Raw genomic sequence first — 56,722 nt, forward strand, 5'->3', positions numbered from 1 at the left:
TCAGCTCAACCCATGCCCGATAAAGACCTCGCTTACGGCACGCCAGCGGGAGCTTGCCGAGCTGTTGCGGCGAATGAGACGCCGAAAGCGGACTCGCCGGACGTCCGCTATGGGTCGGAAGCGGACTTTCGGCTGAATTTGGGAAGCGGACATCCTGAGGCCATGAGCGGTATGAGAATGCCACCAGCGCGCTCAAGGGAGGTGCCCGTGAAGCCCAAACGCATCAATGTCCTGGAAATTTCGGAAGGCCTGCCGCCGGGTGCCGCGACGCTACTCGATCTTCGCTATGGCGCGGAGAGCGACTGGAACTTGATCGCCCACTTCAGCAATGGAGACGAGGCAATCTCTGTCTCAGTGGAACGCCCGACTGCATTCAGGGTGACTGACGAAGGCAATCTGCGTTGGTATTGGTCGATGCTCGGTGCGCAAGGCGGTCCATGGGGGTTTGTCTACGAACTGGAGGGTAGCGCGTGGCTGGCGGAGTATGAAAGCTCGGCCGCCGGACCCGATCCGGAAGTGAAGCACTATCTCGTCGCGGGTTCAGACGAATGTCTCGAAGTTCTCTCATGGGCAAAACCGATCGTGCAGCGAAACCCCTGATCTCCATTTTTTCGAGCAGTCCGAACGTCCGCTTTGGGTCGGGAGCCGACTTTCGTCGAAGGTGGACAGTCAGCGCGGAAGCAGCAACCCTTTAGGTATGACAGAGGGCAGACAACGCCGGGCCGCAGTCCTTGGGGGCATTGGCCTGTTCATGATGGCCGGTGCCATCTGGTTCAGGGTCGCGCCATCCGACTCAAACGCGTCCGCGCCCCTCTGGGCAGACGTGCTCCCGGTGATGATATTCTTGATCGGGCTGGTTCTGTTCCTCCAGTCCGGCTTCATCGAACTGCTTAAGATCGTCAAAGAAGGGCGGAAGAGCGCGACGGAGATGCAAGAGGCTCAACTCAGACGGCTGAACCGTCTTGGAGTTGGGCTCCTGGCCTTGATCGTGCTGGCAGGCGTCTTTGTCTTCTCTGCCCGTATGGCGGACGGGCGACTTGGCTGGGGAAGCACCGGACTTGCTTGGGCGGTTTACCTCACCGGGTTCGTGCTTTTGGCTACTGCTTCGCTGCTCGGCACATGGGCTCGATTTCGGGAAATCGAAATCCTATCCGACCGGAATTAACGTCTGCAGTGTCCGCTATGGGGCGGGAACCGACTGTCGCCTGAGGGGGGGGGTTAGCTGTAGTTCCCGGTCAGCACCCCAACGCCAAAGGCGGCAGCGAGGACTGCGAGCACAATCCCTCCCCACTTCAAGCCCGTTCGGTAGCCGCCATTGGCATACCCTGCGCCGAAGGCACCAACCCCGAACCAGCCCACAAATCCAAGAAAAGCGGGATCAAGGCTGAACCGCCTTCCCCACGTGTCGAATAGGAAGCCCCACCAAAAGAAGAGGGCAGCGGCAGCAAGTAGAATGCCGTAGCCGACAATCTGTCTCTTCCCTGCGTGCATTGCCCTCATCCAATCCAGCCAACCCACTCGACGTTATGACGCCCGTCGCAATGTCCGCAATGGGTCGGGAGCTGCCAAAGGCATCGGACCAAAAAGCGGACTTTCCCAGGCTCAGACGGCATGCCTGAATGTCGTGTTTCCGGCGCTCAGTGAATGACCGGTTCTGGCGCTGACCGGAAGTTCGCGTGAATCAAGGGCAGAAGCAGATTTCAGCGGACTTACCGTTTGCTGCCCAAGGAGTTGGGTCTTGGTGAAGGCCCCACATCGGGGAGTGGCTCCCGGACGTTATCTCTCGAATCGGTCGGAGCTGGAGTTGAACTTCATGGCCCCGCTCTCGCCTACGCTCTGGGGACCAAGTCGAGCGGTGCGGCTTCGTCGATGGTCTCCAAGGATCCTCAATCATGTCTCAGATCGCTCCAGGAAAGACGACGCGCCTTGCTTTTGCCAGCCGGACCTCAGCGAGCGGCGCGCTGATCTCCAAGGCCTGACGAACTCGCGCGACCTCGTCGGCCAGACCTCGGGACGAAAGGTCATCCCAGCCCGCACGAGACTCCAGACCGCGCGCGACAATCCGGATCAGAATGACGATCTCGTAGTGCACGGCCATTTCGCGGGCGAAGCGAGCGAGCGTTCGGCCGTCTTCCGTGGCGTTAAGTCCCGACAAGGCGTCGATCGTTCCCCTGAAGCGGCCGAGGGCACCCCGGGCTGCCGCCAGCGTGGCCTCTGCAGGCAGGACCGCCAAGGCCGCGAGAAGATCGTTGGTCTCGACGGTTTCCTTAGCGTTCCGCACCGCGATACCGGTCGCTCGCAGGCGGGTAGCGAGATCAGCTTCCGCCATAGCGTCGACCGCCTGTTTGAGGGTGATCATCCCCTTTTCGGACGTCTCCGCGACGTCAAGCAGGGTGCGCCCTTGCCGTATGAGGTCGCGCGGCAGTCCGCCCGAGAACATGTGGCAGACCTGAAGGAATGGGTCCGGGAGCCGGAGAATCCTGCGAGCGAGGAGAGCGCGCGACTGCTCCAAGGACAGGAAGTCGAGTTGAATGATGTCGTCGAGGGCACTGTCGAACGCGTCCCGGAACCCGAGACCGCGGCGCTCGAACGCCGCCAAGGCGTGTTCGGAGACGCTGACCAGATAGAAGCAGCGGTTGATTCCGAAGATGGACTTGACGCCGTTCAGGAAGGCTTCGGCCTGCTGCGCGGTCTTGAGCTTGTCGAGTTCATCGATGCCGATGATGACCACGTTTTGGTAGTGGTCGGCGACGCCTTCCACGAAGGACCGAAAGCGTACAACAAGGTCTGGCAGGCTCTCCGTCCGCTCCGCTACCGTGACGCCGCCGGTTCGCGACGTCTCCAGCCCGACCCCGAGCTTCAATCCGCCGCCCCAGCCAGAGGTGTAGGTGCGCTGAAAGGCGATGTGCCGGAGCTCGACCTTGGCGCGGGCGGCGAGGGGAGCGCCGGCGAACTCGGGCGGCGTCGGGAATCGGTCGCGGCCGAGCAGAAGGCGCTGAAATGGTGAGCGCGACCCCAAGAGCATCATCATCGCAAACAGGCTGAGGGCAATGCCGCCCGTGAACAGCGGCGAACTTGCCAGAAGTTGTTCCACCGTCGGCACGGTTCGCGGGGCCACGGGCAGGCCCCCTCCGGTCGGACCTCCGGTGGCGGCGACGGTCTGCGCCGGTGGTGTCTGCTGGCTTGTGGGCCGGATCTCCGGCGCCGCCGTCGCCAGTTCCGCAACTTGGGCGGTCGCCGTCGGGCGAGCGGGGACATTTGCCGTCGAGGCGACGACGGCCGTGGAGACCGCGGCGGCCCCGGCAAGCAGAAGCAGTTTTCCGTACAGCGAAAAATCGCGGGCCAGCATGCGACGTCTCCGACGATCGGCATCCGCGGCGTCCTCGTCGAACTCGATATGGAAGCGATTGCGCCCACCTTCGGTCTCGATGACGCGCCGACATAGAGCCGCGAAGACGTGCAAAAGGAACTCCCGACTCTCGTATTCGACGGGAGCTGAGGTCGCGACCGAGATCGCGGGCTTGCCGTTGATAGTCGGATTGGCGCTGCAGAAGGATGACAGGAGCGTGGTCTTCCCGGCCCCTCTTGGGCCGCTGACACCGATACTGGCGCCCGGGAGCGTCGAGAACTGTCGCAGGAGCGTTTTCCACTCTGACGTCGAAACCTCGTTCTCGGTGGTACCGACCTCCGTCAGACCTGATCCTACGGTCAGGATCTGTCGTCCGCGCTTCGTGGGGTCCCTCCTGACCCGCAGCTGGCCGCTATAGATCGGCCCCTGGAGGGTGTTCAGGATCTCGGTGACGTGATCCCTGACTAGGTGCACAAGCTGATCATGGCGGACTGCGTCGGCACGCTGAACGGCCTGATCGAGCTGCGGCAACCCGAACCGTTCGCGAACCTTCCATCGATGTCTCCGGGCAAGGACGGCGAAGAAGAATGCCTCGTAGATCAGGAGTGCGATGGTGCCATACGACAGGACCCACAGGCCGCCCGTGAGCCAGTTTGAGCTGAACGGGGCGATCCAAGTTTCGAAGAAGGCTTGGGCCGGACGCCAGCCCGGCCAGCGGCTAACCACCGCCATGGCGACTCCAATGGACCCCGCGAGAAGGGCGAGTCCCAAACGGAACTTGTGCCCGGTATGAGCAATGATCTCATCAGCGGCAAAATTGGCGGTCCTCGCTTCCGCCTGCGCCTCTCGCCAGTCGGCCGTGGCTTTCGAGAGCTCCAGCTCGATCTCTGGTCGCCTTTGACGGAGGTCGCGCTCGACCATTGGTCGGTTTGTTGCGGCGCCGTGGGTCGTCAGAAGGACTTTCAGTTCCGTTGTATCGAGCGCGCCAACGATTTCGTCTTCGATGGTCATCCTGTCCCCCTCCCAGGTTCTGTTCGCTCTATGCGCGATATCTGCCTCGTCGTCACGAGAGGCGAAAGGTGCGGACAGATGCTGGGATGAAGGCGTTCAAGCCCTCTGTGCGCTAACGCACGCAGCTATGCGCAACCCTCGCGATCTCAAAGCGCGGTAGCCAAGCGGATGGCCGGCCCCAATGTCTTCGACGGGTCGAAGCAAACCGTCTTCCAATCGGCTGCGCCAACGTCCACTTTGCGCAGGTGCGCTAATGTCGGCTCATGGCGCTCAGCGGCCGACCTGACGGGAGGAGAATGGACTGAGTCTTAAGCCTGTCCTTGGGCCGAGAGAGGCTCCACGCCGCGTCCGTCAGCCAGAATCCATTTTTCCTCGCCCCTGTGAAGAGCCGAGCGCAAGTTGCTTCTCCTGTACTCGCTGCTTTCAACCCGCGTCTCTTCGACGATGTTCAGACGTGCTCGAGTTCGGTCGGCATCAGTCGGCAGAGCAAGATGCATTGCGGTCCCGAAGGAGCAAGGGAAGCCGTTCGCCCTGCCGGTGGGAATGACGTCTCTTCCGTCGCTACCGAAATGAGAATCACACCACGTTTGGCGCAAGGCGCGCAATACGCCACGGAATGACCTTCCTGCCGGCGCGTCAAAGGGGAGTGCATGGCGAAGGGTATTAGCGGGTCGACGATCAAGTCTTGGTTCCAGTACCGCTGCGAACGGAAGACCCGATACGAGATCATGGACCCGGAGGACCTGGCGGCGGTGCCGGTCGTCAAGGACGGCCGGGAGGAATCGTGGGCCGTGCTCGGCGTCGAGTTCGAAGATCGGGTCGTCGCGCAGCTCGCCCGGACGACCGGCGTGCTCAGGCCACGGGTCGCGAAGGAAGGCCTGCTGGAGCGGCTTGCTGTAGCTTTCCTTCGGGGCGAGGGGTCAGCCGAGTACGCGGCCCAGGTCAATCTTCGGCCCCGCAACGCTGACGCCATCCTTGGAGCTGGGAGCGACCTCAAGTTGCGTCACAGCTTCGCCGACTTGATTCACCGCGATCTCAGCGAACCGGTTCCTGTCTTCAAGGTTATCGACATCAAGGCGACGCGGGCGGCGCGGCCGTTCCACAAGACACAGGTCGCCTACTACGTTCGTCTTCTTCAGAGCGTGCTGCAGGAGATCGGAGCACCAGGGATCGTCGCATCCATGGGAGAGATCTGGCACATCGCCGAGGGGAGCGACGCTTCGGGACACGCCTATGGGGTGGATGAATTCCTGCTGACGCCCTATCTGCGGCAGGTCGACGACTTCTGCCGAAACACCCTGCCGCAGATCGCCTCCCGCACGGTGTCGAGGGAGGTGGATGACACTTTCTTCCACGTCTACTTCAAGTGCGAACAGTGCGCCTATCTACCGCATTGCGGCGCAGCGGTCGCGGCCGATCGGCCCGCGCACCGGCGCGATCTTTCAGCGGTCGCCGGGCTGTCGCACGAATCTAAGCGCACGCTCCATGGCGTCGGTATCCACTCGGTCGCGCAGTTGGCGGACGCATCCCCCGGGATCGGCAAGATGGACGGGGCAGGCTGGTCGCTGTCGCGCCGGGCGGACGCCCTGATCCTGCGGGCCAAGGCCCTGCGGGAGGGTCACCCGGGTGCCGGCGTGGATCCCCATACCTTCCTGATGCCGGGCAAGGTGGACGTCGCGCTCTACCTAGTCGCCGACCATGACCCGGTGGACGACGGTCTGACGACGCTCGGCTATCTGTATGTGGAAAACGGGGTCGCGCGCGAGACGATCGAGGTTCTGCCGACCGCGGACCGGGCGGCCGAGGCGGATGCGCTAGTCCGTATTTTCAGCAAGGTCATAGAGGATCTGGGCCTGGTCGACAGCCGCAACGAAGCCGCGGAAGCGCGGGGGGAGCCGGGCCTGCAGGCCCACATCTTCCTGTACGAGCCCAGCGAAGCGATCGGACTTCAGAACGCCGTCGGCCGGCACCTCAGGGATGAACGCATCCGCGGCGGCCTGCTCAACATGGTGCGGCTGTTCCCCCCGGAGGAGATCGTGCCTGAGCCGGAGTTCCGCGGCATGCAGCATCTGCCGGCCACCGCAGTCCGCAGCGTGGTGGAGAAGCTGTTCGCCCTGCCTGTGACGGTGTCGTACGATCTTCGTCAGGTCAGCCAGACCCTAGCCGACAGCGGTGCCGTACTGACGCCCTATGCGCCCGTCGAGCCCTTCGTCCGGCCGTGCGCCCCGAACCAGAAACGATAGACCGGCGCCGGCATGCCCATCGTCACGATGATGTGCGCAGAGCGTCCAGTGAGCCGGCCGGTCATCGCCCGTCCGGTTCTGAAGGCGAAACCGGGTCGAAATATCTGCTCAAACAGTGCCTTGAGGCGCGCCGGTTCGGTTCCGAGCCAGAGGGGATGCACGATGACCAGGTGTTCAGCCCAAGCGACCAGGGCCTGGGCGGCGGCCAGATCAGGGCAGGCGTGCGGGGCCTCCCAGCCGTTGCGGTCCTGCAGGATAGGAAAATCCAGATCCGCGAGACGCAGCAACCGGACTTCGTGCCCGACCTGACGCGCGCCGTCAGCATAAGCGTCAGCCACGGCATGGCAGAAGCGCGCCGGATCCCCATCCGGGTGCCCATCGATGATACCGATCCGCATCTGCTCACAAGGCTCGAAGTTGGCCGACCCGGAAGGTATGCATGGCTCCATCCGGAGCCTGCAGCGAGACGTATTCGCCCAGCACGAAGCACTCTTCACCAAAGCGGAAGCCGATCTCATCGTCGGCGCTGCCGGGAAAATCCAGAATCCAGCGACCGTGACCGGAGCTCAATAGCCAACCGATCGCCACCGTCTCGCCACCCGCGAAGCGCCGGACCCGGCAAGAGCTTTTCATTGTCTGCGCAGCTCTTGGGTCCAGGCGGCCCGCAGCGTCCAGCGGAGCAACAATGTCATAGCCGCTTTGACGGTCGCCTCCCGGCTTGCCGGGTTCCCGGGCGAGTTCAAGGCGGATGTGGTGGAGGTCGCTGGTCATCGTGCTGTCGGCGGTCTCAGTGGGCGAGGAGCAGGCAGAGAGTGCTTTCGGCCAGGAGTGTGCGGGTCACACCGCCGAGCGCCCACTCGCGCAACCGTGCGTGCCCGTAGCCTCCAGACACGATCAGACCAGCGCTTCGGGCGAGAGCCTCCTCAAGGATCTGGCGACCGACCGTCGCCTCGCCTTGCTCCGTACTCACCGGCTCCGCGGCGATCCGGTGCCGCGCAAGGAACTTGATAACATCGGCCAGCTCACCGTCGACGGTCCCGGAGTCCTCTCTCGAGCGGACTGCGTAGAGCGTCACGCCCCTGGCCCGTTGCAGCAGTGGAATAGCCGCGGTGAGTGCGAGGCGGGATTCGCGGGAATCTTTCCAGGCGACCAGGGCCTGTTCCCCTACAGGATTGCGCTCGCGGGCCGGCGGAGTCACCAGCACCGGTCGTCCGCATTGCATGAGAATGTCCGAGACTTCCGGTGCGTGGTAGGGCGCGCGTGGGTTGCGCGACCCGATGATAACCAGGTCGGCCGCCCGCGCTTCCCGTGAACAGACTTCGCCGGGAAACCCGATCTGGCCTCGCCAGTCGGTCTCGACGTCGCGCGCGCGCGTGATGTCGGCGAACCGCTCGGCGGCGCGCTTCACCTCGGCCTCCGCCATGTCGCGATAGAGAGCCAGCAACTCGCCGACCATGGCCCCGCCGCCCAGCGGATCATACAGCGGCGGCGCGATGGAACCGGTGCAGAGGCCGGTCAGATGAGCGTTGAAGGCATTGGCGAGGTCACAGGCCAGTTCGAGGCGGCTGTCGCTCTCGGGGCCGTCATCGACGGCGACAAGAAGGCTGGCGTAGGTCATGGCGGTCTCCGTCTATGGGCAAAGAGAGCCGCGACCGGGCGCCGCGCGCCTTGATCAGGATCAACACTCCGCCTTTCGCCAACACCCAATGTGAGCAGCCTTGGAGACGCACGATGTTCATACACCGCCTCGCTGCCGCCCTCGCGCTGAGCTGCGCCGCTTGCGCAAGCCCGCAGCCGCTGTTCCGGTCGGTTCCGCCCAGACCTGACACAACGGAACAGGCAGCCGTGCGCGGCCGGCAGTTCGTGACCCGGGCCTGCGCAGGCTGCCATGCGGTGGGCTCTGTCGGCGAAAGTCCCATGGCGGACGCCCCATCGTTTCGGGCAATTGTTCACCGCTATCCTCTCGATCGGCTGGAGGAAGGCTTCGCCGAGGGCCTGGTCACCAGTCACCCCGCGATGCCGGCGTATGTCTTTCGAGCCAGCGAAATCGACGACCTGATCGCCTATCTGCAAACCGTGAAGTCCGGGCCGTGACCTGCGCGGACGTACCGGGCGAACCTTCCCAAGGACGCTTTGGGGCACTGGAGGACGCGGAGCGAACCATCCCTCGCCGCATCGAACTCGTGGTGTGCCAATCAGCGAATGCAGCAGATGTGGTTCATGGGCCTGTTCCCACACGGGGTTTGGCAGGGTCGCGCACCTCTCGATCCGTGTCGCCGAGCACGTCGGAGACGAGGGCATTGACCCAGATCAAGGCTTTCGATCCAGGAATCCCGAAGGTGGACCAATGCCACGTTCCGCCCCACGCATCGCAATCCTGGTGGCCCACCCGCGACGGAGGAGTTTCACCGTTGCCATGGCTCAGGCCTTCGCCGACGCGGCCCGCGCTGCGGGCTCAGACCTCGTTGAGCGTGACCTGTACCGACTTCGCTTCGATCCCTGCCTCCATGCCAATGAGATGCCGGGTCGCCAGGGCGCAACGGTCAGGGCCGACGTCGCCCGGGAACGCGAGGCGATCGGCGACGCAGACATCTTCGCCTTCTTCTATCCGCTGTGGTTCAATGCGACCCCGGCGATGATGAAAGGCTATATCGACCGCGTCTTCGGCATGGGTTTCGGCTACACCGCGCTCCAGAAGGGCGGCAACCAGCCCGGGCTTCGGGGCCGTCGGATGATCACCTTCACCTCTTCGGGTGCTCCCCAGGAATGGGTCGAGCGCAGCGGCGCTTGGGCAGCAATGCAGACGCATTTCGATGAGCATTTCGCTGCGGTGACCGGGCTGGAAATCATCGGCCATCACAACGTTGGCGGCGTCGGGGGCGGCATGCGCAAGGACGTGGTCGACCGACACCGTCAGGCGGTCGCGGACCGGGCGCGCCAGATCATCGCCGCCGGCCCCCGCGAATAGGGATCAGCGCGCCGTGTAGCCGCCGTCGATGACGAGTTCGGCGCCAGTTACGAATTTGGCCTCATCCGAGGCGAGATAGACAGCGCCCCAGGCGACGTCGTCCGGCTCTCCGATATGGCCGAGCGGATGCAGGGCCGCCGTCGCCTTGCGGCCCTCTTCCAGATCGCCCTGACTCGACAGATGCGTTTCCACCATCGGCGTCCAGATGAAGCCTGGATGGATCGAGTTCACCCGGATCCTGTCGGGCGCATAGATGAGGGCGTCGGTCTTGGTCATCAACCGCACCGCCCCCTTTGAGGCGTGGTAGGGCGGAACGTCCGGTCCGCCGACCAGTCCGTAGATCGACGACAGGTTGATGATCGATCCGCCGCCCGACCGCTTCAGGTGGGGGATGGCGTGCTTGGTGCAGAAGAACACGCCCTTGACGTTGATCGCCTGGACCCAGTCCCATTCCGCCTCGGTGATCTCGTGCGTCGGCTTGTTGACCCCCGCGACTCCGGCGTTGTTGACGAGGATATCGAGGCGGCCGAAATGCCCGACGACATCCAGCATCACTCTTTGGACTTCACGTTCGCTGGACACGTCGCAATGCCAGTAGGCGGCGGACAGACTCCGCTCCTGCAACACCGCCAACAGCTCCTGTCCCTCAGTGTCGAGGACGTCCAGAAGCGCAATGGCTGCGCCTTCTTCCGCCATACGAATTGCGGTCGCCCGGCCCAGGCCCAAGGCGGCTCCGGTGACCACGGCGACCTTGTCGGTGAGACGATTCATGATGTCAGTCCTCCGGTCGGATGATGCCATTCTCGATAGACGCCTTGACCGCTCGTGCATCGAAAGCGCGCGGGTCATCGGCCGGCCGGGCCCCCCGCCGCATAACCACCTCGGCGACCGCCTCGTAGGCGGTAACCCGCTGGACGTCGAAGACGGGCGCACGGCCGTGGCGATCCCAGGTCTGCCAGCCGACGTGTACCCCATAGGCATAGCGCCAGTGGGGCTCCCAGCCGGGGCCCCAGGCTCCGATGGGCTCGCGCACCACCAGGGTGACGTGTTCATCGGTGTCGCGTTCTACCGCCACGAACCAGTCATAACCGTTCTGCAAGGTCAGTTCGGCTGCGCGGTACAGCAAGTAGGTTTCGACTGTCTCGCGCGCGGTCAGACTGTTGCCGGCGAAAGCGACGCGCCAGCGCTCAGGCTCCACTCGGATCTCGCGGTATCCATCCGCGTGGTCGGGATCCGTCATTGACGCCGGATGGTAGGGCGTCGGGGTTGCGCAGGAGGTCAGTGCCAAGGTGGCGGCCAAAGCGGCGACGAGGGGGTGAGATGCGGTGGGTGACATGGTGTTAGCCTCCAAGCCCATCAGCGGCGTGTGGGTCGAGATCTTCGTTGACGCTGGTCAACTCGTCAGGCGGCGGCGAGTCTCTTCAGGCCGCCCCGATGCCGGATGCGGAAATGTCGTGAGCCGGAGAACTCGACCACCCCGTCAGCCTGCAGGCGACCGATCATCCTCGAGACGGTCTCGATGGTCAGGCCCAGATAGTCTGCCATGTCCTGCCGGCTCATTGGCAGGGTCACGAGTTCGTCCCGGAACCGATCGGCGATATCGAGAAGGAAGCGGGCCACCCGTTCGCAGGCGGTGGCGCGACCCAGCAGAAGCATGTGCACTTGCGCCCGGGCCAATTCGGTGGCTGTCGCGGCCCAGACCAGTTGCTGGACCCTCCCCGGCGCGAAGGCGGCTGATCCTGACCGCTTCACTACCAACACTTCGCAGGTCGTCAGGGCTTCTGCAGAAAACCGGTGCTCAGACCCGGGCTCCACGCCAAAAACGTCGCCTTCGTAATAGAAGTCTCCGATCTGTCGGCGCCCGTCCGGCAGGAGATGGCTCGTTCTGATTGAACCCTTCACCAGCTGGTAGATCAGGTCAGCGGATTCATCCTGGCCGTAGATCTCTTCGCCGGGTGCGAAGTTCATGCTGAGCGAGCCGTCCCAGATCTCGGCCGCGCCGGAAAGGACGGAATTGGAAGCACGGCTGAGCGGTTCAATCGACGTCATGTCAATTCCTCCCTGTCGAGCTGCAAGGATATGCTTGAGTGACCAGGCGCGACATTCGGGAGCTCTCCCTAAGGGGATTACCGGAAGTGTCGACGCCCATGCCTCAGATGCCCGCATGTGCGGGGCATCAAGGCGATGATCCGGTTGCAGTTCGATGTCAGGACCCGACCGCTGGCCGCCGGTCAGCGACGGACGGAGACGCGCGATGAAGATGTTCGGAAGCTGCTCATCCTTTTGGCGGAAGGAGGGCGATCCCGCGGCCTCGGCTTCAGTCAGCAGATCGAACCGCAGGGTGATCATTCCGACATCAGAAAGGGCAACTTGCTGATTGCAAGGCTCAGCCGGCTGCAGCCGCAGCCGTGCGCGAAGATGACGAGGTTCCTGGCGGGATCCGCCAACCCCAAATCCCCAGCCAGGTCGACTGGGGGAACGGCGACGGAATCTGTCATGGCCTATGGCCAACTTCGGGATTCGATGAAGTTTGAGTCGATCCTGCTTGGCCGCGTTGACCCATATCAAGGCGCTCGGCGACGGAACGGCGATGTTTTCCGGTCGCGGGATCGGGCCGGACAGGATCAGGATGGAGCGGGGCGATGACCTTCGCCGACCTTTCCCAGACCCGGGATCTGGCGTCCCTTGTGCGCCGCCGCTCGGAGTCGCTCCCCCCAATCGGCGACGAGGCCTTCGCCGCGGCCTTCGATGTCTTCGCGGACGCCAGGGTGGTGCTGCTTGGAGAGTGCACCCACGGCACAGCCGAATTCTATGAGGCCCGGGCGGCCATCGATCTCAGGCCGACAGGTTGATCCAGCGCAAGGCGGTTGCCGCCCGATCCGCCGAGCATGGCCCTCGGAGGCGATGATGAAACAGGTTCGTTCTGTGTCCCGGCCAGTGAGGCGCGCGTGAGCTGGCCCGTCATCCGCAAGTCGGCGCCGGAGCGCGCCGCGGCCAATCTCAAGGACTATGACGCGGAGACGGCCGCCTTCGTCTGGGCGACGGCGCGGGCCGAACTGTGCGGGTTGCCGGCGGGCGGGCTCAACATCGCTCATGAGGCGCTGGACCGGCACGTGGAGGCGGGGCAGGGCGACCGGACGGCGCTGCGCTGGATCGGCCGGGACGAGACGGTGCGCGAATTCAGCTACGCCGAGCTGACGGAACAGGCCAACCGTTTCGCCAGCCTGCTCCGGTCGCTGGATGTAAAGCCGGGCGACCGGGTCTACGCCGTGCTGGGCCGAATTCCGGAGCTCTATATCGCCGCCCTCGGGACGCTGAAGGCAGGAGCGGTGTTCACGCCGCTGTTCTCGGCCTTCGGACCGGAGCCGCTGCAGGCGCGAATGGAGATCGGCGAGGCCAGTGTGCTGGTCACGACGGAGGCCCTCTACCATCGCAAGGTCGAGGCCTGGCGCGACGCCGTCCCCAGCCTGCGCCACGTTCTCCTGGCTGCCTGCTCCGGCGCGACGCCCGATCGCTGCATCGGTCTGGAAGCCGCTCTGGCCTCGGCCGAGCCCGTCTTCGAAACCGTGGCGACCCGCCCCGAGGATATCGCGCTGCTGCATTTCACCAGCGGCACGACCGGACGGCCCAAGGGGGCGGTACATGTCCATGAGGCGGTTGTGGCCCACCATGTCACGGGCCGCACGGCGCTCGATCTGAGGCCCGGCGACATCTACTGGTGCACGGCCGATCCGGGCTGGGTGACCGGCACCTCCTACGGGATCATCTCGCCGCTGACCAATGGCGTCACCCTGGTGGTCGACGAGGCCGAGTTCGACGCGGAGCGCTGGCGGCGTATCTTGCGCGAGCAGAAAGTGACCGTCTGGTACACGGCCCCGACGGCGGTGCGGATGCTGATGAAGGCCTGGGACAGCGACCCGCGCTCCTATGAGCTGCCCGCGCTGCGCTTCATGGCCAGCGTCGGCGAACCGCTGAACCCCGAGGCGGTGCTCTGGGGCGTCGAGGCCTTCGGTCGGCCTTTCCACGACAACTGGTGGCAGACCGAGACCGGCGGGATCATGATCGCCAATTTCGCCGCCATGGACATCAAGCCCGGATCGATGGGCCGGCCGCTGCCGGGCGTGACGGCGGGGATCGTGGAGCGGGCCCCCGACGGGTCGGTCCGCGAGGCGCTGGAACCCATGGCCCTGGGCGAACTGGCCCTGCGGCCCGGCTGGCCGTCCATCATGCGCGGCTATCTGCATGAGGAGGAACGCTTCCGGAAATGTTTCGCCGGCGGCTGGTACCTGACCGGCGACCTCGCGATGCGCGACGCTGACGGCTACTACTGGTTCGTCGGCCGGGCCGACGACGTCATCAAGAGCGCCGGCCACCTGATCGGTCCGTTCGAGGTCGAGAGCGTCCTGATGGAGCATCCGGCCGTGGCGGAGGCGGCGGTGATCGGCCTGCCCGACCCGATCGCGGGTGAGACGGTCAAGGCCTTTGTCTCCCTGAGAGACGGCTTCGAGGCGGGCGAGCCCTTGCGCCGGGACATCCTCGGCCATGCGCGCAAGCGGCTGGGGCCGGCCGTGGCGCCCAGGGACATCGCCTTCCGCCAGAACCTGCCGAAGACCCGCAGCGGCAAGCTGATGCGCCGGCTGCTGAAGGCCCGCGAACTGGGCCTGCCCGAGGGCGACCTGTCGACCCTGGAGAGCGAGGAGCGATGACCGACTCCGTCCTCAAGCCCCGGCTGTCCCGGGATCATGTGCTGGACCTGCTGGGTCGAATGATCCGCATCCGGGCGTTCGAACAGGCCTGCGCCGAGGCCTATACGCAGGAAAAGATCCGCGGCTTCCTGCACCTCTACGACGGGGAGGAGGCGGTGGCCGTCGGCGTCATCCCGGTCCTTGAGCCCGGCGACCGCGTCGTCGCCACCTATCGCGAACACGGTCACGCCCTCGCCCGCGGGGTTTCGATGCCGGCCATCATGGCCGAGATGTTCGGGCGGCGCGACGGCTGCAGCAGGGGGCGCGGCGGCTCGATGCATCTGTTCGACCGGGCGGCCAATTTCTACGGCGGCAACGCCATCGTCGGCGGCGGCCTGCCGCTGGCGGTGGGGTTGGCACTGGCCGACCACATGCGCGGCGAGGACCGGGTCACCGCCTGTTTCTTCGGCGAGGGCGCGGCGGCGGAGGGCGAGTTCCACGAGAGCCTGAATCTGGCGGCGCTGTGGGGCCTGCCGGTGCTGTTCGTGTGCGAGAACAATCTCTACGCCATGGGAACGGCGCTGGGACGGTCGGAGTCCGAGACCGACATCCATCGCAAGGCCGAAAGCTACCGCATCGCCTCAGAGGCGGTCGACGGCATGGATGTGGTGGCGGTCGAGGCCGCCGCCCGGCGGGCCGTCGCCGCCATCCGCGAGACCGGCAAGCCCTTCTTCCTCGAGTGCCGCACCTACCGTTTCCGCGCCCATTCGATGTTCGACGCCCAGCTCTATCGGGACAAGGCGGAGGTGGAGGGCTGGAAGGCGAAGGATCCGATCCGGCGCTTCCAGGCTTGGGCCCTTTCGGCGGGTCTGGCCCATCCCGAGGACGTCGCCGCACTCGAGGCCGCCGCCGCGGCCGAGGTCCAGGCGGCGCTCGCCTTCGCCGAGGCTTCGCCCCTCGAGCCGGTCGCGGATCTGACCCGCCATGTGACCGCCGCCGAGCGGCCTCCCGCACCCGAACAGCACCCGCCGCACGCCGCCCCGGTCGACACGACCTATCGCGAGGCGGTGCGGCAGGCGATCCGCGAGGCGATGATCCGCGACGACCGGGTCTTTCTGATGGGCGAGGACGTCGGCGCCTATGGGGGCTGTTATGCGGTTTCCAAGGGGTTGATGGCGGAGTTCGGCCCGGCGCGGATCCGGGACACGCCCCTGTCCGAAGCGGGTTTCACGGGCGCCGGCCTGGGGGCCGCCATGGCCGGCATGCGGCCCATCGTCGAACTGATGACGGTCAATTTCAGCCTGTTGGCTCTGGACCAGATCCTCAACAGCGCGGCCACCCTGCGGCACATGTCCGGCGGCCAGTTCGGCTGCCCGCTGGTCATCCGCATGGCCACCGGCGCCGGGCGCCAGCTCGCGGCCCAGCACTCGCACAGCCTCGAGGGCTGGTACGCCCATATCCCGGGCCTGCGCATCCTGGCGCCGGCCACCGTCGAGGACGCCCGGGGCATGCTGTGGACCGCCCTGCAGGAACACGATCCGGTCCTGATCTTCGAGCACGTCATGCTGTACAACGCCGTCGCACCGCTGGCGGCGGACGCCGGACCGGTCGACATCGACCGGGCGGCGGTGCGACGCGCGGGGAAGGATCTGAGCCTGATCACCTACGGCGGGTCCCTGGCCAAGACCCTCGAAGCCGCCGAGGCGCTGGCGAAGGAAGGGGTGGAGGCCGAGGTGATCGATCTGCGCGTTCTTCGCCCGCTGGACGAGGCGACCATCCTCGCCTCGGTCGCCCGCACCCGCCGGGTGGTGATCGTCGACGAGGGCTGGCGCAGCGGTTCGCTGGCGGCGGAGATCGGCATGCGCATCGCCGAGAAGGTCTTCTTCGACCTCGACGCGCCACCGGTCCGCGTGTGCAGCGAGGAGGTCCCGATCCCCTATCCGCGCCATCTGGAGGAAGCCGCCCTGCCGCAGACGGACAAGATCATCGCCGCCGCCCGGGCCGTGCTGGGGAAGGGCTGAGCATGGCCGAATTCCTCATGCCTTCGCTGGGCGCCGACATGGACGCCGGCACGCTGGTCGAGTGGCTGGTCAAGCCTGGCGACGCGGTCAAGCGCGGCGATATCGTCGCCGTGGTCGAAACCCAGAAGGGGGCGATCGAGATCGAGATCTTCGACGCCGGCGTGGTCGAACAGCTGCTGGTCCAGCCGGGAGTCACCGTGCCGGTCGGGACCCCCCTCGCCCTGGTGCGTGGGGAGGGAGAGGCTGCGCCGGTCAAGCCAGCCGCCCCGGTGCCGGAACCGACGGTGCCCGCGGCGGAGCCCGCGCCGGTAACGGTCACGCCGGTGCCGTTTCCGACGCCCGCCGGGCCTGCCGGCGAACGCTTCAAGGCGTCCCCGGCGGCGCGCCGACGGGCCGGTGAACTGGGCGTGGATCTCGCGCTCGTGGCGGCCGGGCCCGACGGAATCATCGAGGTCGCTGACGTCGAGGCGGCCCGGTCGGAGACGACGCCGCAAGCGGTCAAGCCGCGCTTCGACTTCGCCGCAATGCGCGCGGCGATCGCCGCAGCCATGTCGAGGTCCAAGCGGGAGATTCCGCACTACTACCTGTCCGACACCGTCGACATGGCCGCGGCGGAAGGATGGGTGGCGCGCGTCAACGCGGATCGGCCGCCGGCCCAAAGGCTGCTGACGGGGGTGCTCTTCGTCAAGGCCGTGGCCCGGGCCGCCCGGGCCTATCCGGAGTTCAACGGCCTGTTCGTTGACGGCGCCTTCCAACCGGTGCCCGCCGTCCATGTCGGACTGGCCATCGCCCTGCGCGGCGGCGGCCTGGCGGCGCCGGCGATCCACGACGCGGCTGCCCTCGACCTCGATACGCTGATGGCGCGGACCCGCGATCTGGTCGCCCGTGTGCGAGAGGGGCGATTCCGCAGCTCCGAGATCGCGGACCCCACCATCACCGTCACCAGCATGGGGGACCGGGGCGTCGAGGCCCTGTTCGGAGTCATCTATCCGCCCCAGGTGGCGATCGTAGGCTTCGGCAAGGTGGTCCGGCGCCCCTGGATCGTGGACGGTGCGGTCACGCCGCGGCCAGTCGTGACCGTCACCCTGGCCGGGGATCACCGCGTCAGTGACGGCCACCGCGGCGGCCTCTTCCTCGCCGAAATCGGGCGGCTGCTGCAGACTCCGGAGGCCCTGTGACCGACGATGACATCCGCGCCGTGCTGCGCGACGAACTGGGCCGGATCGCACCGGAGATAGATTTCGACGGGCTCGATCCGTCCATGGACTTGCGGGAACAGGCCGATCTCGACTCGATGGATTTTCTCAACCTCTTGACGGCATTGCACCAGCGCCTCGGGGTGAACATTCCCGAGTCCGAGGCCGCGGAGCTGGCGACCATCGCCGCCGCCGTCGCCTATATATCGAGCAGACGAAGCGGACCTTAGTCGCGGGTTCCGGGTGGAATCGGCGGTCGCCGGATCCCTATTCCGGATTCGCCCGGACGCCGGGACAATCGATCTCGTAGCGGGATCCGTCGGGGCCGATCTGGTCCACAACGGCGGTGCCGAGCTGTCCGGCCATGCGCGAAACCAGCCACAGTCCGAAGCCGGGCTTCCACTCGCCGCCCTCAGAGCCGACTCCGTTGTCCGACACAATCAGAACGGCGCGGTCGGAGCCGGGCCGCAGACTCACCCTCACCACTCCGGGGCGTTGGGCAAGTCCGTGCTCGAGGGCGTTGCCGACCAGTTCCGCGGTGATCATGGCCAAGGGGGCGGCGATCCGGGAGCCGGCGGTGCAAGGATGAAGGTCGAGACGGATTTCGGCATCTCGATCCATCGCGTCCAATTCGGCCACATCACGACAAACGTCTCCCAGGAGGTCGTCCAGACGGACCTCTTCCCCTGAGCCTTCCTGCAGACGTTGATGAAGGCGCATGACCACGCGAATGCGTCGACTTGCCTCGCTCAGGATGCCGACTGCCTCGGGCGGTGCCGTCCGGCTCTCAAGGCTCAGGAGGCTCACAACCGATTGCAGGCTATTGCCGATCTGGTGATGGGCCGCCCGGACTGCATCCAATGGGTCGCTCTGGCCGCTGGGCATCGACGTCTCCGTGGTCGGTCAAGCTATGCGGCGACGGAGGCACCGGCCTTGAGCCAGATCAAAACCGGCGGCGGCGGAGGGCGCGCAGCACGCCGCGCCAACCTCCGGCCACCAGGCCGACCCCGACCGCAAGCACCAGGTGCGGAAACTCCGGTTCGCTGAAGCGGAAAAGGTTGGCGACCGGAGCCAGATACAGTCCACCGAGGAGGACGAGCGCCAGGCCGGCGGCGATGCTCCAGAACAGGCGCCGATGGGGGCTGAACAGGCCGACCCCGGCGGAGGCGGCGTTGGCCAGCGCCAGGGCCAGATTGGCGACCGCCAGTGCGGCATAGGCCGCGCCCCGGGCCGCGGCCTCTCCGGCCAGCGGTAGGAGGCCGAGATAGAGCCAGAGCACCGCGGCGAGGATCACCAGACCCTGGCCAAGGCCGACTGCGAGCTCGCCGATGCCGAACAGGCGCGCTCGCACCGGGCGCGGGGGGCGCCGCATGGCGTCCGCCTCGCTGGGCTCGGCCTCGAACACAAGCGCACAGACGGGGTCGATGACCAATTCCAGCAGGACGACGTGAACCGGGAACAGGAACGGTGGCGCGCCGAGCAGGATCGGCAGCAGGGCCAGCCCCGCGATCGGCACATGGATGGCGGTGATGTAGATCAGCGCCCGGCGCAGGTTGGTGAAGATCCGGCGCCCCAGCCGCACCGCCCCGAGGATTGAAGCGAAGCGGTCGTCGAGCAGGACGAGGTCGGCCGCCTCGCGCGCCACGTCGGAGCCCCGGCCGCCCATGGCGATGCCGATGTCGGCCGCCTCCAGCGCCGGCGCGTCATTGACCCCGTCGCCTGTCATGGCCGCCACGGCGCCGTTTGCCTGGAAGGCGCGGACCAGCGCCAGCTTCTGCACCGGCTGGACACGGGCGAAGACCCGAATGGTCCGCACCCGCTCGGCCAACGACGCCTCGTCAAGCGCTGCGATCTCGGCACCGGTCATCAGACCGCCGGACACGTCGATCCCCGCGTCGCCGGCGATCTTCAGCGCCGTGGCGGGATAGTCGCCGGTAATCATGGCCACCTCGATGCCGGCGGTCCGCGCGACCTGCAGCGCCGCCGGCACGTCGGCGGCCACCGGGTCCAGAAATCCGATCAGGCCCAGGAAGACGAAGTCCAGCGCCTCCGGAGCCGCCACGGGTTCGTCGTGCATCACCTCCGCCACCGCGAGGACCCGCAGGCCGTCGGAGGCGAGCCGCTCCAAGGCGGAGCGGGCGGCAGCGGTCTGCCCGGCGTCCATCCTGCAGAGGGCGAAGACCGCTTCGGGCGACCCCTTCGCCGCGGTGCGCCTCTTGCCGGTCCGCCGCCAGGTCTGAACCACCGCCAACCGGTGCGGTGCCAGCGGCCAGACCTGCTCCGGCCGATCGGACCCGCCGGGCGGTCCCAGGGCCGTCAGAGCCGCATCCATGGGATCGGTCGGCTGGGGACTGCTGGCCAGTATCGCCGCCTCAAGCACCGTGCGAAGGGACGGCCCGGCATCGTCGCCGGGGGCGCCTTCGTCTTCCGGGGACCAGAGCGACGCGACCTCCATGCGATTCTCGGTCAGGGTGCCGGTCTTGTCGACGCACAGGACGGTGGCGCCGCCGAGGGCCTCGATCGCGGCGGCCCGGCGCACGAGCACGCGATGCTGCGCCAGCCGCCAGGCCCCCAGCGAGAGGAAGACCGACAGGACGACCGGGAACTCCTCCGGGATAAGGGCGATGGCGATGGTGATGCCGGCGAGGGCGCCTTCGATCCAGAGATCCCGCAACAGGCCGTAGGCGAGGGCGACGACGACCGCGAAAGCGAGCGCCATGCCGCCGATCAGGACGACGATGCGGCCAGTCGAACGCTGCAGCGGCGTCGGGTTCCGGTCGATCGTTGACAGGGTGGCGCCGATGCGGCCCAGCGCCGTCCGGGCTCCGGTCGCGGTGACCCGGATCACGCCCTGCCCGGCGACGGTGAGCGTCCCGGCGAAGACCTGGTGCGACAGGGCCGATGACGCCTGCGCTCCTGCGCCGCTCCGCACGACCGGCGCGGATTCGCCGGTCAGGACCGACTCGTCGATTTGAAGGACCTCCGGTCCGACCAGAACGCCGTCGGCCGGCATTCGCTGGCCTTCCGCGACGAGGACCAGATCGCCCCGGACGATCTCGCGCGCCGGGACGGTCAGGGTCCGGCCTTCGCGCACGACCCGGACGACGGGATCCGCCAACCGGCGAAGCGCCCGCAACGCGGCCTCGCTGCGGGCTTCCTGCGCCACAACCAGGGCGATGGTGGCCAGTCCGGCCGCACCCAGAAGGAGGCCCTCGGCCAAATCACCGAGGCCCAGGTAGAGGGCGGTGGCGGCGGCGAGCAACAGGAACATCGGCTCGCGCAGGGCCCCGGCGACGATCTTCCACAAGGGCCGGGTGCGGTCGGCGGTCAGCAGGTTGGGGCCGTCCTCCTCGAGCCGGCGGGTGGCCTCGGCCGTGTCCAGACCTGTGAATGAAGGCTCCGGGGACATCGCCGCTCCGCTGCCGCGCGAACCCGCGCGCCGAGGTGGCCGACAGGCTAGGTCATCTGGCCGGACCGGGGATTGATCCGTGTCAACCGCCGGACCGCTTCCGCCCCCTTCAGGGCGACGGCGGACTGCCCGGCCCTGCCAATCGGCGGAAGGCCTCCAGCAGGATCGCCCGCTGCCCGGGAAGGATCCGCTCAAGAGCCTCCGCCTCGCCGAAATAACGGGCGGCATCGGCCTCCGGCGCAAGGATGCGGCGGCCGGATCGGGGCGGCCATTCCAGTTCGAATGGCGCGCTGCGGAAACCGGCGAGGTCGAGGTCGGCTTCGGCCAGCCAGCAATGGACGATCTTTCCGGCCCCGACCCGGACAGGCGTCAGCGCGGGGCCGGCCGCCGGCGGTTCCAGCCCGGTCTCCTCCCGGAATTCGCGCCCGGCCGCGGCCTCCAGTGTTTCGCCCGGCTCGGGCAGGCCCTTCGGCACGGACCATGCGGCCAGGTCGCGACTGCGCCACCAGGGACCGCCTGGATGCACCAGAAGGACCTCGGGACCTTGCGGCCTGCGGCGGTGAACGAGAATGCCCGCGCTCGAGACCGGCATGATCGGCTTCCTTTTCCGCCCCCAAGTCCGCAGCGCCGATAGTGAACCCGCCTTGATCCGGATCAAGGCGGGCGCCGACAGCGGCCATAGTCTGCGGGTGCTTCATGTGGTCCATCGGCCATGTGGAGCCGCCTTCCGGGCATGGTTCAGGCCAGACCCGGATGCGATCTGGCTCGGGCCGGATCTTCGCCGACGCGGAGGTCCGGCCGCGGTGCCGCAGGGAGGACGTCATGGACAAGGGCCCGCGCATCTTCGACAGCTCCCTGCAGGCGGCCAACCTGTGGCTTAAGGCGGTCGAGGAGCGGCTCCTGTGCGAGGATCGCCATGCCGCCTACGAGGCGCTTCGCGCCGTTCTCCATGTGTTGCGCGACCGGCTGCCGCTGGAGGCCGTGCTGGGCCTGTCCGCCCAGTGCCCCATGCTGATCCGGGGCTTGCTGCTGGAGGGCTGGCGGCCGCAGGACGGCCCCTCGGGCATCCGCGACCCCGACGCCTTCGGAGAGGCGGTCGCCGACCGTCTGCCCCCGTCGTTTCCGTTTTCCGGGCTCGAAGCCTCGGAGGCGGTTTTCGGCGTCCTCGTCGAGCGTCTCGACGCGGGAGAGGTGCGGAAGATCCTCGCCCACCTGCCGGAGCCGTTACGCGGCCTCTGGCCCGACCCGGGCCCGGTCGGCGTGGCCGCCGATCTTCCACCCCGGAACGCGTCGACGCGAGGCGATCGCCGGCGGCCCCGGAGGCGATCGGGCCTTCTGACCGGCGCGACCATCGCCCTGGCTGGCGGCGCGCTGACCTGGGCCCTGCTTGTCAGCGCCGTGCAGTCGGGGTCGGTCGACCCCGCACAGATTCTGCTCGACCCCGATCTGGGCCTCCAGAGGCTGGCGGTGGGATTGTTCTTGGCCAGCGTCGTCCTGCTGCTCGGCTGCGGACTGGCGGCGTTTCTGATCGCGCGCGGTCGCCAGGGCTGACAGGCGGTCCGTCGACCCCGGTTTGAGCGAGATCAATGCCTGGCGGGCGCGGCCCCTCATTGTGGATAGGCCACAAAGGACACAGGAGCCTTCCCATGAACACTCAACCAGCCCCCACCCCCGCCCCGGCCCCCGTTCGGGGCGTCGCTCCCTTCTTTGCGCCGCTGCAGCGCGAGTTTGACCGCGTGCTCGCGGACTTCAGCGGCTTCGACCTTTCGGACGTGTTCGGCGCCTCGCCGCGCATGGACATGAGGGAGGCCGACGGCACCGTCGAGCTGACCGTCGAACTGCCGGGAATGACCGAGGACGACATCCATATCGATCTCGAGGACGACGTCCTGACCGTCAGTGGCGAAAAGAAGTCCTCCGCCGAAACCCACGACAAGGGGGTCCGAATGGTCGAGCGCCGCTATGGCAGCTTCTCGCGCTCCGTGCGGCTGCCCGGCCCCGTCAAGGCCGACGGGATCAAGGCGTCTCTCAAGCAGGGGGTGCTGACGGTGACGGCGCCACTGGACGCCGGCGCCGCAACCCGGAAGATTCCGATCCCGATCAAGAGCGCTTGAAGGCCGGAACGACCTGACAGCATGAGGCTGCCCGGGCAGACTTGATCAGGGTCAAGGCGGCCCGATGCCGTCCGCCTATGCTGCGGTGCCGGCGATGGGTCGGCGCGCGCTCAAGGGCTCGAGCCATGACCATGCTCAAAGTCATCGGGGTTCTCGCGGAATCGGACCAGCTGGGAAGACGCCGTCCATCGCGCCGTGGCCGAAGCGTCGACCGCGGTGCGCCAAGGCCGATCAATCTACATCGAGAACATCCACGCGTCCGTTGAGAATGGCGGCCCGTGACCGCATCAGTGAGAAGATCACCTTCGCGCTCGAGAGCGAACGCTGAGTCAGCAAACGGTGCACCGATTTGCGTGCCGCCGGGGCTCAACCTGACCCGGTCATGAGAACCGCGGTGCCGGCGAACCTGCCGCTCCGCAAATCGTCCAGCGCGTCGTTGGCGCGGGCCAGCGGGTAAAGAGTCACACGCGGCCTCACGCCCGCCCGCTCGGCCATGGGGAAGTAGTCCAGGGCGTCCTGCCGGGTAAGGTTTGCTACGGACGCCAGGACCCGTTCGCCCCATAACCGCTCGTACGGCATGGCGGGGATGTCGCTCATGTGGATGCCGCCGCAGATCACCGCGCCCCCCTTGCGGACCGCCCCGAGCGCCTCCGGCACGAGCTCGCCTGCCGGAGCGAAGATGATGGCGGCGTCAAGGGCGACCGGAGGCGCTTGCCCCGACGGACCGGCCCAGGTGCAACCGAGATCCCGGGCGAGCGTGATCGCCGCGTCGTCCCCGGGACGCACGAAGGCGTAGACTTTCTGACCCTGCCAGAGCGCCAGCTGGGCAAGCAGATGGGCCGCCGCGCCGAAGCCGTACAGCCCGAGCGCCTCAACCGTTCGGCTGGTGCCGGCCATGCGCCACGCACGGAAGCCGATCAGGCCGGCGCAAAGCAGCGGCGCGCATTCCGCATCCGACAGCGTCGCCGGCAGGGAGAAGCAGTACCGCTCGTCCGCCACGATCATGTCGGCGTAGCCGCCATCCCGGGTCCAGCCGTGAAACTCGGCCCGGTCGCAGAGGTTCTCTCGACCCTCCCGACAAAAGCGGCATTCGCCGCAAGTCCAGGCGAGCCAGGCGGCACCGAGGCGCTCCCCGATCCGCCGTCCGACGACGCCGGGGCCGATGGCGTCGACGACGCCGACGATCTCATGGCCGGGGACGACGGCGGCTCGGCGGGGGGGCAAATCGCCGTCCACCACGTGCAGGTCCGTGCGGCAGACGCCGCATGCCGAGACCTTCAGGCGAACCTGACCCGGTCCGGGAACCGGATCCCGCCGCCGTTCGGCCACGAGCGGCGCGCCAGCCTCCCGAAGGACCATCGTCAGCATATTCAGCCTCCGCCGATGCCGAATGACCCTGCCGGCCTGCGTTGCAGCCCGCCTTGATCCGGATCAAGGCGGGCGACCTCCGACCGGGCCATGAATAACAGGTTGGAGGATGCCATGCCGCGCCGGCCCCCGAAAGTCATTCGCCCGGTCGATCCTCGCGCAGAGGCGGCACTGGACGCTGCGCTGACCGCGTCCTTCCCCGCCAGCCATCCGATCGCCGTCCTCGTGCGGGCCGCCAAATGGGCCCCGGTTCCCTCCCGCGGCCCCCGCGGGTCGGCCCGACGGTCGCTCTCAATCCCGATCCCGGAAGAAGGACATCCAGCCGTGACCTACAGCAGCATCATGACCTTGGTGGACGGAAGCCAGGCCGCCGTGCAGCGGGCCCGCGTCGCCGCGACCCTGGCGGCCCGGTTCGACGCGCGGCTCACCGGCACCTTTCCTCAACCACCGCTGCCTCTGTCAGCCTGGGACGAGCCGGTCTACTGGGGCATGCCTCCGGTCATTCCGCCGGCCGTGCCGCCCGAAATCCTCGCCGCGCACACGCGCCGGACGGAGGCCCAGGGCGAAGAGGCGCGGCTGGCCTTCGAGGCGACGGCCGCCGCAGCCGGGTGCCGCTCGGAGTGGCTGGTGCTTGCCTCCGACATGGGAGAGGGCGTGGTGGAGTTGACCCGGCGAACGGACCTGACGGTCCTGCCGCCCGGCCGCCTCCCCACGGTCGGCCCCGCCGGCGCGGCCGCCGCCGACCTCGCGCTCGCGGGGGGCGGACCGGCGCTGATCCTGCCCGATCGGGTCGCGGACCCTGCGCCCGGCCGCCGGATCGTCGTCGCCTGGAACGGAAGCCGGGAAGCGGCGCGGGCCGTGCGGGACGCCTGGCCGTTCCTGTCCGCGGCGGAAAATGTTCACGTGATCGTGGTCGCGCCAGGAGAGTCGGAGGGGCCGGACAGCCGGCTGCAGCGCTGGTTCGATGAGCATGGCTGCACCGTCGAGGTCGTCGTGGTCCGGGAGGCCGACGCTGAGGCCGCGGATGTGCTGCGTCGCCAGGTAGAGGCTCTGGACGCGGACCTGATCGTGATGGGCCTGTACGGGCATTCGCGCCTGCGCGAGACGATCCTGGGCGGTGTCAGCCGGAATCTACTCGGCGATCCGCCGGTCGCGATCCTCGTGTCTCATTGAACCCGTGAACGGGCGTCCGCCGCGAGCGGCGGCGCCCCGAGCCAATGGAGGCGTCTCGTGTCCGCCAGACTCCCCGCCTTTTCCGACCGCGCCGACGCGGGTCGCCACCTCGGGGAGGCCCTGGTCGATCGGGTCGACGGCGACGTGATCGTCTACGCCATCCCCCGGGGCGGCGTGCCTGTCGCACTTGAGGTGGCGCGAGCCTTGGAGGCTCCACTCGACATCGCGCTGGCGCGCAAGATCGGCGCGCCCGACAACCCGGAGGTGGCGCTCGCGGCGGTTATCGACGGAAGCCATCCCCGGACGGTCATTAACGAGGACATCGTCAGGCTCACCGGCGTGTCGCCGGCCTGGCTGGATCGGGAGCGCCTTTCCGCCCTCGCCGAGCTGGAACGGCGTCGCCGGCTGTATTTCGAAGGCCGAAGACGTCTCGACCCCAAGGGTCATGTCGTGGTGGTCGTGGACGATGGTCTGGCCACTGGAGCGACGGCGCGGGCCGCCATCGCGGGCCTGCGCGCCCAGGGCGCGCGCCGCGTCGTGCTGGCGACGCCTGTGGCTCCCGGCGGGCTCGTGTCGTCCTTGCGCAAGGAGGTTGATGATTTCGTCTGCCTTCTCGAACCGGAGCCGTTCAGGTCCGTCGGAGAGGCTTATGGAGACTTCCAGCAGGTCGACGACGCTGAGGTGATCGCCTGCCTGAGAGAGGTTCTCTGAGCCATGCCGAAAGCCGGTTCGCCAGCCAGCGATGCTCCGAGGGGCTACGTTCTCGGACTCGACGAAGTCGGTTTGGACGATATCGCCGCGGTCGGCGGCAAGACCGCCTCGCTCGGGGAGCTGAGGCGGTTGCTGCGCGGCGGTTCGGTCACGACCCCGGAGGGTTTCGCCGTGACGGCGGCGGCCTATCGGGACGTTCTGACCGCCGCCGGGGCCTGGCCGAAACTGGCGGCGCTGCTCGAGGATCTCGACATCGACGACGTCGGCCGGGTGGCGACCCGGGGTGCCCGGGCCCGGGCGATCGTCTATGAAGCGACGGACGATCCTCGCCTCAAGGCGGCGATCGCCACGGCGTACCGCCAGATGACCGCCCGGCCGGGCCCGCCTCCTGGGGTCGCGGTGCGCAGTTCAGCCACAGCGGAGGATTTGCCGGAGGCCAGCTTTGCCGGCCAGCACGACAGCTTCCTACATGTCACGGGCGAGGCCGGGGTCATCGAGGCCTGCCGCAGATGTTTCGCCTCGCTCTTTACCGACCGTGCCATCGTCTATCGGGTCCAGAATGGGTTTGACCACTTCAAGGTCGCGCTGTCGGTCGCGGTCATGCGGATGGTGGATGCCGACGACGGGGCCAGCGGAGTCGCCTTCACCATCGACACGGAGACCACCTTTCCGGAGGTAGTGTTCATCACCGGTGCCTGGGGGCTCGGTGAGGGCATCGTTCAGGGCCGGGTGGGGCCGGACGAATTCTACGTCCACAAGCCGACGTACCGCGCCGGCTACCGCGCCGTTCTCGCCCGAACCCTCGGGAGCAAGGAGACCCGTCTCGTCCGCCCGCGGCGCGGCGCGGATTCGGGCGTTCTGCGCGAACGGGCCGTCCCGCGGCGCGACCGCCGACGCTTCTGCCTCACGGACTGGGAGGTGCTCGAACTTGCCGGCGCGGCCATCGTCATCGAGGATCACTATTCGACCCGGGCGGGGCGCCGGGCCCCCATGGACCTGGAGTGGGCGCGGGACGGCGCCGACGGCCGCCTCTACATCCTCCAGGCGAGGCCGGAGACTGCCGCCTCGCGCCGTCCGGAGGGCGTCTACGAAATCCGCAAGCTGGACCCCGGCGCGGCGCCGATCCTGGCGTTCGGCAAGGCAGTCGGCCAGGGCGTCGCTTCGGGACCGGTGCGAGTGGTCTTGGGCCAGGCCGATCTGGCGGCCTTCGTCCCCGGTGAGGTCCTCGTCGCCGCGACCACCAGTCCCGATTGGCTGCCGGCGATGAGAAACGCCGCCGCCATCGTCACCGATCAAGGCGGGCGCACTTGCCATGCGGCCATCGTCGCCCGGGAACTCGGCATCCCCGCGGTGGTCGGAACGGGCGACGCGACGCGACGTCTGGGGGCCGCGCAGGCGGTTACCGTCAGCTGCGCCCGCGGCGAGGAGGGGGCGGTCTACGCTGGCCGGCTGCCTTTCTCCGTGGAGCGTCTGCGGACGGCCGACCTGCCGTCAACCCGCACCGCGATCATGCTGAACCTGGCGCAGCCCGACATGGCCTTCCAGGCGGCCGCCCTTCCCGCCGCGGGCGTCGGCCTCGCGCGGATCGAATTCATCATCAGCGAGCTTATCGGCGTCCACCCGATGGCCGCCGCCCATCCCGACCGGATCGCCTCGGCACGGCTGCGCCGGGCCATCGAGACCTGGGCGAGCGCCGACGAATCCCCCCGGGCGTGTTTCGTCCGCAAGCTGGCGGAAGGCGTGGGCACGATCGCAGCGGCCTTCTATCCGCGGCCGGTCATCGTTCGCCTCTCCGACTTCAAGACCAATGAATACGCTTCGCTGGCCGGCGGGACGGACTTCGAGCCCGTGGAGGAGAACCCCATGCTGGGGTTTCGCGGGGCCGCCCGTTACGCCCATCCCTTCTACGCCGACGGCTTCGCCCTCGAATGCGAGGCGCTGGCGCGGGTGCGCGACCTCATGGGACTGACCAATGTCCGGCTGATGGTGCCGTTCTGCCGCCGGGTGGACGAGGGGCGGCGGGTTCTCGAGGCCTTGGCCGCCCAGGGCCTTCGCCAGGGCCTGGGCGGGGTCGAGGTTTATGTGATGTGCGAGATCCCCAACAATGTGATTCAGATCGACGCGTTCGCCCGGCTGTTCGACGGCTTCTCCATCGGGTCCAACGATCTCACCCAGCTCGTTCTGGGCGTGGACCGGGACTCCGCCGAGGTCGCCTTTGATTTCGACGAGCGTGATCCGGGCGTGCTGGAGATGCTCCGCCAAGCCGTCGCCGGCGCGAAGCGAAACGGCCGTCCCATCGGCATCTGCGGCGAGGCCCCGGCGACCTATCCAGAGGTGGCGGCCCTGCTCGCGCGCGCCGGAATCGACTCGATCAGCGTCAATCCGGGCAGCTTTCCCCGGACCGTCGAGGCAGTGGCGAGGGCGGAGGCGGCGACAACGGGCTCCTGAGCGACGAGAACGGGCCGCTTGATCCAGATCACAGGATGGACCGTCACCGGCTGCCATCCTGCACGCCTTGACCCGGATCATCGCGGCCATGCCCCTGTGGATCGAACAATCAATCGCATCCGGCCTTCCCCCGCGCACGGCGGGCCGATGACGCGCGCCGCTGACGCCCCGGCCGCGGCGACGCCGGCCCCGCCCTGCTTCAGCGCCCGGGCCGTGACCAAGGTCTACGGCTCCGGTCCGGCGGCGGTGCAGGCCCTGCGCGGCGTCGACCTCGACCTGCCCGACGGCGAGATGGTCGTCGTGCTCGGCGCTTCGGGCAGCGGCAAGTCGACGTTCCTGAACATCCTCGGCGGGCTGGACACGCCGACCAGCGGACAGGTGCTGTTCCGGGGCGCGGACATCAGCCGGGCGGACCAGCGGCAGCTGACCGAATACCGCCGCCGGCACGTCGGCTTTGTCTTCCAGTTCTACAATCTGATGCCCAGCCTGACCGCGCGCGAAAATGTCGCCCTGGTCACCGAGATCGCCGAGGCTCCCCTACGTCCGGAGGAGGCGCTGGCTATGGTCGGCCTGGAGAACCGTCTGGATCACTTTCCCGCCCAGATGTCGGGCGGCGAACAGCAACGCGTGGCGATCGCCCGCGCCGTGGCCAAGCAGCCATCCGTGCTGCTCTGTGACGAGCCCACCGGGGCGCTGGATTCCGCCACCGGCGTGCGGGTCCTGGAGGCGTTGAAGACCGTCAACGACACCCTTGGTGCCACCACCCTGCTGATCACCCACAATGTCGGCATCGCCGCCATCGCCGATCGGGTGGTGATATTCGCCGACGGGCGGGTCCGCGAGGTGCGCGTAAACCGGACCAAGCGCCAACCCCGGGAGATTTCCTGGTGAACCGCCTGCCTGCCTGGATGGGCGCCCTTGACCGCAAGCTGCTGCGCGAGTTGTGGCGCATGAAAGTCCAAGCCCTGGCGATCGCGTTCGTCATCGCCGGCGGGGTCGCGGTCCATCTGCTCGCCGCCGGGATGCTGAGTTCCCTGCAGGAGACCCGGCGAGCCTACTATGAGCGCAACCTGCTCGCGGACATCTGGGCGCCGACGGTGCGGGCTCCGCAACGTTTGATCGACGACATCCGCGCCATCGACGGAGTCCAGGCCGCGGCGACTCGCATCCGGATCCCGGTGCTCTTCGCCATGGAGGGGATGAGCGCGCCCGCCACCGGCGAAGTCCTGTCCTTGCCGGACGTGGGAGAGGCGGGGGTCAATCGGCTGCATCTGGTCCGCGGCCGTCTCCCGACCGCCGGACAGCGGGACGAGGCGGTGGTGCTGCAGGCCTTTGCCGACGCCCACCGGCTCGAGATCGGCGACAGGATTCCGGCCACGATCTACGGGGGGCGGCGCGAGCTGGCGGTGGTGGGGATCGCCCTGTCGCCGGAACACGTCTACGCCATCGGCCCGGGGCAGTTCGTTCCCGATGATCGGCTGTTCGGCGTGCTCTGGATGCGGCGCAGCGCCTTGGCGCAAGCCGTCAATCAGGACGAGGCCTTCAACGAATCCGTGGTGCGGCTGTCGCGCGGTGCCTCCGCGCCCGCCGTGATCGCCGCGCTCGATCGCCTGCTGGTGCCCTATGGCGCGCCGGGAGCCTATGGCCGGGCCGACCAGATCTCGGACGCCTTCGTCTCCAGCGAGATCGACCAGCTGACGACCATGGGCCGGGTGCTGCCGCCGGTCTTCCTGCTGGTGGCGGCCTTCTTGGTCAACGTGGTGATCTCGCGGCTGATCGCCGTGCAAAGGGCCGGCATCGGTCTGCTGAAGGCCTTCGGCTACCGGGATCGCGACATCGTCGCCCACTATCTCAAGCTCGTCGCCGTCATCGCGGCGGCGGGGGTGCTGATCGGAGGCGCGGCGGGAACCTGGCTCGGCCGGGGCATGGCGGAGCTCTATATGGAGTACTACCGCTTCCCCTTCCTGCTGTTTCAGGCGGATCCGGCCGACTACGCCACCGTGGTGGGGGTGGCGATGCTGACGGTAATGGGCGGCGCGGTCCTGGCGGTGCGGCGGGTCGCGGCCCTGAGCCCGGCGGAAGCGATGACCCCCGCGCCGCCGCCAGACTATTCCAAGGCCGCCGGGGCCTGGATCACCCGGATCAAGATACTCGATCAGCAATCGCGCATGATCCTGCGCCAGATCATCCGCTGGCCCTGGCGCGCGGCCCTGACCGTGGCCGGAATTGCAGCCTCGGGCGCGTTGCTGATCGGCACGATGTCGATGATGGACGGGATCAAGGTGATGATCGACTCCAGCTTCACCGTATCGAACCCCCACGATGTCTCGGTGAGCTTCGTCGAGCCCCGGTCTCGGGCTGCCCTGTTCAGTCTCGCCCGAGAGGATGGAGTGCTGGCGGCCGAGCCGTTTCGTGTGGTCCCGGTTCGCCTGCGCCACGGCGCGCGCGAGGAGCGGGCGGTGATCACCGGCGCGCCGTTGGACGGGACCTTGTCCAGGATGGTCGACACCCACAATCGGCCGGTCCAGCCGCATCCCGGCGGCCTGATCCTGTCCAGCGATCTGGCCGCCAAGCTCCAGCTCGTGGCGGGCGACACCGTCGAGGCGCAGGTCACGGAAGGCCGCCGACCGTTGCTCGCGCTTCCGGTCGCGGCCGTCACCACCAGCTATGTCGGCTCCGGGGCGCGGATGCGTATCGAGGACCTGAACCGGGCGCTGGGCGAGGGGGCGCAGGTGTCGGGGGCCTGGCTGACGGTCGACGCCGACCGGACGGCGAGCCTTTACACTCATCTGAAAGAGACGCCCGCCGTCGTCGGCGTGGGTCTGCAGGCGGAAGCCGTGACACGCCTCGCCGCCATGCTCGACGAGAACCTGGGCAGGGCCATCCTCGTCTACGTCTTCTTCGCCGGCCTGATCGCTTCCGGGGTGGTCTACAATACGGTGCGCATCTCCTTCGCCGAGCGCCAACGTGAGCTGGCTTCACTGCGGGTGCTCGGCTTCTCGCGCGCCGACGTCTCCTACATACTGTTAGGGGAGGTGGCTTTTCTGACGCTCCTCGCTCTGCCGCTGGGCGCGGCGGCAGGGGCCGGTCTCGCCTGGTATCTGGCCCACGCCATGAGTTCCGACCTTTTCCGGCTGCCCTTCGCCGTCGCGCCCGCGACTTTCGGCATGGCGGCGGTGGTGGTGCTGGTCATTACTGTCGCGGCGAGCCTGATGGTGCGGCGGCAGATCGATCGGCTCGATCTGGTCGAAGCCCTGAAGACCGGAGAGTAGCGCATTGAAAATCAGCCGGTTCAATCTCAAATTCCGGACGCTGTTCTGGGTCGCCGTCGCGCTGGCGCTGGCGGCGCTGCTCGTCTTCGCCTTCCGGCCGCGCCCCGTCCTCGTGGACCTCGGCGAGATCAGCCGCGGCCCGCTCACGGTTTCAGTCCGTGACGAGGCGCGCACGCGGGCGCGAGACGTCTATTTGGTCTCTGCTCCGGTCTCGGGCCGGTTGCTGCGTGTCGGCAACCGCGCGGGCGAGCGGGTCGAGGCCGGGGCGGTGATCGCGATCATCGAGCCGGCCCCGGCGACCTTCGTGGACGAGCTGTCCCGGCTGGAGATTCAGGCCGGAGTCCGCTCGGCCGAGGCCACCCTAGCGCTCGCGCGCGCCGAGCTGGAAAGCGCCGAAGCCCGGCTGGCTTATGCCCGGATCGAGGCCGATCGGACCGAGACCCTGTTCGCCGCCTCGGTCGCGTCGCAAAGCGCTCTGGACCGCGCCCGTCTCGATGTGCGCACCGCCGCCGCCGCCGCCGGCAACGCCCGGGCGGGTGTCGGCGTGCGGCAGGCGGCCCTTGAGGCGGCCCGGGTGCGTTTGATCGAGCCGGCCGCCGCGAGTTCCGGGGGACGCACGGTGACGATCCGGGCGCCGGTGGCCGGGCGTGTCCTGCGGGTGCTGCAGGAAAGCGAAAGCGTGATCGCGCAGGGCGCGCCCGTGTTGGAGATCGGCGACCCTCGGGATCTCGAGGTAGTCGCCGAACTGCTGTCGAGCGATGCGGCGCGGATCGTCGCAGGCGCGCCTGCGGTGATAGACGCTTGGGGGGACGGACCGCCGCTTCGGGGGCGGGTCCGGCAGGTCGAACCCTACGGGTTCCTCAAGGTGTCGGCCTTGGGCGTCGAGGAGCAGCGGGTCAGGGTGATCATCGATCTGGTCGATCCGCCCGCGGCCTGGTCCGCCGTCGGCCACGGCTACCGGGTCGAGGCGGCGGTGATTGTCTGGACCGGGGAGGCGGTGGTCCGGGTTCCTGCGGCGGCCTTGTTCCGGGACCGGGGGCGATGGGCTGTGTTCAGGGTCGAGGGCGGAAGGGCGCGGTTGCGGCGGGTCGAGATTGGCCAGAACAACGGGCAGCTGGCTGAGGTCCGCTCGGGGTTGAAACCGGGCGACCGGGTGGTGCTTCATCCCGGGCAATCCGTCTCCGACGGCGGCGCGTTGCGGGTCCGGCCTTCCTGACCGAACTGGAGTTGCAACCTCGTGACGCGCATGAAAATTGGAGCGACCAGCGGGAATCGAACCCCCGACATCTGGCTTCGGAAGCTGGATGTCCTTTTGCGATTATGGCCTTACCAGAGTGACACCCGCGAGCGTTCGCTCCGCCGACAAGCGGACGATCGGCAATGGGTCTGGTCGCGACGAGTTTCAAGCGTTGCCAGTTCCGTCGATGCGGCGATCTCGACGGGCAGCCCAAATGGACGCCTGCCTCAGCTTCGAGGTCTGCTTGTAGACGATCAACCAATGTCCATTCCTGGCGCATATCCGCCGCCACGGGGCTTGCGTTCAATCGGCGCCGCCCTGAACGTCCATGCCGGAGCCGCCCTGCTCGATTGCCGTGGCGTTCTCATAATTCGGCAGCGGTCTGGAACCATGCCGCCGCTTAGATGCCGAATTGAACGAATGCTGGAGACGTGTGGCAGCTTGAACCGGCCCGAGAACTAATGCACACCGCCAATGCACATGGTTCCCGAGCATAGAAGAGCGCTCTGTTTTTGCTGGTGATTATGGCGGCGCTGGTGGTCCTAGTTCCCCAGCCATCCGCCCCTGCTGACGGCGTCAGCCCTTCCGACAGACCTTTTGCATCCAGTCGTCCCGCTTCGGGGCCCTGCCGCATGCAAATTTGCGCAAATGCATCGATGGCGGTGAACCGATCGGGAATCCGTGCGTTGGGTGTCCGCTAACCGACACAAGAGTGTTAATGCGTCCGGTTGGCGCCCGGGGGATTGCCGTGTCTGAAGTACCCGACCTTCGGGTCCTGATTGTCGAAGACCAGGCCTTGCTCGCCATGGAGCTTGAGCTGGTCCTGTCCGAGTCCGGCTGCAACGTCGTGGGCTGTGCCATGGACACGGCCGGTGCCCTCGCGATCGCCGAACAGGACCGGCCTGAGCTGGCCCTGGTCGACATCAATCTGCTGGACGGGATGACCGGTCCTGACATCGCCCGACGCCTGATCAAGGACCACGGTACGGCCGTGGTCTTTCTGACCGCCAATCCGGAACAGATCCCCGACGGGTTCGCGGGCGCGCTGGGTGCGGTGTCCAAACCGTTCGACGAGACCACCATCCTCGGCGTCGTCGCCTTCGCCCGCCAGTTCATCCGGCATGGCGCGTTTGCGGAGACGCCGCGCCGCTTCAGCCCGGCACCCTGGCTCACAACGGTCCCGAACGGGATCGCGCCGCGCTAGGCACCCGGCCTGCACGGCGCGACCATCCGTCACTCGATCCTGAGCCGGGCGAAGATCATTCCGCCGTCCGGATCGCCGCCGTAGAGCGGCTCAAGCCCTCCCGGTACGCTGTTGACGCTGTAGAGCGCGCCCAGGCCGAGATGGACATTGTCCGTCACGCGCCAGTCCCGGACGGCCCCGATCGAAGCCTTCGATACGACATAGAGCGGGCCGTGGCCTCCGCCCGGGCCCGCAACCAGCTCGTCCGTCTCGATCCGCTCGGCCCGGGCGAACACGGTCCAGGCGCCGTCCGGGGTGAAGGCAGTCTCCGCGAGCCAGGCGTCCTTCGATTCGTCGTGGTCATTGGTCTTCCGACCCCAGGCGAATGTCGAACTCCACCAGCCGTCCCGACCGACGCGCCGGGTGTGGATGGCGCTGGCGGACAGCTTGGTCTCGTCCTCATCCGGCTCCAGCTGCTCCGGGGCGGTCACATCGGCGTATGACGCCTGCAGCGACCATTCCGGCGACGGGTTCCACGACGCCCGCACCGCCCAGCTGTCCAGCTCGGGCGTCTCGATGTCATAGCGATCCTCATCCGGCTCGCGGCCGCGGAAGGTCGAGGCTTCCAGCTTGAAGGCGTCATGCACCCAGCCGACCGTCGCCACGCCGAAGACGATGTGGGTTGAGTCCAGCCAGTGGTGGGTGATCGGTGCCTCGGGGCTGTCCATGGCGCTCATGCGATGCATGAAGGCAGGCGGTCCGAAGGCCGGCTCGCCGGGCAGGCCGATGTAGGCGAAGACGCTGTCGCTCTCGCCAAGCCTGCGTGCGTATGAGGCCGACAGCTCCATCACCAGCTCATGGGGATGCTGGCGATCCACCAGCGGCGTCACACCGTCCGCCGTCTCGCCGGCGGCCAGCAGCAGGGGGAAGCCCTCCTTGCCCATGAAGGGGTCCGGGCTCAGCATCGCCCGCAGGTTCAGGACCGAGCCGTCGGCGAAGTCGCGACGGGCGGCGCCCATGATCATGCCGCTGACAAAGGTCTTCTCGTCGCCGCGCGGGCCGTTCTGCCGGTCATGGACGAGGTTCAGCCGGGCATGCCCCATCAACGACCAGTCGCCGGCGGTGGCGTGGACGCCGCCGTGCTCGGCCAGATCGGGCTGCCAGCTGGTGCCCGAGGCGTCGCGGGTCATCGGCCAGGGTCCGAGCGCACTGGTCATCGGGTGATCCATCGCTGCCATGTCATGGCCGGCGTGAGGGTCCACGGGCTCTGCCTGTGGCGCGGGCATGACCATGCCGGGCGTGTGAACGTGCTGTTGGGGCGCGGCCGCTGCGGGCGGCATGGCGGGGTGGGAATGATCCTGCGCGGCGGCGGGCATGGCCAGCGCAAGCAGGGATGCGCCCGTGAGGGACGCGGATAGACGGACAGCCATCATGGCCTCCTTGGGAACATGGGACGATCGCGCGCCGCAGCAGCGGCACAGTGAAGAGCGACGCGATCAGGCCTTCGGCGGCCCATGCTCCGGAGCGGGCATCCGGCCGATGGGCAGGCAGGCCGGAACCGGCGGCGCAGGCTTTGCCGGGCGGGCTGTCAGGTCGCGCGGCGGAGGCTGCACGGGCGGTGCGACGACGCAGGAAACGCAGCAGGCCATGGCCGCCATGGCCTTGCCGGACGGGGCAGGGGCCTCATGCCCCACTCCGGCATGGGCGGGGGCCTCATGACAGGGCGGGGCGTCCGTCGTCATGGCCGCACCGGGTGCCACGCCCAGCAGAAGCACCGCCAAGGCGCCCAGCAGCATCAGGATGACATTCAGGCTCCGCACGGAGGCCATCCACGCCCGTTACAAGCCGGTGTCAAGCGAGGCCGCCCGTCAGGTCCAGCCCCGGCGAAGCCGGCGGCGCACCGTCGGGATCGAGGTCCAGCTGCATCAGGGTGACGTCCAGCCACCGTTCGAATTTCCAGCCAACCTGGCGATAGACGCCGGCGTCCCGGAATCCGAGCGCCCGGTGCAGGGCGATCGACGCCTCACTGGTGTCACTGTCGCTGATGGCACCGATCAGATGCCGCAGGCCATGGTCGCGGCTTCGGGCGATCAGGCCTTCGAGAAGGGCCCGGCCCACGCCCCGCCGACGCGCGTGCGCCTCGACATAGATCGAAACCTCGACGCCATAGCGATAGGCCGGACGCGGCCGGAACGGCGAGGCATAGGCATAGCCGGCGAAACGGCCATCGGTTTCCGCGACGAGCCACGGCAGGGCGTGTCCCTGCACCGCCGCGAAGCGCCGGATCATCTCTTCAAGCCCGGGCGGCGTGGTCTCGAAGGTGGCGGTGCCGCCCTCGACCTCGGCGCCATAAAGGGCCGTGATCGCCGGCAGGTCGCCTTCGACGGCATCCCTCAGCACAGGGCTCATCGGGTCCGCCGGGGTCGGGTGCAGTTGTCAGCAACGGTCAGTGGCATCTTCGGAGAACCTTGTTAACCTAAACCCTCAACCGGGGAGAGGGGATCATGAGAACACATCTTTTCGTCGCGGCTCTGGCCGTTTCAATCGTCGCCGGCTCGCCGGGCGTGGCCGCCGCCCAGTCCAAGCCGGGCATGGCACCCCCCGCGCCGCCGCCGGCCTCTACCATCGACATCCGGGTCTGCAATGAGAGTGGCCGCAACGGCACCGTTGCGATCTCCTATATCGAGGTCGGGACCGGCCGGTTCATCAACCGCGGCTGGTACACGGTGAATGCGGGGGCCTGTACCGCGCTGGTCTCCACCGACAACACCATTTTCTACATGTATGGCGACACGACGGATGGCTCGGGCCGGGTCTGGCGTGGCAACCATCCCCTGTGCGTCCAGTACCCCGGACCCTACACCTTCTGGTCCGACGGCAGCTCGACGTGCCCGGCGGGCTACGAGACCCGTGACTTCGTGGTTCTGACCGCCGAGAGCGTCGGGCAATATACCTGGACGCTCGAACCCTGAGGCCGGGGCGGGGCTCAGCCCCGCTCCCACCCCTTGTCGATGGCCCAGACGGCGAAGGCATAGTCGTGGGCGACTTCCTTCAGATAGTCGAACCGCCCCGATGACCCGGCGTGGCCCGCTTCCATGTTGATCTTCAACAGGATTGGCTTGCCCGAGGTCGTGGCTGGCCGCAGCTTCGCCACCCATTTCTCGGGTTCCCAGTAGGTCACCCGCGGGTCCGACAGGCCGCCGGTGGCCAGCACCGCCGGATAGGCCATCGGGCCGACCTGATCGTAGGGGCTGTAGCTCATCATGTAGTCGTAGGCCTCGGGGTCCTCGATCGGATTGCCCCATTCGGGCCATTCCGGCGGGGTCAGCGGCAGGCTGACGTCGCTCATGGTGTTGATGACGTCGACAAACGGCACGCCGCCGATCACCCCGGCCCACAGGTCAGGCCGCATGTTGTTGATCGCCCCCATCAGCATCCCGCCTGCCGACCGGCCCTCGGCCACGATCTGACCGGCCCGGGCATAGTCGCGGGCGATCAGGTGTTCCGCCGCGGCGATGAAGTCGGTGAAGGTGTTCTTCTTGGTCATCCGCCGCGCGGTCAGGAACCAGTTCCAGCCCTTGTCGGAGCCGCCGCGCACGTGGGCGATGGCGTAGATCCAGCCCCGGTCGACCAGCGACAACCGGTTGGTCGAGAAGCTGGCCGGGATCGGGCTGCCGTAGGAGCCGTAGCCGTACAGCAGCACCGGCGCGGAACCGTCGACCGGCGTATCCCGCCGGCGCAGCACCGTCACCGGCACCAGTTCGCCGTCAGGGGCAGGGGCGTTGAGCCGTTCCACGACATAGTCCGCCGCGTTATGGCCGGACGGCACCTCCTGCACCTTGCGCAGGGTCCGCTCGCGCGTCGCCAGGTCGTAGTCATAGGTCGAGGTCGGCGTGGACGGCGAGTTGTAGCCGTAGCGCATGACCGTGGTGTCGAACTCCGACGCCCCCGCCAGCGACAGGGAGTAGGCGGGCTCGTCCACGGCGATCTCGTGCTCGGCACCGGCCCGGTCGCGGATGATGATCCGGGTGTTGGCGTCGGCCCGCTCCTGACGGGCGATATGGTTCTTCACCAGCGCCACGCCCTCGATGTAGCGGCCCGGCGTGTGCGGGACGAGATCGGTCCAGTGCGCCTTGCCCGGCGTCGCCGTCGGGGCCTCGACGATCTTGAAGTCGATGGAGTCGTCGGCATTGGTGCGGATCACCCAGCGGTCACCCCAGTGGTCGGCCTCGTACAGCCGGCCGACGTCGCGCGGCTGGAGCACGACGGGCGTTGCGGTCGGGGTGGCCCCCGGAATGACCCGCGCCTCGGATGTCTCCTGGTTGCCCACGGTGATCAGAATGAAGGCGTCATCGGCCGTGCGGCCGACGCCGATGAACATGCCGTCGTCGTCCTCCTGGTAGACCAGGGTCGTCTCGCCACCGCGAGCGGGCCGGCGGAAGATCTTGTCCGGACGGCCGTTGTCGTCGCGGTTGGTCCAGAACAGCCACTGGCTGTCGGGTGAGAAGGTGAAGTCGCCGATGGCCGAGCCGACCGGATCGGGCAGGACCTCACCGGTCGCCAGATCCTTGACGAAGATCTGGTGCACCTCGGACCCCTGCGCGTCCTCCGAATAGGCGAACAGGGTATGGTCCGGGCTCTGGCCCGCCGAGGACACCTCCGAATAGGCCTTGCCCGCCGCCAGGGCGTTGGCGTCGAGCAGCAGCTGGGCTTCACCGGCCCCGCCCCGCGGCCTGCGCATATAGCGGGGATGCTGATCCCCGGTGCGGTATTCGACGTAATACTCCCACGGGCCGTCAGGGGAGGGGACCGAACTGTCCGCCTCCTTGATCCGCCCCTTCATCTCCTCGAACATCGCCGCCTGCAGGGGCAGGGTCGAGGCCATCATAGCCTCGCGATAGGCATTTTCCGCCTCGAGGTGTTCCTTGACGTCGGCCTTGATCAGCGTCGGGTCGCGCAGCACGGCCTGCCAGTTGTCGTCCTTCATCCACTGATAGTCGTCGGTGCGGACGCGCCCCAGCTGCTCGATGCGGACCGGAATCTTCTTCGCGACGGGCGGGACGGGCGTACCTTGGGACATCGAGGCTCCGGATGGGCGGGCTTGGGCGGGAAGGGCGGTTGCCGCGAGCACAGCGGCGGATGTGGCGAGAAGGTCGCGGCGGTTCATGTCGAAGCCCCTGAAATGACGCCGGACCTTGTGCCCGCACGCCACCCGCCGTCAAATGACAAACGCCAGTGACGGGACAGGCTCCATGTTCGATCTTCAGACGCCGCCTCAACCCGCCTGGGAGCTGGTGCAGGCGCAGGACCCGGTTCAGATCCAGGAGCCGCCCATAGCGGAGCTCGCTGCGCCCGCCTGGGACCTGACCGTCGGCCTGATCAGCGCCACGGTCCAGATCGATCAGAACAACGGTGACGGCACCCGCCGCGTCGGCACAGCCTTCCTGATCAATGCGCCGCGCCCGGACGGCACGCCCCGGACCGTGCTGGTGACGGCGCACCATGTGCTCGACGGCATGAGCAACCGGGACGCCCGCATGGGCTGGCGCAGCGAGATGCCGGGCGGCGGCTGGCGGTTCGCGCCCGATCCCTTGCGCATCCGTGACATGGCCGGCGACCGGCTCTGGACCAAACATCCCGAGCGCGACATCGCCGTGATGGAGATTTCGGCCCCGCCGGCCTTCACCCGCGCCGCCATACCCCTGGGCTGGCTGGCCAGCGGTGAGGACCTGGACAGCTGGCAGGTCGGGCCGGGGGACGAGCTGATGACGCTCGGCTTTCCGCGCGGCTATTCGTCGAACACAGCGGGCTTTCCAATCCTGAGGACGGGCCGCATCGCCTCCTGGCCACTGACACCGGTCGAGAACTTTCCGGTCTTTCTGCTTGATTTTCCAGTCTTTCCGGGAAACTCAGGCGGGCCCGTTTTCTGGACGCCGGCCGCGCGCAAACTGCCGGGCACCGTGCAGCCCGACCATCCGTTCATCGCTGGTGTTCTGACGTCCGAGGTCCGTCCGTCGGATGAACCGCTGGGCATCGGGGTGGTCGCACACGCCAGCTATGTCCGTGAAGCGATCGCCTTGCTGGATGCCGCGCCGACGGTGGGTCAGGGACCGTAGGTCGCGTCCCCGGAGCTGTATCCAGAATGCGCATAAGATATATTATGCGAAATCATGGAGCCGTACTCGGGCTCAGGCCTTCCTGACCCGGTCCTGCAGCCGAGCCGCCAGGCTCGAGGTGTCCCAGCGCGCGCCGCCCATGGCCTGAACCTCGGAATAGAACTGGTCCACCAGCGCCGTCAGCGACAGATGCGCGCCGTTCGCGCGCGCCTCATCCAGCACCAGACCCAGATCCTTGCGCATCCAGTCGACGGCAAACCCGAACTCGAACTGGCCCTCGGCCATGGTCTTCCAGCGGTTGTCCATCTGCCAGGACTGCGCGGCACCCTTGGAAATGGCGTCATAGGCCGCGGTCGTGTCGAGGCCCGCGACCTCAGCGAAATGCACCGCTTCCGCCAGACCCTGAACGACGCCGGCGATGGCGATCTGGTTGACCATCTTGGTCAACTGGCCGGAGCCCGACGGCCCCATGTGTTTCACGGCCTTGGAATACGCCATCAGGGTCGCCTCGACCCGCGCCAGCGCAGCCGCATCCCCGCCGGCCATCACGCTGAGCTGGCCGTTCTCGGCCCCGGCCTGCCCGCCGGAGACCGGGGCGTCGATGAAGGCGCATCCGGTTTCGGCCGACAGCGCGGCCATCTCGCGCGCCACGCGGGCTGAGGTCGTGGTGTGATCGACGATCACGGCACCGGCGGCCAGATGCGGCAGCGCCTCCGTCACGACCTGCCGCACATCATCGTCATTGCCGACGCACAGGATGAGCAACTCGACGCCGTCTGACGCCTGCGCCACCGTCGCGGCGAATGCTCCGCCGGTCGCATCGGCCCAGGCCCTTGCCTTGTCCGGCGAGCGATTGAAGCCCGTGACCTCATGTCCTGCCTGAACCAGATGGCGCGCCATCGGGCCGCCCATCACGCCCAGACCCGCGAAACCGATCTTCATACGCCTGGCTCCTCGGCGACGCCGTAGCGTCCACGGAAATAGGTCAGGCCGGCCCCTGCCCGCGTCTCGAACCCCTTGACCGCGCCGACGATCGTCAGGTGGTCGCCCATGATGATCCGCTCCGCGGCGACGCAGTCCAGTCGGGTCAGGGCGTTCTTCAATCTGGGCGGCTCAGGGCTGGAACTGTCGAATTCGTCGGATGACAGGCGGCAGACGCCCCAGGCGAAGCGATCCGACATCTCGCGGTCCTCGACCGGCAACATATGCACGGCGAATCGTTCAGCGCCGGCGAAGCCGTCGTGGCGGTCCGAGGCCCGGTCCAGACACCAGAGTACCAGCGGTGGCCTCAGGGACACGGATGTGAAGGAGTTGATCGTGATGCCGTAGGGCCCGTCGGGCGTATGCGCCGTCACCACGCAGACCCCGGTCGCGAATCCTCCGAGGGCCCGGCGATAGGCGGTGATGTCAAAGGCGTCGGTTTCGGAGGTGCTCACGCCTGACGACTATGCGACCGGCCCGGTCCGGGCAAGGCGCGACATGGGAAACGCGGCCTTAACCTTGAGGCCCCCACCCTGCCCCTGAGTTCTTCGCCAAAGGTCCGCCTGCCATGTCCCTGAGCGATCGTCCGATCCTCATCAAGAAGATCAAGAAGGTGGTCGGCGGCGGCCACCATGGCGGTGCCTGGAAGGTCGCCTACGCCGACTTCGTGACGGCGATGATGGCCTTCTTCCTGTTGATGTGGCTGATCAATACGACCGATCCCGAACAGAAGCGCGGCATTGCGGAGTATTTCGCGCCGGCCAGTGTGTCCTCGACCACCTCCGGCTCCGGCGGGATTCTGGGTGGCACGGCCCTCGGCGACGACGGCTCCAAGAGCTCGGGTTCCCAGTCCGTGATCAGCGAACTGGCCCCTGAGGCCCCGGCTGATTCGCCGCAGGCAGTCGGCCAGAACTCGAACCTCGCCGCCGCCAGCGAAGAGGCCCTGCGCGAGGAGATCACCCGCCGCGAGGCCGCCGAATTCGCCTCGGCCGCCGAATCGCTGCGCCAGGCCATGCAGTCGATGCCGGAACTGGCCGAACTGTCGAAACAGCTGATCATCGACCAGACACCGGAAGGTCTGCGCATCCAGCTGGTCGACCAGGAAGGGCGGTCGATGTTCGATCCGACCTCCTCCCGGCCCAACGCGCGGGCCCAGCTGCTGTTGCGCACCGTCTCGCGGGTCATAAACCAGCTGCCCAACCGCATCTCGATCACCGGCCACACCTCGGCCGCGCCCGGATCAAACCGCGCCACCCTGCCGACCGATTGGGCCCTGTCTTCGGCCCGCGCCAATGCCTCACGGCTGATCCTGCAAAGCGCCGGCGTGGACGGCGACCGGGTCTATCAGGTCTCGGGCAAGGCCGGTTCGGATCCGCTGTATCCCGATGATCCCACCCTGGCCGGCAATCGCCGCATCGCCATCGTCCTGCTGCGCGAGGCTCCGGTCCTGCCGACGGATACCAGCCTGTGAGCCCGCGCCCCGCATGCATGTGTGGGGCGAATGGCCTTGCTCCGGCCCCTGGCGCGGGTGCAAATCACGGGATGAAGCGGCCAGCACTTCCCTGTCGGCGAAATTGGATGCGGACCTGAGGCCGTGACCTTCGTTCCCCAGCGCCAGCTTCGCTTCTATATGACAGCCGTGGCCCCTTGCCCCTATCTGCCGGGCCAGACCGAGCGGAAGGTGTTCGCCAATCTGCCGTTCAGCGAGGGCGTCCACGTCAATGACGAGCTGACCCAGGCCGGGTTCCGGCGCAGCCAGAACATCGCCTATCGCCCGGCCTGTGAATCCTGCGACGCCTGCGTCTCCGTCCGCCTGCCGGTGCCTGAGTTCAGCTTCTCAAGATCACAGCGCAAGGTACTGAAGCGAAACACAGACCTTTCGCGCGATCTGGTCGAGGCCGAGGCCACGACCGAACAGTTCGACCTGCTGCGCCGCTACCTCAACGGCCGGCATCCCGGCGGCGGTATGAGCGGCATGGGCTGGCTCGACTACGTCGCCATGGTCGAGGATACGGCCGTCCGGACCCATCTGATCGAGTACCGCCTGCCCTCGCCCGACGGCGGTCCCGGCGATCTGGTCGGCGTCTGCCTGACCGACCTGCTCGGGGACGGCCTGTCGATGGTCTACAGCTTCTTCGACCCGACGCTCGAGGCCCGCAGCCTCGGCCGGTTCGCCATCCTCGACCATGTCCGGCAGGCGCAGATCGTCGGCCTGCCCTATGTCTATCTCGGCTACTGGGTCCGCGGCTCGAGGAAGATGGACTACAAGTCCGGGTTCCGGCCGATGGAACAGCTGACCAAACTCGGCTGGACGCGACTGGCTCAGCCGGCCACGGGAGTCGACGTCGAATAGGCTTCGCCCGGGCCCGGGTCCGTGTCGTTCCACACCCCCGGATCGATTCCGCCACCGAATTTCACCAGGGCGTCGATCCGTTTCTGGATCGGCGGATGGCTGGCGAACAGGCCTTCCAGCCCGACGCCGTCCGGCTGGTTGTCGAGGAACAGCTGCTGCACCTCATCCGGCCCCTTCAGGCTTGAACGGCCCTCCACCTTGCGCAGGGCCGAGATCATGGCGTCGGGGTTCTTGGTCAGCTCGACCGCTCCGGCATCGGCGACAAACTCCCGCGTCCGCGACAGCATCATCCGGATGACGATGGCCAGGGCGAAGCCGACGGCGGCGAAGGCCAGGCCGATCAGGATCAGCGGCATGGCATTCTTGTTGTCCCGCTTCCCGCCACCGCGCGAATAGATCAGGCCGCGGAACACCAGCTCCGCGATCACGCTGATGATCCCCGCGAAGATCGAGGCGATCACCATGGTCCGCACGTCCTTGTTGATGACGTGGGTCAGTTCATGCGCCAGCACCGCCTCCAGTTCGTCGCGGGTCAGGGCCGCGACCAGTCCGCGGGTGACCGTGATGCTGTACTGACCCTCGTGGAGGCCGGTGGCGAAGGCGTTGAGGCTGTCGTTGTCGATGACGCGCAGTGTCGGCGTCCGCAGTCCGCGCGATATGGCGAGGTTTTCCAGCAGGTTGTACAGGTCCGGCTCAGACTTCCTCTCAACCTTCCGCGCCCCGGTCATGAGGTCGATCATGGTCTGGCTGCCGAAATAGGAGATGGCGAACCAGATGCCGGCGACGACGAAGGCCAGCGGGATCGTGCCGCCCAGCCAGGAGGCGGCCAGGGCCATGTCGTCGCCCAGCCCCCGCCCCGTTCCGGGCAGGAAGCCGAACCCCATCAGGACCAGCTGCAGTCCGTAGATGATGAAGATCATCAGGACGGGGAAGGCGGCCAGCAGCAGCAGGGACCGGGTGTTGTTCGCCCAGATATGGGTCTGGAGCCCGACGGCGCCCATCAATGCGACCCCTTACGCCGTGAAGCGGACCTTGGGCGGCGCGGCATTCATGGCGGCGCGATCGCCCTCGCCCACGTCGAAGAAGGGCTTGTCCGCGCCGAAGCCGACCATGCCCGCGAACAGGACGGTGGGGAACTGGCGGCGGAGTGCGTTGAACTCACCAACGGCGCTGTTGAAGAACCGGCGCGCGGCGGCCAGCTTGTTCTCGATGTCCGAAAGCTCGCGCTGCAGCTCGAGGTAGTTGGTGTTCGCCTTGAGGTCCGGATAGGCCTCGGCGACCGCGAACAGCCGGCCGAGCGCGCCCGTCAGCATGTTTTCGGCCTGCACCTTGTCATTGACCGAGGTGGCGCCGGCGGCGGCGGCGCGCGCCTGGGTGACGGCGTCCAGCGTGCCGCGCTCGTGCGTGGCATAGCCCTTCACGGTCTCGACCAGATTCGGGATCAGGTCCTGGCGCTGCTTCAGCTGCACGTCGATGTCGGCGAACGACTGGTCCGCGCGCTGGTCCAGGGCGACCAGCTTGTTATAGGCGCCGACGACGATGAACAGCACCAGGGCGACGATGACGGCGATGACGATCAGGGTGACGATCATTTCGGTTTCTCCAGCCTAGGGGGCGAGTATCGCCCGCGTCCGGTCGCCCGGATAGTGAAATCGCCGCAACCCGCCGGCTTTCGCCCGCACGGCGGAACAGATTGATGCGCGTGATCGCGGCGGATAGGCTGAGGGCTGTCAAAGGGACCACCATGTTCGCACCTCTCCTGGCCATCGCCTTCGCCCTCGCCTCGCCGCAGGACGCCGCCCCGCCGGCCGCAGCACCGGCCCCGGTGTCGTCCGAGCGCTACGAACAGGCCATGAACTGCGCGGGGATCATGGCCGCGACCTCATCGCTGCACGCTTTCACCGGCAATACCGAGGCCCGGGCCAGTTCAGACCGGAACGGCCGGGGCTTCATCGCGGCGGCGACCCTGTTCGCCCAGCCGCTCGGCCTGACCGCGGCGCAGCTGTCGGAGGCCTTCGCCGCCAGCACAAGCCGGGCCCTTGGCTCGATCACCCGCAACACCGATCAGGCCGCCGCGGACGCTGCGATTGACCAGTTGAACGCGGATCATGACACATGCCTGAGGCTCGTGCAGCGCTGGATGGCCGAGACTAACGGAACTTCCTGAGTCCGCGCGGGCCCTGCCGCCCGGCCCCGGCGCGCTTGCCCAGCCAGTCTTTCCAGTCCGGCCAGTTGCGCCGCCGTCCCCCGCCGTCGACCCACTCCGGGCCGTGGGCACCGTCGAACACCGCCACATCGGCCAGGCCGCCCTGCTTGTAGTTCTGCAGCTTGACGCCCTTGCCCCGGCCCATCTCGGGCAGTTCGGCCAGCGGGAAGATCAGCGCCTTGATGTTGTCGCCGATGGCCGCGATGTGGTCGCCGTGGATCCGGATGGCCGCCAGCATCTCGCCGTTCAGCACCTGTTTGCCGCCCCGCTTCTGGGCCAGCAGCTCGTCTTCGGGGGCAATGAAGCCGTAGCCGGCCTTTGACGCGACCAGCAGCTTTCCACCCGGCTGGTGGGCCAGGAGGTTGATGATGTCGGCCTTCTCGTCGAGGTCGATCATCAGGCGCAGCGGCTCTCCATGCCCGCGGCCCGAGGCCAGTTTGTCAGCCCCGACCGTGAAGATTCGGCCGTCCGACGCCGCGACCAGGATCTTGTCGGTCGTATAGCCGGGCACAAGGAACGCCAGGCTGTCGCCCTCCTTGAACTTCAGCTCCGACGGATCCTCGACCTTGCCGCGGGCAGCGCGGATCCAGCCTCGCTCGGACAGAATGACGGTGATGGCCTCACGCGGGATGAAGGCCTCGACCGAGACGAAGGCCGAGGCGTCGACCGCGTCGGCAATGGTGGTCCGGCGCGGCGAGACCAGCGCCTTGCGCACGGTCTCGAGGTCCTTGCCGACCTGTTTCCACTGTTTGGCGGGCGAGGACGACAGCGACTGCAGCGCCGCAAGTTCGTCTGCCAGTGCCTTGTATTCATTCTCGATCGTCATTTCCTCGATCCGCGCGAGCTGGCGCAGTCGGGTGTCGAGGATGAAGTCGGCCTGAAGCTCCGAGAGACCGAAGCGGGCGATCAGGACGGCCTTGGGCTGTTCCTCCTCACGGACGATCCGGATCACCTCGTCGAGGTTGAGGAAGACGATCCTCAGGCCTTCCAGCAGATGCAGTCGCTTCTCGACCCGGTCGATCCGCCAGCCGGCGCGGCGGACCAGCACCTCACGACGGTGATCGAGGAAGGCCTGCAGACAGGCCTTCAGTCCCATCACGCGCGGCGTGCCCGTGGCGTCCAGCACGTTCATGTTGATCGGGAAGCGGATCTCGAGATCGGAGAGCTTGAACAGGCTCTCCATCAGCACCTCGGGTTCGACCGTCCGGCTCTTGGGCTCGATGACCAGCCGGATGTCCTCGGCCGACTCGTCTCGGACGTCGCCCAGCAGGGGGGCCTTCTTGTGCTCGATCAGGTCGGCGAGGTCGGCGATCAGCTTCGACTTCTGCACCTGGTAGGGCATCTCGGTGATGATGATGCGCCAGACGCCGCGACCGAGGTCCTCGGTCTCCCAGCGGGCCCGCAACCGCACCCCGCCCCGGCCCGTCTCATAGGCGTCGAGGATGGAGGCATGGCCCTCGACGGCGACGCCACCGGTCGGGAAGTCCGGCCCCGGGACGATGCCGGCCAGCTCTTCGGTCGTGGCGTCGGGGCGTTCCAGCAGCAGGTGGCAGGCGTCGATCAGTTCGCCGACATTGTGCGGCGGGATCGAGGTGGCCATGCCGACGGCGATGCCCGACGACCCATTGGCCAGCAGATTGGGGAAGCCGGCCGGCAGGACGATCGGCTCCTCGTCCTGATCGTCATAGGTGGCCTTGAAGTCCACCGAGTCCTGGTCGATGCCCTCCATCAGCAGGACGGCGGCAGCGGTCAGCTTGCACTCGGTGTAGCGCATGGCGGCGGCGTTATCGCCGTCGATGTTGCCGAAATTGCCCTGGCCGTCGACCAGCGGATAGCGCTGCGAAAAGTCCTGGGCGAGACGCACCAGGGCGTCATAGATCGAGGCGTCGCCGTGCGGGTGGTAGCCGCCCATGACCTCGCCGACGACCTTGGCGCATTTGCGCGCCGCCGCCTGCGGGTTCAGCCGCATCTGGTGCATGGCGTACATGATGCGCCGGTGCACGGGCTTGAAGCCGTCGCGCACGTCCGGGAGCGCCCGGTTGGTAATGGTCGACAGCGCATAGGCCAGATAGCGGCGCGAGAGCGCCTCGCTCATCGGCTCGTCGACGATGCGTCCGCCTTCCGGCGGCGGTGTGTGAACGGTCATGGGCCTTCGAATCGGGTGTTTCGGTCCCGGAGTCTAGGGACCCGACACCCTAACCCACACCCTGTGTCATCCGCCGACAGTCAGGTCACCTGTGCGGATCGCCTGCTCCAGCCGGACTGTGCCGTTGACGTCGCGGATCTCGGCCAGAACCGTCGGACGGTCGTCGCCCCAGCCGATCGTCAGCAGACCGAAATTCTGGTCCCGAAACACCTCGCCCACCCGCAGCGCGTTCGGCGGTGTCACCGGCCAGACCTCGGTCAGGCCCGACGAGGTGATGTCCCACAATGGATATGGGGTGTTGACGTCCAGACGCGAAATTTCGCCGTAGTGGGTATCGCCCGACAGGCAGATCAGACCATCGGCCTTGCGGTCACGGATGGCGGCGATCAGGCGCTGGTGGTCATGGGCAAAATTGATCCAGCCCTCCCAGCCGGCGAAATCGGCCACGACCTGCAGGCTTGAGGCGAATACACGGACATCTGCGGGCACCGACAGCTGCTCTTCCAGCCAGCGCCACTGGGTCTCGCCCAACTGGGTCGCCGTCATGTCCGGATTGCGGGCATAGGGGCCGGGCGTGGGCTCGCCGGCCTCGGCACGTTTCCGGACCCAGGCTTCATAGCCCTGGTCGCCCAGTTCCAGAGGGACCAGGGGCGTCCTGTTCCAGCGGAGGTCCGGCAGGATGATCTGCACCCGTCGCCCCGCCGGGCCGAAGACATGGGCCGTATAGATGCCGTCGCGCGTGCGCCGCGGGCTGTCAGCCGGGGCACCGAAGAAGTCCAGGAACAGACGGCGGCTCTCTTCCTTCATCGGATAGTCTGCGCCGGCGTCGTTCTCCCCGAAGTCATGGTCGTCCCAGATGGCGAGGATCGGGATGCCGCTGGCTTTCAGCCGCTGGAATCCGGGCTGGGCGGCCATCTCGGCGTATTTCCGACGCATCACCGCGGGGTCGCGGGTGTCGAGATAGACATTGTCGCCGAGGAAGATGAACAGGTCCGGACGGGCAGCCAGCACGGCGTCCCAGATCGGCTGGGGCTTGTCGCTCTTGGCGCAGGAACCGAAGGCGATCCGGGTCAGGGTCTGGGCGCTCTGAGAATGCGGATCGGGTTCCGCACGCGCGGCACCTGCGATCAGACTGGCACCGACAGTTCCGGCCATCAGGCCACGTCTCGAAAGGCTGTTCATTTCGCCATCTCCGGGCAGAAAGGGGAAACGGGGCGCACCGTCACGGTGCGCCCCGTCCTTACACACGACTGTTAGGCGATCAGAAGCTGCGACGCAGGGTCACGAAAGCCTGGCGGGGCGCACCCGGCAGGAAGGTCTGACGACCGGCCCCGTTCTGGAAGCCGCCCGAGCCGACCGTCGAGATGTGATCTTCATCGAACAGGTTGGTCACGTTGAACTGGACTTCCGTCCCGTCCAGCCAGTCTCCATGATCGATGAAGCGGTAGCCGGCGGTCAGTTCGAACAGGGTGTAGGACCCGGCAGACTCATCGTTCAGGTAGCTGGAGAAGCGCTCGCCGGTGACGGCACCCGCGATCGTGCCGTAGAGGCTGCCGTCATCATAGGCCAGTTCGGCGCGTGCCAGGGTCTCGGGCGTGTTGACCACGGACTTGCCGGCAGTGGCGGCGACCAGGGCCCCCGTGCCGTCACGAACGTCGTTTTCGTAGGTCGAGTCGTTATAGCTGAACGAGCCGAAGGCCGACCAGCTGTCGGTGAACGACCACACAGCAGCGGCTTCGAAGCCGCGACTCTGGACCGAACCGACGTTCTGGATGCCGTTGCCGAGACCCAGGATCGGGGCACCGAGCGCGACGCCCAGCAGGCGGTTCTCGAACTGCACGTCATAGACGGCAACCGAGCCCTGGAGCTGGTCGAAGCGGAAGCGCCAGCCAGCTTCCAGCGTCTTGGAGCTTTCCGGCTCGAGGGTCGTCCGCAGGGCCGCGAAGCCCGCCGCCGAGGCCGAGAACGGACCGCCGGTGTTCGAGGATTCGAAGGCGCGGAGGTTTTCGGCATAGGAGGCGAACAGCTGGTGGTCGCTGTCGAGGTCCCAGGCGACGCCGACCTGGGGCAGGAAGTTGTCTTCCGCCTTGATGGTCCCGGTCTTGTTGTCACCGGTCACGGTGGTGGCCGAGTTCTCGACGCTCAGCGATTTGAAGCCGGCGTTGATGGTCAGGGCTTCGGTGACCGACCAGCTGTCCTGCACATAGAACAGGCGGGTCTCGGTCTCGTAGTTGTACTCCCACTGGGTGAAGAAGGGATTGGCCAGGAAGTCGAGCGAGTTCCGGGTGTTGGCCGCGCGGGCCAGACCGTAGAAGCGGCGGGCCTGGTTGAAGTCGTTGTTCTCCATCCAGAAGCCGCCCTCGATCTCGTGGCCGCCCACGGTCAGGGTGGCCGAGCCGATCACGCCGCGGCGCTCGATGTCGTATTCGGTCGTGCGAACCGAGATCGGGCTCGGAACAGCAATCGCCGCACCGGACTGATCCGGCGCGCCGGCCGGGGTGGCCACATAGGGGGTCCACCACAGGCCCGGGCCTTCGTTATTGTGACCATAGCCGGTCAGCGAAACCTCAAGGGCGTCCGTGACGGGGTAGTTCAGGGTCAGGGCACCCAGAGTGTCGTCGCGCAGGCCCGAGGCATCGAAATAGGCATCGTCGATGCAGCGCGCGCCACCGACATAGGCGTTGGCACCGGTGCCGCCGCCCAGCTGCGGGCAGTCACCGCCCGGGTTGGCCTGATAGATCGCCGCATTGGTGACGGCGTTCGCATAGTTGTCGGACTTGTTGTCCCAGTCACGGCCGAGGCGCGCGATCTGCTCCAGCGACATGTCCTGGTAGTCGTTTTCGCGACGCTCCGAGTGGTTGAGGAAGCCGGTGATTTCGCCGCGGCCGACAGGCTGGAGGAGATTGAAGTTGAACTGCTGCTGGTTCTGCTCGCCGAGACCCTTCCACTTTTCCATTCCGTGATCGACGAAGGACAGCGACATCGCCGTGCCGGCCGGGCCGAACGCGCCGGTGTCAACCCGGACGAAGCCACGCAGGGTGTCCTCGCTGCCGTAGGTGCCGGCGACGTCCAAGCCGAACACATCATCGGGACGGCGGCTGATGAACTGGATCGCCCCGCCCAGATTGCTGCTGGAAGCGGTGCCCAGCGCACCCGAGCCCTGGGCCACGTCGACGCGGGCGACGTTCTCGGAGATGATGGCGCGCGAGATGTGCAGGCCGTTGTGGTTGCCGTAGCTCATGTCACCCAGCGGCACGCCGTCGAGGGTGAAGCCGAGCTGGTTCTGGTTGAAGCTGCGCAGCACGATGCGCGCGGACCATTCGTAGTTGCCGAAGGCGTCGGCCGACTGGAAGCTGACGCCCGGCAGGCGTTCAATGGCCTTCAGCGGGCTGGTGCCCGGGGCTTCGACCGCGATGGCGGCTTCGGTGATCGAGGCCTGCTGGCGGCTCTGGCCGAGACCGAAGACAACGATCTCGTCGAGCGCGGCGACCGGGCCGTCCGGATCCGCCACGACGGCCTGAGCCAGCACCGGGCTGGACGACAGCATCACGCCGCCGATAACGAGCGCGAGCGTCGAAACGCCCGCCAAAAGCCGATGGTTGTTCATGGTTATCCCCCAGGATCGTTGCCGTGCCGATGCACGCGACGGGGGCATAGGGTTCCGCCACAACAGTCCGAAGACGCCTCGGCGGCGGTTCCGTGAAGGCCGCTGGTTCAGTCGTCTTTCAGGTCCTGCGTGGCCCGTCTGCACCGCTTGCTCCGCAGGCGTCGCATTTCCCGGAGGCCGGATTCAGAGCCGTCCAGCCTCGCGCAGCCTGTCGATCATCCACACCCGTGCGGGCGGAATGGGCCGGTTCTGGGGGTGGAAAACGAACTGCTCCAGGAAATGGGCGGTCAGGTCGAGGCCCGCGCCGACATCGCCCTGGCCCAGCCCGGCCTGGGCACCCAGCATGAACGGCGGCAGTTTCAGGAGCTTGTCGGCGTAGGGGGCCCCGGCGTCGGCGCTGACGGCGCGGCCGGTGCGCGGGCTGACCCAGACCAGGTCGTCCATGGTCCCGGAGACCGCACAGCGACTGAGGTCCAGGCCGAAGCCCAGATCTTCCAGCAGCCCCGCCTCGAACCGGACGAAGATGGCGGGCCAGACGTCCGGCAGGGCGAAGGCCGACATCAGCGCCTCGAAGGCCAGGAAGGCCCCCGGATGCGGTTCGCGCTCCGGCAGGGACCCCTGCGCTACCGCCGCGGCCGCGGCGAGGCCGGTCAGGGCCAGCGGATCGTCGAACAGGGCGCTGGGCCCCTCCCCCACCGGCTCAAGCCGCGCCGAACCCAGATGGTCCGAGGTCCGCGCCTTGTAGTCGGCCACGACCCTCGCGCCGGGCTGGAGGAACGGCTTCATCTTGCGGGAGGCCCCGCCGGCGACATAGGCCGCGCGTCGGCCGTGTGTCTCGGTCAGCAGTTCGACCACAACCCCGGTGTCGCCATGGGCGCGCGCGGACAGGACGAAGGCGTCGTCGGTGAAATCCATCCGGCGGTGTTAGAGGACTGCGCCGGGGTTGGCCATATGTTCCGGTTTCCCGTTAAGGCACCGCCGCCGCCCGGATCCGCGCCGTCATGTCCCGCGCGAGCGCATTGGGGATCGGGAAGGTCAGGGCGTAGAGGGCGATCCACCACCGGCCGTCCGCGCCGCGCACCAGCACCCCCGTGCCCCGGCTGGTGCCGTAGGACTGGCTGTCCAGCGCCTCGTCGAACCAGACCACGCAGCGGCAGTCCAGTGGCGCGAGGGTCAGGGCGCGGGACCGTGGCGTATAGGTCCAGCCCCGGCCGCGGTTGAAATAGGGCTCGGCATAGGATCGGAACTCGGCGATCGACCAGTGCTCGGTCACATCGGAGCCGATGTAGGTGGCGTCGGGCGTGAACAGGTCGAAATAGACCGCGCCGTCCGCCTTGGAGGCGGCCTCGTGCAGGGCGTCCAGAACGACCGCGGCAGCTTCCTCCTCCGGCGTGTCGGTGGCCTCGCCGGGCGCGTCGACAATGGGCGTCGCGGCTTCGAACGCCTTGATTTCGGTCGTCATCCCGTTAGCCAGATCATTGGGGATCGGATAGCTGAGCGCATAGCGCAGCACGCGCCACGCCCCGCCATCACGCACCATCATCCCCTCGGCCCGGGCGGTGCCGTAGGTCTGGCTGTCCAGCACTTCATCGAACCAGGCGACGCAGGCGCAGGGATCCGGCGCGAGGGTCACATGGCGGTCGCGGCCGTCATTCCGCGCCGCATAGACCCAGCCCTCGCCCCGCGCGAAGATCGGCGCGGCGAAGCCTAGGAAGGCGTCACGGTCCCAGCGCTCGGACGTCTCATTGCCGATCCACACCATGCCGGGTGCCAGCCTGTCAGCCCAGGCGGCGGAGTCGGCCCGCGCGGCGGCGGCGTGCAGGGCGTCCAGGGCAGCAGCGGCCTCCTGCTGCGGCGTGGTCTGGAGAGCGGCGGCGAGGGTCAGGGCGATCAGGGACATGCCCCACCCTATCCCGGCTTTTCCCGCCCCGTCACGAACGGAGTGTGGGCGTCAGGCCTCGCCACTCTCCGGAACCGGATAGGTTTCGGGTGTGAGGACCTTGGCCAGGGCCAGCAGGTTGCGCGCGGCGTTGCGGCCGACGCGGTCGGAATAGTCGTGGCCCTGATCCGTCTCGACGTAGTCGGGGCCCGGTCCCGGGCCGAGGTGCCAGTAGGTCCAGCTCTGGCCGGGGATGGTGAAGCCCATGTCGATCAGGCCCTGACAGACGGTGGCGACAATGTTGTGGGCCCCGTCCTCATTGCCCGTGACCACCACACCGGCCACCTTTCCGAAGGCGACGGGACGGCCCGCCTTGTCGAACTCGCCGAACATGGCGTCCATCCGTTCGAGCGCACGCAGGCAGACGCTGGACATCTGGCCCAGCCAGGTCGGGTTGCGAAGACGACGATATTGGCAGCCATGATCTTCGCATGGACGGCGGGCCAGTCGTCGCCCTCGCCCTCACGCGTCTTGATGCCGGGCTTGAGATTCAGGTCGACCAGCCTGACCATCTCCACCTCCGCCCCGCCCTTTTCGAGTTCAGCGATGACGACCTTCGCCAGCGCCTCCGTGCTGGAGGTCTCCGGCGACGACTTGAGGGTACAGTTCAGGACGAGGGCTTTCATGGGAGTCTCCGGGAGGGGGTCCGGTTCGAACCCGCCACCCGGCTGGTCCGTTCCCACGGCAGCCGGTCCATATTTAACTCTGCGGTTGACAGCTGCCCCGATCGCGCTCATTTAACCTGTCAGTTACATACGAAGCGGACCCCATGCCCACCGACCCCCTCTCCGCCAAATTCGCCGCCCTGGCCGACCCGACCCGTCGGGCCATCCTGGCCCGGCTGTGCGAGGGGGAGGCCAGCGTGAATGACCTCGCCGCCCCGTTCGACATGAGCCTTCCTGCCGTCTCGAAACACCTGAAGGTGCTGGAGAAGGCCGGACTGATCAGCCGCGGCCGCGAGGCCCAGTGGCGCCCTGCCCGCCTTGAACCCATGGGGATGAAGGGTATCGCCGAGTGGCTGGAACACTACCGCCGCTACTGGGACGCCAGCTTCGACCGTCTCGACGCCTATTTGAAGAAAATCCAGAAAGGGGACCCCGATGGCCCAAGAAACTGACTCCAACCCCTGCAACACCGACGGCGTCGCCCATCAGCATGCGCTGGTCCTTCGCCGCGTCATCGATGCGACGCCCGAGGCGATCTGGAAGGCGTGGATGACGCCGGAGCTGCTGAAGCAGTGGTTCGTGCCCAAGCCCTGGTCGATCTCGGACATCCAGATCGACCCCCGTCCCGGCGGCGTGTTCAAGTGCGTCATGCACGGGCCGGACGGCGAGGTCATGCCGAACAGCGGGATCTTCCTCGCCGTCGAGCCCAACCGCCGCTGGATCACGACCGACGCCTTCACCCCGGCCTGGGAGCCCGCCGGCCCGCCCTTCATGGTCGCCACGGTCGAGCTAACCCCGCGGGAGGACGGCAAGACCGACTATGTCGCCACGGCGCGTCACTGGAACGCCGAGACGATGAAACAGCACGAGGCCATGGGCTTCCATGAAGGCTGGGGGACCTGCGCCGACCAGCTGGCCGAACTGCTCAAGACCCACTGACCGCCCGGCCCGACCGGACCCGCTGAAGAGCCCGCCCGATGCCCCTCGTCGACAGTATCGCCACCCGCCCCACCCTGCAGATGCAGCGTCATTTCGCGGCGCCGCGTCCGTTGGTGTGGCGCGCGTGGACGACGCCCGAGGTCATGGTGCTGTGGCTGGGTCCGGTCGAATGGCCCGCGGTCAGCGCCACCCAGGATCTGCGCGTCGGCGGCGAATGGCGCGCCTGTCTGCGCTCACCCGATACGGGTCAGGACCTCTGGCAGGGCGGTGTCTATCGCGAGATCGTGCCGGATGAACGGCTGGTCTTCACCTTCAAATGGGACGAGTCGCATGAGGACGGCCCGCCTGTGGACACCCTCGTCACCGTCCAGCTCAGCGATGCCACGGACGGCGGCACCCTGATGGATTTCACCCACGAAGGCCTGAAGTCGGAACAGAGCCTGACCGGACACAAACACGGCTGGACCAGCACCTTCGAGCGGCTGGAGGCCTTTCTGGCGGCGGGCGGGGCGTCCTGAGGACGACCCGCTGTTCGGATCAACCGGCTCACGGAGCAAGACCATGAAGATCGTGACCAGTCTCAGCTTCCGCGGCGAATGCCGTGAAGCGTTCGAGTTCTACGCAAAGGTGCTGGGCGGGGAGATCATCGCCGCCATGCGTTACGGCGACGCCCCGCCGGAAATGCCGATCGGCCCTGAATACAGCGACTGGCTGATGCACTGCTGGCTGCAGGTCGGCGACCAGGCCCTGATGGGCTCGGATTCGCCGCCCGAATACGCCCCGCCCCTCGACCAGCTCAAGAACGGCTTCGACGTCACCCTGCACACCGAAGACGCCGCCGAGGCCCGGCGCTGGTACGATGCCCTTGTCGAGGGCGGCCAGCCGACCATGCCGTTCTCCGCCACCTTCTGGTCGCCCGGTTTCGGCGGGCTGATCGACAAGTTCGGCGTGCCGTGGATGGTCAACACCACGCCGGCCGTGACCTGTGAGGCGGACCAGTGAAGACCGCGCCCTCCGTGTGGACGGGGCGGGTCCTGAGCGGCCTGTTCGTCCTGTTCATGCTCGCGGCTTCGATCGCGCCCAAATTCCTCATGGCCGACATGGTCGCCGAGCAGAGCATGACCCCGCTCGGCTGGCCGGCGAAATACCTGCTGCTGATCGGCCTGATCGAGCTGGCCTGCGTGGTCCTCTACGTCATCCCGCGCACCAGCCTGTTCGGCGCGGTGCTGATGACCGGCCTGCTCGGCGGGGCCATCGCGACCAATCTCCGTGTCGAGAACCCCCTGTTCAGCCACACCCTGTTCGGCGTCTATCTCGGTCTGTTCATGTGGGGCGGCCTGTGGCTCCGGAACGCCTCGCTGCGGGCGGTCTTCCCGTTCCGG

General features: G+C 67.6%; 54 protein-coding genes and 2 pseudogenes (2 of these 56 running past the window's edge). 30 read left to right on the forward strand and 26 right to left on the reverse strand.

Annotated elements, in window-relative coordinates:
- From KB221_08325 to KB221_08335, 3 genes and pseudogenes are all read left to right on the forward strand, one after another.
- A pseudogene (locus KB221_08325) lies at positions 1-136 on the forward strand (hypothetical protein); it begins 131 nt to the left of the window's first position.
- Between the two features lie 71 nt (positions 137-207).
- Positions 208-600, forward strand: a complete 393-nt coding sequence (locus KB221_08330) for a hypothetical protein (protein ID WIY68115.1) — start codon at positions 208-210, stop codon at positions 598-600.
- A gap of 244 nt (positions 601-844) precedes the next feature.
- Positions 845-1,165 carry a hypothetical protein gene (locus KB221_08335; protein ID WIY68116.1) on the forward strand — a complete coding sequence of 107 codons (321 nt, stop codon included), beginning with the start codon at positions 845-847 and terminating at the stop codon, positions 1,163-1,165.
- Positions 1,166-1,897: 732 nt separating this feature from the next.
- Here the strand turns inward: KB221_08335 and KB221_08340 are convergent.
- Positions 1,898-4,360 carry a P-loop NTPase fold protein gene (locus tag KB221_08340; GenBank protein WIY68117.1) on the reverse strand — a complete coding sequence of 821 codons (2,463 nt, stop codon included), beginning with the start codon at positions 4,358-4,360 and terminating at the stop codon, positions 1,898-1,900.
- 650 nt (positions 4,361-5,010) lie between these two features.
- On the opposite strand from KB221_08340, the gene KB221_08345 reads away from it, so the two are divergent.
- The gene (locus KB221_08345) at positions 5,011-6,603 is read left to right on the forward strand and encodes a hypothetical protein (protein ID WIY68118.1); all 1,593 of its coding nucleotides are present in this window, start codon (positions 5,011-5,013) and stop codon (positions 6,601-6,603) included.
- Here the strand turns inward: KB221_08345 and KB221_08350 are convergent.
- The 3 genes from KB221_08350 to KB221_08360 are packed head-to-tail and all read right to left on the reverse strand — an operon-like array spanning position 6,549 to position 8,221.
- Positions 6,549-7,001, reverse strand: a complete 453-nt coding sequence (locus tag KB221_08350; protein WIY68119.1) for an NAD(P)H-dependent oxidoreductase — start codon at positions 6,999-7,001, stop codon at positions 6,549-6,551. The genes KB221_08345 and KB221_08350 overlap by 55 nt on opposite strands.
- Before the next feature lie 4 nt (positions 7,002-7,005).
- Positions 7,006-7,374, reverse strand: coding sequence for a hypothetical protein (locus KB221_08355; GenBank protein WIY68120.1), 369 nt, complete (start codon positions 7,372-7,374; stop codon positions 7,006-7,008).
- Positions 7,375-7,390: 16 nt separating this feature from the next.
- Entirely contained in the window at positions 7,391-8,221 is an 831-nt protein-coding gene (locus tag KB221_08360; GenBank protein WIY68121.1) for a universal stress protein, read from the reverse strand.
- A 113-nt stretch (positions 8,222-8,334) separates the two neighbouring features.
- Between KB221_08360 and KB221_08365 the strand changes: the two genes are divergently transcribed.
- Positions 8,335-8,697, forward strand: a complete 363-nt coding sequence (locus KB221_08365) for a cytochrome c (GenBank protein ID WIY68122.1) — start codon at positions 8,335-8,337, stop codon at positions 8,695-8,697.
- A gap of 322 nt (positions 8,698-9,019) precedes the next feature.
- On the forward strand, positions 9,020-9,571 hold the full coding sequence (locus KB221_08370) for an NAD(P)H-dependent oxidoreductase (GenBank protein WIY68123.1): 552 nt from the start codon (positions 9,020-9,022) through the stop codon (positions 9,569-9,571).
- Positions 9,572-9,574: 3 nt separating this feature from the next.
- Here KB221_08370 and KB221_08375 read toward each other — a convergent pair whose 3' ends face one another.
- The 3 genes from KB221_08375 to KB221_08385 all read right to left on the reverse strand — a co-directional run bounded on the left by KB221_08375 (position 9,575) and on the right by KB221_08385 (position 11,920).
- Complete coding sequence (locus KB221_08375; protein WIY68124.1) at positions 9,575-10,342, reverse strand: glucose 1-dehydrogenase; 768 nt, start codon at positions 10,340-10,342, stop codon at positions 9,575-9,577.
- Positions 10,343-10,346: 4 nt separating this feature from the next.
- Positions 10,347-10,811, reverse strand: a complete 465-nt coding sequence (locus KB221_08380) for a hypothetical protein (GenBank protein ID WIY68125.1) — start codon at positions 10,809-10,811, stop codon at positions 10,347-10,349.
- A 161-nt stretch (positions 10,812-10,972) separates the two neighbouring features.
- Positions 10,973-11,920, reverse strand: coding sequence for a helix-turn-helix domain-containing protein (locus KB221_08385; protein ID WIY68126.1), 948 nt, complete (start codon positions 11,918-11,920; stop codon positions 10,973-10,975).
- Positions 11,921-12,213: 293 nt separating this feature from the next.
- Between KB221_08385 and KB221_08390 the strand changes: the two genes are divergently transcribed.
- The 5 genes from KB221_08390 (at position 12,214) to KB221_08410 (ending at position 17,703) form a co-directional block, all read left to right on the forward strand.
- Entirely contained in the window at positions 12,214-12,423 is a 210-nt protein-coding gene (locus KB221_08390) for a hypothetical protein (GenBank protein ID WIY68127.1), read from the forward strand.
- A 96-nt stretch (positions 12,424-12,519) separates the two neighbouring features.
- Complete coding sequence (gene acsA, locus KB221_08395; GenBank protein WIY68128.1) at positions 12,520-14,277, forward strand: acetate--CoA ligase; 1,758 nt, start codon at positions 12,520-12,522, stop codon at positions 14,275-14,277.
- Positions 14,274-16,277 carry a pyruvate dehydrogenase (acetyl-transferring) E1 component subunit alpha gene (gene pdhA, locus KB221_08400; GenBank protein ID WIY68129.1) on the forward strand — a complete coding sequence of 668 codons (2,004 nt, stop codon included), beginning with the start codon at positions 14,274-14,276 and terminating at the stop codon, positions 16,275-16,277. Before acsA ends, pdhA begins: the two co-directional genes overlap by 4 nt.
- A 2-nt stretch (positions 16,278-16,279) precedes the next feature.
- A complete protein-coding gene (locus KB221_08405) occupies positions 16,280-17,455 on the forward strand; it encodes a dihydrolipoamide acetyltransferase family protein (GenBank protein WIY68130.1) in 1,176 nt (391 codons plus the stop codon).
- Positions 17,452-17,703 carry an acyl carrier protein gene (locus KB221_08410; GenBank protein WIY68131.1) on the forward strand — a complete coding sequence of 84 codons (252 nt, stop codon included), beginning with the start codon at positions 17,452-17,454 and terminating at the stop codon, positions 17,701-17,703. The genes KB221_08405 and KB221_08410 overlap by 4 nt, the downstream gene beginning before the upstream one ends.
- A gap of 37 nt (positions 17,704-17,740) precedes the next feature.
- Here the strand turns inward: KB221_08410 and KB221_08415 are convergent, their stop codons facing one another.
- The 3 genes from KB221_08415 to KB221_08425 all read right to left on the reverse strand — a co-directional run bounded on the left by KB221_08415 (position 17,741) and on the right by KB221_08425 (position 21,540).
- Positions 17,741-18,358, reverse strand: a complete 618-nt coding sequence (locus tag KB221_08415) for a sensor histidine kinase (GenBank protein WIY68132.1) — start codon at positions 18,356-18,358, stop codon at positions 17,741-17,743.
- A 58-nt stretch (positions 18,359-18,416) separates the two neighbouring features.
- Entirely contained in the window at positions 18,417-20,882 is a 2,466-nt protein-coding gene (locus KB221_08420; GenBank protein ID WIY68133.1) for an HAD-IC family P-type ATPase, read from the reverse strand.
- A gap of 109 nt (positions 20,883-20,991) precedes the next feature.
- Entirely contained in the window at positions 20,992-21,540 is a 549-nt protein-coding gene (locus KB221_08425) for an NUDIX domain-containing protein (protein ID WIY68134.1), read from the reverse strand.
- 164 nt (positions 21,541-21,704) lie between these two features.
- Between KB221_08425 and KB221_08430 the strand changes: the two genes are divergently transcribed.
- Both KB221_08430 and KB221_08435 read left to right on the forward strand, forming a co-directional pair.
- The gene (locus tag KB221_08430) at positions 21,705-22,433 is read left to right on the forward strand and encodes a DUF2267 domain-containing protein (GenBank protein ID WIY68135.1); all 729 of its coding nucleotides are present in this window, start codon (positions 21,705-21,707) and stop codon (positions 22,431-22,433) included.
- Positions 22,434-22,528: 95 nt separating this feature from the next.
- Positions 22,529-22,996: an Hsp20/alpha crystallin family protein gene (locus tag KB221_08435; protein ID WIY68136.1), complete on the forward strand. Its 468-nt coding sequence runs from the start codon at positions 22,529-22,531 to the stop codon at positions 22,994-22,996.
- Between the two features lie 366 nt (positions 22,997-23,362).
- On the opposite strand, the gene KB221_08440 is transcribed toward KB221_08435, so the two are convergent.
- Entirely contained in the window at positions 23,363-24,364 is a 1,002-nt protein-coding gene (locus KB221_08440) for a zinc-dependent alcohol dehydrogenase family protein (GenBank protein WIY68137.1), read from the reverse strand.
- A 324-nt stretch (positions 24,365-24,688) separates the two neighbouring features.
- On the opposite strand from KB221_08440, the gene KB221_08445 reads away from it, so the two are divergent.
- The 7 genes from KB221_08445 to KB221_08475 all read left to right on the forward strand — a co-directional run bounded on the left by KB221_08445 (position 24,689) and on the right by KB221_08475 (position 34,409).
- Positions 24,689-25,537, forward strand: coding sequence for a universal stress protein (locus tag KB221_08445; protein ID WIY68138.1), 849 nt, complete (start codon positions 24,689-24,691; stop codon positions 25,535-25,537).
- Positions 25,538-25,594: 57 nt separating this feature from the next.
- Positions 25,595-26,248, forward strand: a complete 654-nt coding sequence (locus tag KB221_08450; protein ID WIY68139.1) for a phosphoribosyltransferase family protein — start codon at positions 25,595-25,597, stop codon at positions 26,246-26,248.
- Between the two features lie 72 nt (positions 26,249-26,320).
- Positions 26,321-28,696: a phosphoenolpyruvate synthase gene (gene ppsA, locus KB221_08455; protein WIY68140.1), complete on the forward strand. Its 2,376-nt coding sequence runs from the start codon at positions 26,321-26,323 to the stop codon at positions 28,694-28,696.
- 147 nt (positions 28,697-28,843) lie between these two features.
- The gene (locus KB221_08460) at positions 28,844-29,587 is read left to right on the forward strand and encodes an ABC transporter ATP-binding protein (protein ID WIY68141.1); all 744 of its coding nucleotides are present in this window, start codon (positions 28,844-28,846) and stop codon (positions 29,585-29,587) included.
- A complete protein-coding gene (locus tag KB221_08465) occupies positions 29,584-31,968 on the forward strand; it encodes an ABC transporter permease (GenBank protein ID WIY68142.1) in 2,385 nt (794 codons plus the stop codon). Before KB221_08460 ends, KB221_08465 begins: the two co-directional genes overlap by 4 nt.
- Positions 31,969-31,972: 4 nt before the next feature.
- Complete coding sequence (locus KB221_08470) at positions 31,973-33,184, forward strand: HlyD family efflux transporter periplasmic adaptor subunit (GenBank protein ID WIY68143.1); 1,212 nt, start codon at positions 31,973-31,975, stop codon at positions 33,182-33,184.
- Between the two features lie 769 nt (positions 33,185-33,953).
- Positions 33,954-34,409: a response regulator gene (locus tag KB221_08475; protein ID WIY68144.1), complete on the forward strand. Its 456-nt coding sequence runs from the start codon at positions 33,954-33,956 to the stop codon at positions 34,407-34,409.
- Between the two features lie 29 nt (positions 34,410-34,438).
- Here KB221_08475 and KB221_08480 read toward each other — a convergent pair whose 3' ends face one another.
- The 3 genes from KB221_08480 to KB221_08490 all read right to left on the reverse strand — a co-directional run bounded on the left by KB221_08480 (position 34,439) and on the right by KB221_08490 (position 36,797).
- A complete protein-coding gene (locus tag KB221_08480) occupies positions 34,439-35,818 on the reverse strand; it encodes a hypothetical protein (protein ID WIY68145.1) in 1,380 nt (459 codons plus the stop codon).
- Between the two features lie 66 nt (positions 35,819-35,884).
- On the reverse strand, positions 35,885-36,208 hold the full coding sequence (locus KB221_08485; protein ID WIY68146.1) for a hypothetical protein: 324 nt from the start codon (positions 36,206-36,208) through the stop codon (positions 35,885-35,887).
- Between the two features lie 31 nt (positions 36,209-36,239).
- Entirely contained in the window at positions 36,240-36,797 is a 558-nt protein-coding gene (locus KB221_08490) for an N-acetyltransferase family protein (GenBank protein ID WIY68147.1), read from the reverse strand.
- Positions 36,798-36,892: 95 nt separating this feature from the next.
- Here KB221_08490 and KB221_08495 point away from each other — a divergent pair, with 95 nt between their 5' ends.
- A complete protein-coding gene (locus KB221_08495; GenBank protein ID WIY68148.1) occupies positions 36,893-37,360 on the forward strand; it encodes a DUF1036 domain-containing protein in 468 nt (155 codons plus the stop codon).
- A 14-nt stretch (positions 37,361-37,374) separates the two neighbouring features.
- Here the strand turns inward: KB221_08495 and KB221_08500 are convergent, their stop codons facing one another.
- Positions 37,375-39,555 (reverse strand): prolyl oligopeptidase family serine peptidase, encoded by a 2,181-nt coding sequence (locus KB221_08500; protein WIY68149.1) that lies wholly within the window; start codon positions 39,553-39,555, stop codon positions 37,375-37,377.
- A gap of 85 nt (positions 39,556-39,640) precedes the next feature.
- Here KB221_08500 and KB221_08505 point away from each other — a divergent pair, with 85 nt between their 5' ends.
- A complete protein-coding gene (locus KB221_08505) occupies positions 39,641-40,504 on the forward strand; it encodes a serine protease (GenBank protein WIY68150.1) in 864 nt (287 codons plus the stop codon).
- A gap of 72 nt (positions 40,505-40,576) precedes the next feature.
- Here KB221_08505 and KB221_08510 read toward each other — a convergent pair whose 3' ends face one another.
- Both KB221_08510 and KB221_08515 read right to left on the reverse strand, forming a co-directional pair.
- Positions 40,577-41,446: an NAD(P)-dependent oxidoreductase gene (locus KB221_08510; GenBank protein ID WIY68151.1), complete on the reverse strand. Its 870-nt coding sequence runs from the start codon at positions 41,444-41,446 to the stop codon at positions 40,577-40,579.
- Positions 41,443-41,940 (reverse strand): flavin reductase family protein, encoded by a 498-nt coding sequence (locus tag KB221_08515; protein WIY68152.1) that lies wholly within the window; start codon positions 41,938-41,940, stop codon positions 41,443-41,445. The genes KB221_08510 and KB221_08515 overlap by 4 nt, the downstream gene beginning before the upstream one ends.
- A gap of 113 nt (positions 41,941-42,053) precedes the next feature.
- Here KB221_08515 and KB221_08520 point away from each other — a divergent pair, with 113 nt between their 5' ends.
- A complete protein-coding gene (locus KB221_08520; protein ID WIY68153.1) occupies positions 42,054-42,956 on the forward strand; it encodes a flagellar motor protein MotB in 903 nt (300 codons plus the stop codon).
- Positions 42,957-43,115: 159 nt separating this feature from the next.
- Complete coding sequence (locus KB221_08525; GenBank protein WIY70892.1) at positions 43,116-43,838, forward strand: arginyltransferase; 723 nt, start codon at positions 43,116-43,118, stop codon at positions 43,836-43,838.
- On the opposite strand, the gene KB221_08530 is transcribed toward KB221_08525, so the two are convergent.
- Together KB221_08530 and KB221_08535 are read right to left on the reverse strand one after the other, a co-directional pair.
- Positions 43,808-44,839: a M48 family metallopeptidase gene (locus KB221_08530; protein WIY68154.1), complete on the reverse strand. Its 1,032-nt coding sequence runs from the start codon at positions 44,837-44,839 to the stop codon at positions 43,808-43,810. The genes KB221_08525 and KB221_08530 overlap by 31 nt on opposite strands.
- A 12-nt stretch (positions 44,840-44,851) precedes the next feature.
- Positions 44,852-45,430: a LemA family protein gene (locus tag KB221_08535; protein ID WIY68155.1), complete on the reverse strand. Its 579-nt coding sequence runs from the start codon at positions 45,428-45,430 to the stop codon at positions 44,852-44,854.
- 152 nt (positions 45,431-45,582) lie between these two features.
- Here KB221_08535 and KB221_08540 point away from each other — a divergent pair, with 152 nt between their 5' ends.
- Positions 45,583-46,005 carry a hypothetical protein gene (locus KB221_08540; GenBank protein ID WIY68156.1) on the forward strand — a complete coding sequence of 141 codons (423 nt, stop codon included), beginning with the start codon at positions 45,583-45,585 and terminating at the stop codon, positions 46,003-46,005.
- Here KB221_08540 and parC read toward each other — a convergent pair.
- From parC to KB221_08575, 7 genes and pseudogenes are all read right to left on the reverse strand, one after another.
- Positions 45,989-48,190, reverse strand: coding sequence for a DNA topoisomerase IV subunit A (gene parC, locus KB221_08545; protein WIY68157.1), 2,202 nt, complete (start codon positions 48,188-48,190; stop codon positions 45,989-45,991). The genes KB221_08540 and parC overlap by 17 nt on opposite strands.
- Positions 48,191-48,256: 66 nt before the next feature.
- Positions 48,257-49,345 carry an alkaline phosphatase D family protein gene (locus KB221_08550; protein ID WIY68158.1) on the reverse strand — a complete coding sequence of 363 codons (1,089 nt, stop codon included), beginning with the start codon at positions 49,343-49,345 and terminating at the stop codon, positions 48,257-48,259.
- Positions 49,346-49,451: 106 nt separating this feature from the next.
- Positions 49,452-51,797, reverse strand: coding sequence for a TonB-dependent receptor (locus tag KB221_08555; protein WIY68159.1), 2,346 nt, complete (start codon positions 51,795-51,797; stop codon positions 49,452-49,454).
- A gap of 183 nt (positions 51,798-51,980) precedes the next feature.
- Positions 51,981-52,712 carry a DNA repair protein RecO gene (gene recO, locus KB221_08560; GenBank protein WIY68160.1) on the reverse strand — a complete coding sequence of 244 codons (732 nt, stop codon included), beginning with the start codon at positions 52,710-52,712 and terminating at the stop codon, positions 51,981-51,983.
- A gap of 52 nt (positions 52,713-52,764) precedes the next feature.
- Entirely contained in the window at positions 52,765-53,697 is a 933-nt protein-coding gene (locus tag KB221_08565) for a nuclear transport factor 2 family protein (protein ID WIY68161.1), read from the reverse strand.
- 51 nt (positions 53,698-53,748) lie between these two features.
- A complete protein-coding gene (locus tag KB221_08570) occupies positions 53,749-54,111 on the reverse strand; it encodes a hypothetical protein (GenBank protein WIY70959.1) in 363 nt (120 codons plus the stop codon).
- Positions 54,112-54,161: 50 nt separating this feature from the next.
- Positions 54,162-54,362 (reverse strand): annotated as a pseudogene (locus tag KB221_08575) (NAD(P)H-dependent oxidoreductase).
- A 143-nt stretch (positions 54,363-54,505) separates the two neighbouring features.
- Between KB221_08575 and KB221_08580 the strand changes: the two are divergent.
- The 5 genes in view from KB221_08580 to KB221_08600 are tightly spaced (at most 43 nt apart) and all read left to right on the forward strand, a layout consistent with a single transcriptional unit that may run on beyond the window.
- On the forward strand, positions 54,506-54,853 hold the full coding sequence (locus tag KB221_08580; protein WIY68162.1) for a metalloregulator ArsR/SmtB family transcription factor: 348 nt from the start codon (positions 54,506-54,508) through the stop codon (positions 54,851-54,853).
- On the forward strand, positions 54,837-55,340 hold the full coding sequence (locus KB221_08585) for an SRPBCC family protein (protein ID WIY68163.1): 504 nt from the start codon (positions 54,837-54,839) through the stop codon (positions 55,338-55,340). Before KB221_08580 ends, KB221_08585 begins: the two co-directional genes overlap by 17 nt.
- A gap of 38 nt (positions 55,341-55,378) precedes the next feature.
- Complete coding sequence (locus KB221_08590; GenBank protein WIY68164.1) at positions 55,379-55,858, forward strand: SRPBCC domain-containing protein; 480 nt, start codon at positions 55,379-55,381, stop codon at positions 55,856-55,858.
- A 43-nt stretch (positions 55,859-55,901) separates the two neighbouring features.
- The gene (locus KB221_08595) at positions 55,902-56,342 is read left to right on the forward strand and encodes a VOC family protein (GenBank protein ID WIY68165.1); all 441 of its coding nucleotides are present in this window, start codon (positions 55,902-55,904) and stop codon (positions 56,340-56,342) included.
- A protein-coding gene (locus tag KB221_08600) for a DoxX family protein (protein ID WIY68166.1) crosses the window boundary here: on the forward strand, positions 56,339-56,722 show its 5' portion. The gene runs 15 nt beyond the window's last position; only the first 384 of its 399 coding nucleotides appear in the window; the start codon lies at positions 56,339-56,341; its stop codon lies off the right edge, out of view. The genes KB221_08595 and KB221_08600 overlap by 4 nt, the downstream gene beginning before the upstream one ends.

This window comes from Aquidulcibacter paucihalophilus, from assembly GCA_030285985.1.
Lineage (GTDB): Bacteria > Pseudomonadota > Alphaproteobacteria > Caulobacterales > Caulobacteraceae > Brevundimonas.

Excerpts from the sequence above, each read along its gene's own strand:
- KB221_08340 (WIY68117.1), bottom strand. The coding sequence starts at position 4,360 with ATGACCATCGAAGACGAAATCGTTGGCGCGCTCGATACAACGGAACTG.
- KB221_08345 (WIY68118.1), top strand. The coding sequence starts at position 5,011 with ATGGCGAAGGGTATTAGCGGGTCGACGATCAAGTCTTGGTTCCAGTAC.
- KB221_08350 (WIY68119.1), bottom strand. The coding sequence starts at position 7,001 with ATGCGGATCGGTATCATCGATGGGCACCCGGATGGGGATCCGGCGCGC.
- KB221_08355 (WIY68120.1), bottom strand. The coding sequence starts at position 7,374 with ATGACCAGCGACCTCCACCACATCCGCCTTGAACTCGCCCGGGAACCC.
- KB221_08360 (WIY68121.1), bottom strand. The coding sequence starts at position 8,221 with ATGACCTACGCCAGCCTTCTTGTCGCCGTCGATGACGGCCCCGAGAGC.
- KB221_08365 (WIY68122.1), top strand. The coding sequence starts at position 8,335 with ATGTTCATACACCGCCTCGCTGCCGCCCTCGCGCTGAGCTGCGCCGCT.
- KB221_08370 (WIY68123.1), top strand. The coding sequence starts at position 9,020 with ATGGCTCAGGCCTTCGCCGACGCGGCCCGCGCTGCGGGCTCAGACCTC.
- KB221_08375 (WIY68124.1), bottom strand. The coding sequence starts at position 10,342 with ATGAATCGTCTCACCGACAAGGTCGCCGTGGTCACCGGAGCCGCCTTG.
- KB221_08380 (WIY68125.1), bottom strand. The coding sequence starts at position 10,811 with ATGACGGATCCCGACCACGCGGATGGATACCGCGAGATCCGAGTGGAG.
- KB221_08385 (WIY68126.1), bottom strand. The coding sequence starts at position 11,920 with ATGATCACCCTGCGGTTCGATCTGCTGACTGAAGCCGAGGCCGCGGGA.
- KB221_08390 (WIY68127.1), top strand. The coding sequence starts at position 12,214 with ATGACCTTCGCCGACCTTTCCCAGACCCGGGATCTGGCGTCCCTTGTG.
- pdhA (WIY68129.1), top strand. The coding sequence starts at position 14,274 with ATGACCGACTCCGTCCTCAAGCCCCGGCTGTCCCGGGATCATGTGCTG.
- KB221_08405 (WIY68130.1), top strand. The coding sequence starts at position 16,280 with ATGGCCGAATTCCTCATGCCTTCGCTGGGCGCCGACATGGACGCCGGC.
- KB221_08415 (WIY68132.1), bottom strand. The coding sequence starts at position 18,358 with ATGCCCAGCGGCCAGAGCGACCCATTGGATGCAGTCCGGGCGGCCCAT.
- KB221_08420 (WIY68133.1), bottom strand. The coding sequence starts at position 20,882 with ATGTCCCCGGAGCCTTCATTCACAGGTCTGGACACGGCCGAGGCCACC.
- KB221_08430 (WIY68135.1), top strand. The coding sequence starts at position 21,705 with ATGGACAAGGGCCCGCGCATCTTCGACAGCTCCCTGCAGGCGGCCAAC.
- KB221_08435 (WIY68136.1), top strand. The coding sequence starts at position 22,529 with ATGAACACTCAACCAGCCCCCACCCCCGCCCCGGCCCCCGTTCGGGGC.
- KB221_08440 (WIY68137.1), bottom strand. The coding sequence starts at position 24,364 with ATGCTGACGATGGTCCTTCGGGAGGCTGGCGCGCCGCTCGTGGCCGAA.
- KB221_08460 (WIY68141.1), top strand. The coding sequence starts at position 28,844 with ATGACGCGCGCCGCTGACGCCCCGGCCGCGGCGACGCCGGCCCCGCCC.
- KB221_08480 (WIY68145.1), bottom strand. The coding sequence starts at position 35,818 with ATGGCTGTCCGTCTATCCGCGTCCCTCACGGGCGCATCCCTGCTTGCG.
- KB221_08490 (WIY68147.1), bottom strand. The coding sequence starts at position 36,797 with ATGAGCCCTGTGCTGAGGGATGCCGTCGAAGGCGACCTGCCGGCGATC.
- KB221_08495 (WIY68148.1), top strand. The coding sequence starts at position 36,893 with ATGAGAACACATCTTTTCGTCGCGGCTCTGGCCGTTTCAATCGTCGCC.
- KB221_08500 (WIY68149.1), bottom strand. The coding sequence starts at position 39,555 with ATGAACCGCCGCGACCTTCTCGCCACATCCGCCGCTGTGCTCGCGGCA.
- KB221_08505 (WIY68150.1), top strand. The coding sequence starts at position 39,641 with ATGTTCGATCTTCAGACGCCGCCTCAACCCGCCTGGGAGCTGGTGCAG.
- KB221_08510 (WIY68151.1), bottom strand. The coding sequence starts at position 41,446 with ATGAAGATCGGTTTCGCGGGTCTGGGCGTGATGGGCGGCCCGATGGCG.
- KB221_08520 (WIY68153.1), top strand. The coding sequence starts at position 42,054 with ATGTCCCTGAGCGATCGTCCGATCCTCATCAAGAAGATCAAGAAGGTG.
- KB221_08525 (WIY70892.1), top strand. The coding sequence starts at position 43,116 with ATGACAGCCGTGGCCCCTTGCCCCTATCTGCCGGGCCAGACCGAGCGG.
- KB221_08530 (WIY68154.1), bottom strand. The coding sequence starts at position 44,839 with ATGGGCGCCGTCGGGCTCCAGACCCATATCTGGGCGAACAACACCCGG.
- KB221_08535 (WIY68155.1), bottom strand. The coding sequence starts at position 45,430 with ATGATCGTCACCCTGATCGTCATCGCCGTCATCGTCGCCCTGGTGCTG.
- KB221_08540 (WIY68156.1), top strand. The coding sequence starts at position 45,583 with ATGTTCGCACCTCTCCTGGCCATCGCCTTCGCCCTCGCCTCGCCGCAG.
- parC (WIY68157.1), bottom strand. The coding sequence starts at position 48,190 with ATGACCGTTCACACACCGCCGCCGGAAGGCGGACGCATCGTCGACGAG.
- KB221_08550 (WIY68158.1), bottom strand. The coding sequence starts at position 49,345 with ATGGCCGGAACTGTCGGTGCCAGTCTGATCGCAGGTGCCGCGCGTGCG.
- KB221_08555 (WIY68159.1), bottom strand. The coding sequence starts at position 51,797 with ATGAACAACCATCGGCTTTTGGCGGGCGTTTCGACGCTCGCGCTCGTT.
- recO (WIY68160.1), bottom strand. The coding sequence starts at position 52,712 with ATGGATTTCACCGACGACGCCTTCGTCCTGTCCGCGCGCGCCCATGGC.
- KB221_08565 (WIY68161.1), bottom strand. The coding sequence starts at position 53,697 with ATGTCCCTGATCGCCCTGACCCTCGCCGCCGCTCTCCAGACCACGCCG.
- KB221_08570 (WIY70959.1), bottom strand. The coding sequence starts at position 54,111 with ATGTCCAGCGTCTGCCTGCGTGCGCTCGAACGGATGGACGCCATGTTC.
- KB221_08580 (WIY68162.1), top strand. The coding sequence starts at position 54,506 with ATGCCCACCGACCCCCTCTCCGCCAAATTCGCCGCCCTGGCCGACCCG.
- KB221_08585 (WIY68163.1), top strand. The coding sequence starts at position 54,837 with ATGGCCCAAGAAACTGACTCCAACCCCTGCAACACCGACGGCGTCGCC.
- KB221_08590 (WIY68164.1), top strand. The coding sequence starts at position 55,379 with ATGCCCCTCGTCGACAGTATCGCCACCCGCCCCACCCTGCAGATGCAG.
- KB221_08595 (WIY68165.1), top strand. The coding sequence starts at position 55,902 with ATGAAGATCGTGACCAGTCTCAGCTTCCGCGGCGAATGCCGTGAAGCG.